Genomic DNA, 57,671 nt, shown 5'->3' with positions numbered 1-57,671 from the left:
TGGGGGGAATGTCGGCGAACCGGATCGGTGTGCGGCGCATTTCGCCAAATTCTGCGATCAGCTTGTTGTCGCTGCTGTAGACCCGCAAAGGAATCTGCAACTGGATGCTTCTCAGCGCCTCCACGGATGGCAAACCCGGACTAAGGTAGAGAAAGGCGCCGCTAAGACCGAGGAGCAGTCCGCAGAAAACGGCGACGATGGACCAACCGAAAAATTTCAGCAGACGAATCAAGGCTTTTGGACATCCAGGGCAAAGAATGAATTTGGCATCAGGGTTCAGATAAACAGGGAACGACCCGCGCTTGAAGTAAAAACCGGAAAAAAACGCTGGGCATTATAAGCATTTTTCCATCGGGGGCGTCATTTGCGCTGCTGTCAAGACGGGTGGTTTGAACGCAACGGATATTACAGAGTCCGTAAGACACGGATAGTCATAGGGAATTGGTAGTGCTAGGACTCTTTAATAAAAAGGCCAATACGCTTCTGGGGATCGACATCAGCTCCACGTCGGTCAAGCTTCTGGAGCTAAGCCGCCAAGGCGACCGCTATCGGGTCGAGGCCTATGCGGTGGAACCTTTGCCCACCAACGCGGTGGTCGAGAAAAATATTGCCGAGCTCGAAGGCGTAGGGCAGGCACTCGCGCGCGTGCTGCTCAAGGCCAGAACCAACCTCAAGAACGTCGCCGTGGCCGTAGCCGGTTCGGCGGTGATCACCAAGACCATCGAGATGGACGCCGGTCTTTCCGACGACGAAATGGAAAACCAGCTGAAGATCGAGGCCGATCAATACATCCCTTATCCATTGGACGAAGTGGCCATCGACTTTGAGGTCCAGGGCGTTTCTGCGCGCAACCCCGAACGAGTCAATGTGCTGCTGGCGGCCTGTCGCAAGGAAAATGTCGAGGTCCGGGAAGCGGCCCTGGCCCTGGCCGGCCTGACAGCCCGCGTGGTCGACGTCGAGGCTTATGCGCTGGAGCGTTCCTACGGATTGCTGGCGAGCCAACTGGCGGCTTCTCAGGAGCGTCTGACGGTAGCGGTGGTCGATATCGGCGCCACCATGACCACCCTGAGCGTGCTGCACCAGGGGCGGATCATCTACACCCGCGAGCAATTGTTCGGCGGTCGTCAACTGACGGAGGAAATCCAGCGACGTTATGGCCTGACCCTTGAGCAGGCGGGGCTGGCGAAGAAGCAGGGTGGTTTGCCGGACGATTACGTCAGTGAGGTGTTGCAGCCGTTTCGCGATGCGCTGGTGCAGCAGGTGTCGCGTTCGTTGCAGTTTTTCTTCGCCTCCGGTCAGTACAACTCGGTTGATCACATCCTGCTGGCCGGCGGTACCGCATCGGTCCCGGGGCTGGACCGGTTGATCGAGCAACGATTGGGTACGCCGACGCAAGTGGCCAACCCATTCTCCGACATGGCCCTGAGCAGCAAGGTCAACGCCGGTGCCCTGGCCAGCGATGCGCCGGCACTGATGATCGCCTGCGGGCTGGCCCTCAGGAGTTTCGACTGATGGCACGGATCAATCTTTTACCCTGGCGCGAAGAGCGACGTGAAGCGCGCCGCAAACGCTTTTTGCTGGCGCTGGTCGGTGTGATGGTGGGGGCTGTGGGCGCGGTGCTGATCGCGAACCAGGCCATCAGTGGCGCTATTGATCGGCAAGTGGCTCGTAACGATTACATCGGTAAACAGATTGCCGTGGTCGACGAGCGGATTAAACAGATCAGCGATTTGAAGGCCCGTCGCCAGCAACTGGTCGAGCGCATGCGCATCATCCAGGACCTGCAAGGCAACCGGCCGATCAGCGGGCGTATTTTCGATCAACTGGCGCGGACGCTGCCTGACGGCGTGTATTTCACTGAGGTGAAAATGGCCGGCAAGTCCTTGTCCATCACCGGAGCGGCGGAGTCCAACAATCGTGTGTCAGACCTGATGCGCAATCTGGATGCGTCCGATTGGTTTGATGCGCCCAGCCTCACGGAAGTCAAAGCGACGACCGCCGGTCAGCTGGATCAGGCCAACGTCTTTCAGCTGACCGTTCGTCAGACTCAGCCCGCTGCTGCGGAGGGCGGCAAATGAGGCTGTCTGACTGGTTCGAAGGCCTGCGCAAGATCGACATCAATGACCTGGACACCAATAACATGGGTTCCTGGCCCCCAGCCATCAAGGCACTGACGGGTATCCTGCTCATGATCCTGGTGCTCTCGCTGGGCTACAGTTTTTCCATCAGCGACCTTCAGAGCCATCTCGAACTCAAGCGCGAGGAAGAGTCGACCCTCAAGGAGCAATTCGCCAACAAAGCCCATATGGCGGCGAATCTGGAGCTGTATACGCAGCAGATGAAGGAAATGGAGAACTCCTTTGGCGTGCTGCTGCGGCAATTGCCCAGTGACACCGAAGTGCCCGGCCTGCTGGAGGACATCACTCGCACCGGCCTGGGCAGTGGCCTGGAGTTTGAAGAGATCAAACTGCTGCCGGAGAACACGCAGCAGTTCTACATCGAGCTGCCGATCCAGATCACTGTCACCGGCGCCTATCACGACCTTGCCACCTTCGTCAGCGGCGTCGCCGGGCTGCCACGGATTGTCACCCTGCATGACTTCGACCTTGCGCCGGCCAATCCGGAAGGTGGCCCGAAGTTGCGCATGAGCATCCTCGCCAAGACCTACCGCTACAACGACAAGGGGCTGCAAAAATGAGCCCGATTCGTTGCTTTTCGCTGGTGGTGTTGGTCTCCGGCCTGGTCGGTTGCGGCAGCGACAATGACTTCAGCGACCTGGATGCGTACATGAACGAAATGCGTTTACGTGCCCCCGGCAAGATTGAACCAACGCCGACATTTCGGTCTTACCCAACATTCACCTACAGCGCCGCCAACCTGCGAAGCCCGTTTTCCCGACAGATCAGAGTCGATCTGGCCGGTCAGAAACACGGCTCGCGCAACGTCAAACCTGACCCGACTCGGGTCAAGCAGTACCTCGAAGGTTTCAACATCGAGCAGTTTGAAATGGTCGGAACGATCGCCAATGCGACCGGCTCCTTTGCGCTGCTGCGCGGGGCGGGCGGGGTGCATCGGTTGAAAGTCGGCGATTACCTGGGGCGTAACGATGGGCGGATCGTCGCCATCAGCGGCTCGCAGGTCGATGTGGTCGAAATCGTTCCCGACGGCGAAGGCGCCTGGCTGGAGCGGCCGCGGACCATCCCTTTGAAAGAACACTCATAGTGGAACTCGAATAATGAACAGGATTTTCTCAACCTTCGGTATTTCGCTATGGATAGCGTTGCTGTCGCCGATGGTACTAGCGGCCAACCTCAAAGCGCTGGATGTCGCCGCGCTGCCGGGGGACCGCGTCGAGTTGAAGTTGTCGTTCGATGGGCCGCCACCGCCGCCCCACGGTTACACCACGGAATCGCCTGCACGAATTGCGCTGGATCTGCCTGGCGTCGTCAGTCAGCTTAAAAGCAAAAATCGTGACCTGGGGGGCGGAAATGCCCGCAGTGCCACGGTGGTGCAAGCCAAGGACCGTACGCGACTGATCATCAATCTGACCCAGTTGACGCCGTACAACGCGCGGGTCGAAGGCAACACGCTGTTCGTGGTGGTCGGGCAAGGGGCCAACAAGACGGCCTCCAGCCCGGCGCCCAAAACGCCGCGCGCCGCGACTGCAACGCCAGCCCTGGCGAAAGCCTATGCGCCGGTAGGCAAGGCCATTCGGGGTGTGGATTTCCAGCGCGGCACCCAGGGCGAAGGCAATGTGGTCATCGATCTGTCGGATCCCTCCATTGCCCCAGACATTCAGGAGCGCGACGGCAAGATCATCCTCGGTTTCGCCAAGACCCAGTTGCCTGAGCCGTTGCGTGTCCGTCTGGACGTCAAGGATTTCGCCACGCCGGTGCAGTTCGTCAACGCCAGCGCCACGGGTGATCGGGCCACGATCAGCATTGAACCCGGCGGCGCCTTCGATTATTCGACTTATCAGACCGACAACAAGCTGACCGTCAGCATCCGGCCGATGACCGTCGATGACTTGCAGAAACGCAACACCGAACGCTTTGCCTACACCGGTGAAAAGCTCTCGCTGAATTTCCAGGACATCGATGTGCGTTCGGTGCTGCAACTGATCGCCGATTTCACCAACCTCAATCTGGTGGCCAGCGACACAGTGCAAGGCGGCATCACGCTGCGTTTGCAGAACGTACCGTGGGATCAGGCGCTGGATCTGGTGTTGAAAACCAAGGGCCTGGATAAACGCAAGATCGGTAACGTTTTGCTGGTCGCTCCGGCCGATGAAATCTCCGCCCGCGAGCGTCAGGAACTGGAGTCGCAGAAGCAAATCGCCGACCTGGCTCCCCTGCGTCGCGAGCTGTTGCAGGTCAACTACGCCAAAGCTGCCGATATCGCCAAGCTGTTCCAGTCGGTGACCAGCGCCGAGTCAAAAGTTGACGAGCGGGGCTCGATCACGGTGGATGAGCGGACCAACAACATCATTGCCTACCAGACCCAGGATCGCCTCGACGAACTGCGCCGTATCGTCGCGCAACTGGATATCCCGGTGCGTCAGGTGATGATCGAGGCGCGCATCGTCGAAGCCAACGTCGACTATGACAAAAGTCTCGGCGTGCGCTGGGGCGGTTCGTTGCAGAACAAGGGCAACTGGAACACGTCCGGGGTCAGCAATAATGGGGCTGACGCTTCATCGACCATCGGTACGCCGGGCAGCACCAGCACCAACTCGCCGTTTGTCGACCTGGGCACCGTCGCCAACACCTCGGGGCTCGGCATCGCCTTCATCACCGACAATGTGCTGCTGGATCTCGAGCTGACGGCCATGGAGAAGACCGGTAACGGCGAAATCGTCTCGCAACCCAAGGTGGTCACCTCGGACAAGGAAACCGCGAAAATCCTCAAGGGCACGGAGATTCCCTATCAGGAAGCCAGCTCCAGCGGCGCTACCTCGGTGTCGTTCAAGGAGGCCTCGTTGTCGCTGGAGGTGACGCCGCAGATCACTCCGGACAACCGGATCATCATGGAGGTCAAGGTCACCAAGGACGAACCGGATTACCTGAACAAGGTGCAGGATGTACCGCCGATCAAGAAAAACGAGGTCAATGCCAAGGTCCTGGTCAACGACGGCGAGACCATCGTGATTGGCGGCGTTTTCTCAAATACTCAAAGCAAGGTTGTAGATAAGGTGCCATTTCTCGGTGATGTGCCGTATCTTGGCCGCCTTTTCCGGCGTGACGTGGTTTCGGAGAAAAAATCCGAGCTGCTGGTATTTCTCACTCCGCGTATCATGAATAACCAGGCGATTGCTGTGAGTCATTGATTCTGTGCGAAATTTGATTCTTGTTGGACCGATGGGGGCTGGAAAAAGCACCATCGGCCGGTTGCTGGCCAAAGAGCTGCGCCTGCCATTCAAAGATTCCGATAAGGAAATTGAATTGCGCACGGGCGCCAATATTCCGTGGATTTTCGATAAAGAAGGCGAACCGGGCTTTCGTGACCGCGAGCAGGCGATGATTGCCGAGCTGTGTGGCTGCGATGGCGTGGTGTTGGCGACCGGTGGCGGCGCGGTTATGCGCGAGGCCAATCGTCGGGCGCTGCACGCCGGGGGGCGGGTGGTCTATCTGCATGCGTCTGTCGAACAGCAGGTCGGCCGCACTTCCCGCGATCGCAATCGACCCCTGTTGCGTACTGCCGATCCGGCCAAGACCCTTCGGGATCTGCTGGCAATCCGCGATCCGCTTTATCGTGAAATCGCCGATCTGGTGGTGGAAACCGATGAGCGGCCGCCGCGAATGGTCGTGCTCGATATTCTCGAACGCTTGCAGCAGCTACCTCCCCGTTAAAGCGCAGCGCGAAATGCGCTATCCTCGGCGTCCTGTCATGGCCGCTCAAGGTTGTGGCGGATGGCTACCGAACGGCGTCACACCAGCAGACGCCGTGGACATTCGTTAACTCAAGGCAGGACGCCTGATTCCATCTTCACTGTGGGGACACATGCAGACACTCAAGGTCGATCTAGGCGAGCGCAGCTACCCGATTCATATTGGCGAAGGTTTGTTGGATCAGCCTGAGCTGCTGGCCCCGCATATCCGCGGACGGCAAGTGGCGATCATCTCCAACGAGACCGTTGCGCCGCTCTATCTCGAGCGTCTGACCCGCAGCCTTGCACAGTTCTCGGTGGTTTCCGTGGTGCTGCCGGACGGCGAAGCGTTCAAGACCTGGGAAACCCTGCAACTGATTTTCGACGGTCTGCTGACCGCGCGGCATGACCGCCGTACCACGGTCATCGCCCTCGGTGGCGGCGTGATTGGTGACATGGCCGGTTTTGCTGCCGCCTGCTACCAGCGTGGTGTCGATTTCATCCAGATCCCGACCACGCTGCTGTCGCAAGTCGACTCTTCGGTGGGCGGCAAGACCGGGATCAACCATCCGCTGGGCAAGAACATGGTCGGCGCTTTCTATCAGCCGAACGTGGTGCTGATTGATACCGCTACCCTCAATACCCTGCCGGCCCGCGAACTGTCCGCCGGGCTTGCTGAAGTCATCAAATACGGGCTGATCTGCGACGAGCCGTTCCTGACCTGGCTTGAAGACAACGTCGATCGCCTGCGCGCCCTGGATCAGGTCGCCCTGACCTACGCCATCGAGCGTTCTTGCGCGGCCAAGGCTGCGGTGGTCGGTGCCGACGAACGGGAGACCGGTGTTCGCGCCACACTCAACCTGGGTCACACCTTCGGCCACGCCATCGAAACCCACATGGGCTATGGTGTCTGGCTACATGGTGAAGCGGTCGCTGCTGGCACCGTAATGGCCTTGGAAATGTCCGCACGCCTGGGCTGGATCAGCGAGCAAGAGCGTGATCGCGGCATTCGTCTGTTCCAGCGTGCCGGCCTGCCGGTCATCCCGCCTGAAGAGATGACTGAAGCCGATTTTCTCGAACACATGGCAATTGACAAGAAAGTGATCGACGGTCGTTTGCGCCTGGTGCTGCTGCGCCACATGGGCGAAGCGGTGGTGACCGACGATTATCCGAAAGAGGTTTTACAGGCCACGCTGGGAGCGGATTACCGCGCTCTGGCTCAGCTTAAAGGTTAATAAGATCCCGATGACTAGTTTGCACGCCGACGAGGCTTTCCTCGGCCATTACCAGTTGAGTCATGACCCTTTTTCTCCACGGGTGCCTGGCTTCAAATTCTTCCCGGCCCAGCGCAAACCGGTGCTGGGGCAACTGCATCACCTGGCACGCTACAGTCAGTTGCTGCTGGTCGTCACCGGCCCGCAAGGCAGTGGCAAGACGCTGTTGCGTCAGGCCCTGGTGGCCAGCACCAACAAACAGTCGGTGCAGAGCGTGGTGGTTTCCGCCCGTGGCGCCGGTGATGCGGCCGGCGTGCTGCGCCAGGTGGCTCAGGCGCTGAACGTCGCCCAGGCCGAGATCGGCGCGATTCTGGCTCAAGTGGTGCAGCTTGCACTGACGGGGCAGGAAGTCTATTTGCTGGTGGATGACGCCGAGCAACTCGACGAGTCCGCGCTGGAGGCCTTGCTGGCCCTGGCTGCCGGTGCTCCGGAAGGTCGCCCGCATGTGTTCCTGTTCGGTGAGTCCTCGCTGATAGCTCAACTGGACGCGCTGAGCCTCGAGGAAGAGCGTTTCCACGTCATCGAGTTGCAGCCGTACACCGAAGAAGAAACCCGCGAATATCTGGACCAGCGGCTCGAAGGCGCCGGCCGGGGTATCGAACTTTTCACCGCAGATCAGATCTCTGATATTCACGAAAGCTCCGACGGTTGGCCTGGCACCATCAACCAGGTTGCCCGCGATGCAATGATCGAAGCCATGATTGCCAGCCGCTCAGCGGTGAAGCGTCCAAGTATGGGGTTCAACATGCCGAAGAAACACGTATTGGCGATTTCCGCCGTTGTCGTGGTCGCGGTAGCCGCCGCCTGGTTGATGCCGGGTCGCAGCAAAGCACCGACCACTGGCGCACCTGCCAATGAACAGGCGCAACTGCCGCTTGGCCAGGGCACGCCACAACCTAACAGCGGCGGCGCGCCTGCCGTCGAATTCGCCGGTAACTCGCAACCGATGCCATTGCCGCTGGTCGGTAACTCGCAACCGGTCATGCGCGGTCCGTTGGCCGAAGCCGCAGGCGGCATCACGGAGGGCGATGACGGCGTGCCGGTCGAAGGTTCGAGCGCTACGCCGCCGACCGTAACCACCATCGCGCCGCCTGCGGGCATCCAGCCTGGCCCGGCACCGACACCTGCCGCCAAGCCTGTGCCTGCTCCGACTCAGGTTGCGACTGCCAAGCCGGTTCCGGTAGCGCCTGCCGTGAAGCCGGCTCCAGTGCCAGCCAAACCAGCCGCCGCCACCGCTGCCGCCAAACCTGTCGAGAAACCAGCCACCGTGGCCAAGGCCGCCGGCGGCACCTGGTACGCAGGGCAAGCGCCGGGTAACTACGTGGTGCAGATCCTCGGCACCAGCTCCGAATCGGCCGCGCAATCCTTCGTCAAGGAGCAGGGCGGCGAGTACCGTTATTTCAAGAAAGTCCTCAACGGCAAGCCGCTTTACGTCATCACTTACGGTAACTTCGCCAACCGCGATGCAGCCGTTACCGCCATCAAGGCCTTGCCAGCGAAGGTTCAGGCTGGTAAACCTTGGCCTCGCACTGTCGCCAGCGTCCAACAGGAACTGGCAACAACTCGCTGAAGATTCGGCGGCCTTACCCAGGCCGCCTCTCCCGGCACCTCAAAATTTCTACAAGTGCATGCCGCCTCTACAGGCCGCGTGCCTTGTGGTGTCTGCGTCACAGTAGTCTTTGAGTCGTTGCGGTCAAAATTAAAAAAGTTTTGACTAGCACAGCATATCGCTTTAAACCTTTCACAAATGCGACATAGATTTGCGACATTTCGTCGTCAAATTTGTGAGCCTCTGTGTCGGTGTGTACAATGACCTCCCTTTTGCCCCCGCAAAGCTGGCGTACGTTCGGCGCGGATGGTAAGTGGTTGAATTGAAAAGAAATTTGCCTCGACAAGAGGCAGCCTGGTGAGAAAGTGTCTATGAAAGCAGGTCTGTACCAACCAGATGAATTCAAGGATAACTGCGGTTTCGGCCTGATAGCCCATATGCAGGGCGAGCCCAGTCATACCCTTTTGCAAACGGCCATCGAGGCCCTGACCTGCATGACCCACCGCGGTGGGATCAACGCCGACGGCAAGACCGGTGACGGTTGCGGTCTGCTGATTCAAAAGCCGGATGTATTCCTGCGAGCCATCGCCCAGGAAACCTTCGGCATCGAACTGCCCAAGCAATATGCGGTGGGCATGGTCTTCTTCAACCAGGACCCGGTCAAAGCCGAAGCCGCTCGCGAGAACATGAACCGCGAGATCCTCGCTGCTGGCCTGACCCTCGTCGGCTGGCGCAAAGTGCCGATCGACACCAGTGTCCTCGGCCGCCTGGCCCTTGAGCGCTTGCCGCAGATCGAGCAAGTGTTCATCGCCGGTGATGGCCTGAGCGATCAGGACATGGCCGTCAAGCTGTTCACCTCCCGTCGTCGCTCGTCCGTGGCCAACGCCGCCGACGCCGATCACTACGTCTGCAGCTTTTCGCACAAGACCATAATTTATAAAGGCCTGATGATGCCGGCGGATTTGACCGCCTTCTATCCAGACCTCAGCGACCAGCGCCTGCAAACCTCGATTTGCGTGTTCCACCAGCGCTTCTCCACCAACACCCTGCCGAAATGGCCGCTGGCTCAGCCATTCCGCTTCCTCGCCCACAACGGCGAGATCAACACCATCACCGGCAACCGCAACTGGGCCGTGGCCCGTCGCACCAAGTTCACCAATGATCTGATGGACCTGGAAGAACTCGGCCCGCTGGTCAACCGTGTCGGTTCCGACTCCTCCAGCATGGACAACATGCTCGAGTTGATGGTCACCGGTGGTATCGACCTGTTCCGTGGCGTGCGGATGATCATTCCGCCTGCGTGGCAGAACGTCGAAACCATGGACCCGGACCTGCGTGCGTTCTACGAATACAACTCGATGCACATGGAACCGTGGGACGGCCCGGCCGGCGTGGTAATGACCGACGGTCGCTACGCGGTGTGCCTGCTCGACCGTAACGGTCTGCGTCCGGCGCGTTGGGTTACCACCAAGAATGGTTTCATCACCCTGGCCTCGGAAATCGGTGTCTGGAACTACCAGCCTGAAGACGTGATCGCCAAGGGCCGCGTTGGGCCGGGCCAGATTTTTGCCGTGGACACCGAAACCGGTCAGATCCTCGACACCGACGCCATCGACAACCGCTTGAAGTCGCGTCATCCGTACAAGCAATGGCTGCGCAAGAATGCCCTGCGCATCCAGGCGACCATGGAAGACAACGACCACGGTTCGGCGTTCTACGACGTAGACCAACTTAAGCAATACATGAAGATGTATCAGGTCACGTTCGAAGAGCGTGATCAGGTGCTGCGTCCGCTCGGCGAGCAAGGCTACGAAGCCGTTGGCTCGATGGGCGACGATACGCCGATGGCCGTGCTGTCCCAGCGCGTGCGCACGCTGTACGACTATTTCCGCCAGCAGTTCGCGCAGGTTACCAACCCGCCGATCGACCCGCTGCGCGAAGCCATCGTCATGTCGCTGGAGATCTGCCTCGGTGCCGAGCGCAACATCTTCCAGGAGTCGCCGGAACACGCCTCGCGCGTGATCCTCAGCTCGCCGGTCATTTCCCCGGCCAAGTGGCGCTCGTTGATGAACCTCGACCGTCCGGGCTTCGAACGCGCGATCATCGACCTCAACTACGACGAAAGCGTCGGCCTCGAAGCGGCAATCCGTAACGTCGCCGATCAGGCTGAAGAAGCTGTGCGCTCCGGTCGTACCCAGGTCGTGCTGAGTGACCGTCACATTGCTCCGGGCAAATTGCCGATCCACGCTTCGCTCGCCACCGGCGCGGTGCACCACCGCCTGACCGAAAAAGGCCTGCGTTGCGACTCCAACATCCTCGTGGAAACCGCGACGGCTCGCGATCCGCATCACTTCGCCGTGTTGATCGGTTTCGGCGCTTCTGCCGTTTATCCGTTCCTGGCTTACGAAGTGCTGGGCGACCTGATCCGCACCGGCGAAGTACTGGGCGACCTCTATGAGGTGTTCAAGAACTACCGCAAAGGTATCACCAAAGGTCTGCTGAAGATCCTGTCGAAGATGGGCATCTCGACCATCACGTCGTACCGCGGTGCGCAGTTGTTCGAAGCCATCGGCCTGTCTGAAGAAGTTTGCGACCTGAGCTTCCGTGGCGTGCCAAGCCGCATCAAGGGCGCGCGTTTCGTCGACATCGAAGCCGAGCAGAAAGCCTTGGCCGCCGAAGCCTGGAGCCCGCGCAAGCCAATCCAGCAGGGCGGTTTGCTGAAGTTCGTCCATGGTGGCGAATATCACGCGTACAACCCGGACGTGGTCAACACCCTGCAAGCCGCTGTGCAGCAGGGCGACTACAGCAAGTTCAAGGAATACACGGCGCTGGTGGACAACCGTCCGGTGTCGATGATCCGTGACATGTTCAAGGTCAAAACCCGGGACACGCCGCTGGACATCAGCGAGATCGAACCGCTGGAATCGGTGCTCAAGCGCTTTGACTCTGCGGGCATCTCCCTCGGCGCCTTGTCGCCGGAAGCTCACGAAGCCCTGGCCGAAGCCATGAACCGCCTCGGTGCGCGTTCCAACTCCGGCGAAGGCGGCGAAGACCCGGCGCGTTACGGCACCATCAAGAGCTCGAAAATCAAGCAAGTGGCGACTGGCCGTTTCGGTGTGACCCCGGAATACCTGGTCAACGCTGAAGTGCTGCAGATCAAAGTCGCTCAGGGCGCCAAGCCCGGCGAAGGTGGTCAGCTGCCAGGCGGCAAGGTCAACGGTCTGATCGCCAAGCTGCGTTATGCAGTGCCGGGCGTGACCCTGATTTCGCCGCCGCCGCACCACGACATCTATTCGATCGAAGACTTGTCGCAGCTGATTTTCGACCTGAAACAAGTCAACCCGAAGGCGCTGGTCTCGGTGAAGCTGGTGGCAGAAGCGGGCGTCGGCACCATCGCCGCCGGTGTGGCCAAGGCCTACGCGGACTTGATCACCATCTCCGGCTATGACGGCGGCACCGGTGCATCGCCGCTGACCTCGATCAAATACGCGGGCGCTCCGTGGGAACTCGGCCTGGCCGAAACCCACCAGACCCTGCGCGGCAACGACCTGCGCGGCAAAGTGCGGGTACAAACCGACGGCGGCCTGAAAACCGGCCTCGACGTGATCAAGGCTGCCATCCTCGGCGCTGAAAGCTTCGGCTTCGGCACCGCGCCAATGATCGCGCTGGGCTGCAAGTACCTGCGTATCTGCCACCTGAACAACTGCGCCACCGGCGTCGCGACTCAGAACGAGAAGCTGCGCAAGGATCACTACATCGGTACCGTCGACATGGTGGTGAATTTCTTCACCTACGTCGCCGAAGAAACCCGTGAGTGGCTGGCCAAGCTGGGCGTGCGCTCCCTCGAAGAGCTGATCGGTCGTACCGATCTGCTGGACATCCTCGAAGGCCAGACCGCCAAGCAGCAACATCTGGACCTGACGCCGTTGCTGGGCAGCGATCACATCCCTGCGGACAAGCCTCAGTTCTGCCAGGTCGACCGCAACCCACCGTTCGACAAAGGCCTGCTGGCCGAGAAAATGGTCGACCTGGCCACTTCGGCCATCAACGACATGAGCGGCGCCGATTTCGCGCTGGATATCTGCAACTGCGACCGCTCGATCGGCGCGCGGATCTCCGGTGAAATCGCTCGCAAGCACGGCAACCAAGGCATGGCGAATGCGCCGATCACCTTCCGCTTCAAAGGGACGGCCGGTCAGAGCTTCGGTGTGTGGAACGCTGGCGGCCTGAACATGTACCTGGAAGGCGACGCCAACGACTACGTCGGCAAAGGCATGACCGGCGGCAAACTGGTCATCGTTCCGCCGAAGGGCAGCGTCTACAAGACTCAGGACAGTGCCATCATCGGCAACACCTGCCTGTACGGCGCCACTGGCGGCAAGCTGTTCGCCGCCGGTACCGCGGGCGAGCGTTTTGCGGTGCGTAACTCCGGTGCTCACACGGTTGTGGAAGGCACGGGCGATCACTGCTGCGAGTACATGACCGGTGGTTTCGTCTGCGTATTGGGCAAGACCGGTTACAACTTCGGCTCAGGCATGACCGGCGGTTTCGCCTACGTGCTCGACCAGGACAACACCTTCGTTGACCGGGTCAACCACGAACTGGTGGAAATCCAGCGGATCAGCGGTGAGGCGATGGAAGCCTATCGCAGCCACCTGCAACGCGTGCTGAACGAATACGTCGAGGAAACCGACAGCGAGTGGGGTCGTAACCTCGCTGAAAACCTCGATGACTATCTGCGTCGTTTCTGGCTGGTCAAGCCCAAGGCTGCCAACCTGAAATCGTTGCTTTCCAGCACCCGTGCCAACCCGCAGTGATATGCGCCTGAAGAGTTTGATGAGGTTTTAACAATGGCTGAACGTCTGAATAACGACTTCCAGTTCATCGATGTCGGGCGCAAAGATCCGAAGAAGAAACTGTTGCGTCAACGCAAGAAAGAGTTCGTGGAGATCTACGAACCCTTCAAACCCCAGCATTCGGCCGATCAGGCCCATCGCTGCCTGGGTTGCGGTAACCCGTATTGCGAATGGAAGTGCCCGGTGCACAACTTCATTCCGAACTGGCTGAAGCTGGTGGCCGAGGGCAACATCCTCCAGGCTGCCGAGCTGTCGCACCAGACCAATACCCTGCCGGAAGTGTGCGGCCGGGTGTGCCCGCAGGATCGTCTGTGCGAGGGTGCCTGCACCCTCAACGACGGCTTCGGCGCGGTGACCATCGGTTCGGTCGAGAAGTACATCACCGACACCGCGTTCGCCATGGGCTGGCGCCCGGACATGTCCAAGGTCATACCGACCGGCAAGCGTGTTGCGGTGATCGGCGCAGGCCCGGCGGGCCTGGGCTGTGCCGACGTACTGGTACGCGGCGGCGTGACCCCGGTGGTGTTCGACAAGAACCCGGAAATCGGCGGTCTGCTGACCTTCGGCATCCCCGAGTTCAAGCTGGAAAAGACCGTGCTGAGCAATCGTCGCGAAGTCTTCACCGGCATGGGCATCGAGTTCCGTCTGAACACCGAAGTGGGCAAGGACGTGACCGTCGAGCAACTGCTCGAAGAGTACGATGCCGTATTCATGGGCATGGGCACCTACACCTACATGAAGGGCGGCTTTGCCGGTGAGGATTTGCCGGGCGTGCATGACGCGCTGGATTTCCTGATCGCTAACGTCAACCGCAACCTGGGCTTTGAAAAGTCGCCGGAAGATTTCGTCGACATGAAAGGCAAGAAGGTGGTGGTACTGGGTGGCGGCGACACGGCGATGGACTGCAACCGTACGTCGATTCGCCAGGGCGCCAAGTCGGTGACCTGTGCGTATCGTCGTGACGAAGCGAACATGCCGGGTTCGCGCAAGGAGGTGAAGAACGCCAAGGAAGAAGGGGTGAAATTCCTCTACAACCGCCAGCCAATCGCAATCGTCGGTGAAGACCGCGTCGAAGGCGTGAAGGTGGTCGAGACCCGTCTCGGCGAACCGGACGCCCGCGGCCGTCGCAGCCCTGAGCCGATTCCGGGCTCCGAAGAGATCATCCCGGCCGACGCCGTGGTCATCGCGTTCGGTTTCCGTCCAAGCCCGGCGTCGTGGTTCGAACAGCACAGCATCCAGACCGACAGCCAGGGCCGCGTTGTGGCCCCGGAGCAAGGTCAGTACAAGCACCAGACCAGCAACCCGAAAATCTTCGCCGGTGGCGATATGGTTCGCGGTTCCGACCTGGTGGTAACGGCGATCTTCGAAGGCCGCAACGCCGCCGAAGGGATCCTGGATTACTTGGGCGTTTAACGTTCAGACCTGATCTGCGGTACGGTCAAAATGTGGCAGCGGGTTTGTTCTTTGCGAACAAACCCGCTGCTGCAATTGCCCATCAGCGCCGGCGGGTTTTCACCCCTTGCATCACCACCACAAAAAACACCGGTACAAACACCACCGCCAGCGTCGCGGTGATCATCCCGCCGATCACGCCTGTGCCGATCGCCTGTTGGCTCGCCGAACTGGCACCCGTAGCAATCGCCAGCGGCACCACTCCCAGAATGAATGCCAGCGATGTCATCACAATCGGCCGCAACCGCAAACGCGCGGCTTGCAGGGTGGCGTCGATCAAATCGTGGCCTTCGTCATAAAGGCTTTTGGCAAATTCGATGATCAGGATCGCGTTCTTCGCCGACAGGCCAATGATGGTGATCAATCCGACCTTGAAGAAGACGTCGTTGGGCATCTCGCGCAGCGTCACCGCCAGCACCGCACCGAGCACGCCGAGCGGCACCACCAGCAACACTGACGTCGGAATCGACCAACTCTCGTACAACGCCGCCAGACACAAAAACACCACCAGCAGCGACAAGCCGAGCAGGATCGGCGCCTGATTGCCGGACAAGCGTTCCTGCAACGACAGCCCAGTCCATTCCTGACCCAGCCCGGCCGGTCCTTGCGCCACCAGACGTTCGATTTCCGCCATGGCTTCACCGGTGCTGTAGCCGGGAGCCGGCTCACCGGAAATGCTGATCGACGGGTAACCGTTGTAGCGGTTCAATTGCGCCGGTCCTTGAATCCACTTGGCCTGGACGAAGGCTGACAGTGGCACCATTTTTCCCTCGTTGTTGCGCACGTGCATCTTCAGCAGATCATCGACCTGATTGCGCTGCTCGCCCTCAGCCTGGACCACCACCCGTTGCATCCGCCCCTGATTGGGGAAGTCATTGATGTAGGCCGAACCGATGCCCGTGGACACCACGTTGCCAATATCGGCAAAAGACACGCCCAGCGCATTGGCGTGCCGGCGGTCGATATCGAGTTTTACCTGCGGCGCCTCGGCCAGCGCGCTTTCGCGGACGTTGATCAGGATCGGGCTAGCTTGCGCGGCTTCCAGCAAATCGCTGCGCGCCTTCATCAGCGTGGCATAGCCAAGCCCTCCACGGTCCTGCAAGCGGAATTCGAAACCGCTGGACGTGCCGAGACCGTCTATCGGCGGCGGCAAAACAACGAACACTTCTGCCCCTTTGATCTGGCTCACTACCGCGTTCGCGCGATCGGCGATGGCCGCCGCCGTGTCATTGCTGCCCCGCTGCGACCAATCCCTGAGCACGGTGTAACCCAGCCCGGCGTTCTGTCCGCTACCGGAAAAACTGAAGCCGAGCACGAAGGTGCTGTTGTCCACACCCGGCTCGGTGGCGTTATGCGCTTCGATCTGCTTGATCACCTCGACCGTGCGATTCTGGCTCGCGCCGGGGGGCAATTGAATGTCGGTGATCGTGTAGCCCATGTCTTCGACCGGAAGAAACGAGGACGGCAGGCGACTGAACGTCACCACCAGCACAATCAGCAGCCCGCCATAGATGAACAGATAACGCCCGCTGCGTTTCAGTGCATACGCGACCCCATCCTGATAGCGGTCGGTCAGTTGTTCGAAGCGACGGTTGAACCAACCGAAGAACCCACGAGACGCGTGCTCGCCCTTTTCAACGGGCTTCAGCAGTGTGGCGCACAGCGCCGGGGTCAAGGTCAGGGCGAGGAATGCCGAGAACAGAATGGACGTGGCCATGGTCAGGGAGAACTGCTGATAAATTACCCCGACCGAGCCTTGCATGAACGCCATCGGGATAAACACGGCAACCAGCACCACGGTAATGCCGACGATGGCGCCGCTGATTTGCTTCATTGCCTTGCGCGTTGCTTCCTTGGGTGAGAGCCGCTCCTGAAGCATGATTCTTTCAACGTTCTCCACCACCACAATGGCGTCGTCCACCAGGATGCCGATCGACAGCACCATGCCGAACATGGTCAGCACATTGATGGAAAATCCCAGCACTTGCATGATCGCAAAAGTGCCCATCAACGCCACCGGCACTACCAGCGTCGGAATCAACGTATAGCGGATGTTTTGCAGGAACAGGTACATCACCGCAAACACCAGCACTATCGCTTCGAGCAATGTGTAAACCACTTTGGTGATCGAGACTTTGACGAAGGGCGAGGTGTCGTACGCGATCTGGTACTTCATGTCCGCCGGGAAATAACGGGTCAACTCATCCATCTTCGCGCGCACCAGCGTCGCCGTGCTCAAGGCGTTGCCACCGGGCGTCAGTTGCACGCCCAGTTCGCTGGAAGGCTGGCCATTCAGGCGCGTGCCGAACTGGTATTCCTGGCTGCCGATTTCGACCCGGGCGACATCGCCCAAACGTACGACGGCGCCATTGGTCTCGGCGCGCAGCACGATGTCGGCGAACGCTTCGGGGCTCGACAATTGGCCTTCAACGAGGACTGTCGCGGTGATTTCCTGACTGCCGCTGACCGGTAATTCGCCGAGGCTGCCGGCCGCTATCAGCGCGTTCTGAGCGAGTATCGCAGCGTTGACATCCGCCGGCGTCAGGTTGAAAGCGATCAGTTTTTGCGGGTCGACCCAAATGCGCATGGCCCGCTCGGAGCCGAACATCTGGACCTTGCCGACGCCGTCCAGGCGCTTGATTTCGTTGACCACATTGCGCGCCAGATAATCGCTGAGGGCAACGTTGTCGACATCCGCGCTGGTGCCGATCAGTGAGATGAACAACAGGAAACCTGTTGAGACTTTCTCCACGCGCAACCCTTGTTCTATCACCGCTTGGGGAAGGCGCGACTCGATGACTTTCAAGCGATTGAGTACGTCGACCTGCGCAAGCTCGGGATTGGTGCCGGGTTTGAAGGTCGAGGTGATCGTGGCGGAACCCTGGCTGCTGCGCGATTCAAAATACAGAAGATGATCAGCGCCGCTGAGCTCTTCCTCGATCAGGCTGACGACGCTTTGATCCATCGCCTGCGCCGAAGCCCCAGGATAGGTGGCGACAACTTCGATTTTCGGCGGGGCAATGTTGGGGTATTGCGCCACTGGCAACTGCGGTATCGCCAGTGCGCCGGCGAGCAGGATGAACAGCGCAATCACCCAGGCGAACACTGGGCGATCGATAAAGAACTGCGGCATAAAAAAGCGTCCTGCTTACTGACCAGTCGCCTGGGCAAGGGGAAGAGGGGAATTGTCGATCTCGACTTTTTCGCCGGGACGAGCATGTTGCAGACCTTCGACGACGATGCGATCACCCGATTTGAGGCCATCAGTGACCACCCATCGATGCTGATTCACCGCGCCCAGTTGCACCGTTTTCAGGCTCACGCGCAGTTCGTCATCGACCAGCAGTACTTGGGGCAATCCCGCGCTGTTGCGCACGATGGCGCGCTGCGGGACGCTGATACCGCGTTGATCGATGGCCTGCTCCAGCCGCACCCGCACGAAGCTGCCGGGCAGCAAGTCGAGATCCGGATTGGGAAACTCGCTGCGCAGGATGATCTGGCCAGTGCCGGGGTCGACGGTGATGTCGCTGAAAAGCAGCTTGCCGGGCAACGAATAGAGGCTGCCATCGTCCTGAATCAGCGTGGCTTTGGCCTGGTCCTGACCAAGCTGTTGCAACTGGCCGGAGCGCAAAGAGCGGCGTAGTTCGTTGAGCTCACGGGTCGATTGAGTCAGGTCGACGTGAATCGGGTCCAGTTGCTGAATTAGCGCCAGCGGTGTCGATTCGTTCTGCCCGACCAGAGCGCCTTCGGTCACCAATGCGCGACCGATGCGCCCGGAGATGGGCGCGGTAACAGTGGAATAACTCAAATTCAGACGCGCACGTTGCACCATCGCCTGGTTGGCCGCGACGTCAGCCTCGGCCTGCTGAGCCGCCGCGCGCGTATTGTCATATTCCTGGGCGCTGATCGCATTGCCCGAGATCAATCGGCGGTAGCGCTGTTCTTGCAGGCGCGCGCGCGTCGCATCGGCCTGCGCTCTTTTCAGTCCGGCCACGGCACTGTCCAGATCGGCTTGAAGGGGCGCAGGGTCGATGTAAAACAGAACGTCACCCTGTTTCACTTCACTGCCTTGCTCGAACACACTTTTGTGCACCACCCCAGCCACTCTGGCGCGTACCTGGGCAATGCGTGGTGCCGCAACCCGGCCACTCAATTCGCTGGTGACGGAAAGGGGCCTGGCTTCCAGGGTTTCGATGCTGACCTTTACAGGGGCGGATTCCGGCGTGTCGGATGCCTGTGTACAGCCGCTGACAATAATGGCCAGTACCAATGAACCTGACGCGAAATGCAGTTTTCTATACATCGACACCCCTCCATAAGAGGCGCGGATGCTAGGAAGGGACGGTTAATTCGCTGTTAAGCGGGTCTTGGAAGAGTGCGAGTAGATGTGACGAGCCCTCACGAACACGCCTGTTTGCGCCTCCGGCAAGTGTTCAGGGGGCGTGGCGCCCCGTTTGACTGGCGCGACAAATTGACCCGATAGACAAAAGGCTGACCTGCAACCGTGCCTTTTGCGTCGAGCTCTGAGAAAATGCCCGCACTTTTTTTCCGGATGCCGACATGACTGCCCTGAAGAACGACCGTTTCCTTCGCGCCCTGCTCAAGCAACCCGTAGACGTCACGCCTGTCTGGATGATGCGTCAGGCCGGTCGCTACCTGCCGGAATACCGCGCCAGCCGTGCCAAGGCCGGCGACTTCATGAGCCTGTGCATGAACCCGGAGTTCGCTTGCGAAGTCACGATGCAGCCGCTCGACCGCTACCCACAACTGGACGCGGCGATCCTGTTCTCCGACATTCTGACCATCCCCGATGCCATGGGCCAAGGCCTGTACTTCGAAACCGGTGAAGGTCCGCGCTTCAAGAAAGTCGTCAGCACCCTGGCTGACATCGAAGCGCTGCCGATTCCTGATCCGCACAAAGACCTCGGCTACGTCATGGACGCGGTCAGCACCATCCGCTGCGAACTGAACGGCCGCGTGCCGCTGATCGGCTTCGCCGGCAGCCCGTGGACACTGGCCACCTACATGGTCGAAGGCGGCTCGTCGAAAGACTACCGCAAGACCAAAACCATGCTCTACGACAACCCGCAAGCCTTGCACCTGCTGCTGGACAAGCTCGCGCAGACGGTCACCAGCTACCTCAACGGCCAGATCATGGCCGGGGCGCAAGCGGTGCAGATCTTCGATAGTTGGGGCGGCAGCCTTTCGGCGGCGGCGTACCAGGAGTTCTCCCTGGCTTACATGCGCAAAATCGTCAGCGGCCTGATCCGTGAACACGAAGGTCGCAAAGTGCCGGTCATCCTGTTCACCAAGAATGGCGGTCTGTGGCTCGAAAGCATTGCTGATGCGGGCGCTGACGCGTTGGGCCTGGACTGGACCTGCGACATTGGCGAAGCCCGCCAACGTGTCGGCAGCAAAGTCGCCCTGCAAGGCAACATGGACCCGACCGTGCTGTACGCAAAACCTGAAGCCATTCGCACCGAAGTCGGTCGCATTCTCGCCAGCTACGGCAAGGGCAGCGGCCACGTGTTCAACCTCGGCCACGGCATCACGCCTGAAGTCGACCCGGAACACGCTGGCGCCTTCCTGCGCGCGGTGCATGAACTGTCAGCGCAGTATCACGAGTGATCGTGACGGGTTAACAAACACCCTGCTTTTCTGTGGGAGCGAGCCTGCTCGCGATGAGGCCATAACATTCAACATCTAAGTTGGCTGTTATGCCGCCATCGCGAGCAGGCTCGCTCCCACAGTTGTTTATGGATGACTGGATATTTGTGTTTAAGCCTTTACACCGCCGAGCGGTGGCAACTTCGCCAGTTTCAACGCCACCAGCAGCGCAATCACCAGCAGCCCGCCAATGAACAACCCGATTCCGTTCCACCCGCCCAAGTGCCAGAAAATCCCGCCCGCCGTACCCGCAATGCTCGACCCGGCGTAATAGCTGAACAGATAAAGCGACGACGCTTGCCCCTTGGCCTTGATCGCACGACGCCCAATCCAGCTACTCGCCACCGAATGGGCGCCGAAGAAGCCGAAGGTAAAGATCAGCATCCCGATGATCACCACCGGCAGCGGCGTGAGCATGGTCAGGGCGAGGCCGGCGATCATCAGCACGATGGTCGCCCACAGCACTTTGCGACGGCCGAGCTGGTCGGCCAACGAACCGATCTTCGCCGAGCTGTAGATCCCCGACAGATACACCACCGAGAGCAGCCCGACGAAGGCCTGTTCCATGTGATAAGGCTCTGCCAGCAGGCGATAGCCGATGTAGTTGAAGAGGGTGACGAACGCACCCATCAGCACAAAGGCTTCAAGGAACAACAGCGGCAAACCGGCGTCGCGAAAGTGCATGGTGAAGCCGTCAATCAAGCTGCGCGGGTGCAAAGAGCGGGCGCGGAAGTTGCGCGACTCGGGAAGGATTTTCCAGAACACCGCCGCTGCGATCATGGCCAGGCCGCCGATCACCAACATCGCCGTGTGCCAGCTGACGAAATCGATCAACACACCAGTAATCAAGCGTCCGCACATCCCGCCAATCGCGTTGCCGCCGATGTACAAACCCATGGCCAGACCGATGTGCTGCGGGTGAATTTCTTCGCTCAGGTAAGTCATGGCGACTGCTGCCAGACCGCTTAATGACAACCCTATCAGCGCCCGCATCACCAGCACGCCGTGCCAGCTCGGCATCATTGAACTGGCGATTGTGCAGAGCGCGGCGGCGAACAGCGCGGCGACCATCACCGGTTTGCGCCCGATGCGATCAGAGATCGGGCCGGTGATCAGCAGGCCGATGGCGAGCATGCCGGTGGCGACCGACAGGATCAGGCTGCTCTGCGCCGCATTGATGGAGTACTCGTGGGACAGCAGCGGCATCATCGGCTGCACGCAATACAGCAAAGCGAAGGTCGCGAAGCCGCCGGAGAACAGCGCCAGCACCGTGCGCATAAACATAGGCGTGCCCTTTTCGATATAGATCTCTTTCAGTTCAGAGACAACATCGTCCAGTGCAGCGGGCGGAACTTCATGGGCAAGTGGAGCGACAGCAGTTTTCACTTCGGACCTCGGAGGACGCAGCCGGTCAGGCAATGAAAAAAGCATATAGCTGCCTAATGATTCAATCCAATATATTGTTCGACCTGTTTGATAGGTTTAACGACCTAATGGAGTTTTCATGGAATTGCGTCACCTGCGCTACTTCATTGCTGTTGCCGAAGAACTGCACTTCGGCCGTGCCGCCCAGGTGCTGGGCATCTCGCAACCGCCGCTGAGTCAGCAGATTCAGGCGCTGGAGCAGGAGGTGGGCGCGCGGTTGTTCGAGCGCACCAATCGTCGGGTCGAACTGAGTGAAGCCGGCCGGCTGTTTCTGGAAGAGGCGCGGTTGGTGCTGGCACAGGTCGACAAGGCGGCGGATGTTGCACGGCGGGCGCAGCTGGGTGAGTTGGGTGAACTGAAGATTGGCTTCACCTCGTCGGCACCGTTCAACTCGACCATTCCTCAGGCGATTTTTTCGTTTCGCCAGCGATTTCCGGCGGTGCACCTGAACCTGCGGGAGATGAGCAGCACCCAGGTCGCCGACGCGTTGGTGGATGAGTCGATTGAAGTCGGGATCATGCGGCCGCTTGGGTTGCCGGACTCGCTCAGCGTGGTGGAGTTGATGCGTGAGCCGCTGGTGGCGGTGCTCAGCTCCAAGCATCCTTTAGTGGCCGATAGTGAAGAAGGTTTGTTTCTGTCGGCTCTGGCCCTCGAGCCCTTCGTATTTTTCCCACGCAGCTATGGCAGTGGTCTGTACGCACAATTGCTCAGCCTGGCGCGGGATGCCGGTTTCAGTCCGCACTTTGCTCAGGAGGCGGGTGAGGCGATGACAATCATTGGTCTGGTGGCTGCGGGGTTGGGTGTTTCGGTGCTGCCAGCGTCTTATCAGCGGATGCGCATCGATGGCGTGGTCTATCGGCCTCTGCTCGATCCAGAGGCGGTGTCGGCGGTGTGGCTGGTGCAGCGCAAGGATCAGAAGTCGCCGATGGCCAAGGCGTTTGTTGAGTTGTTGACGCGTAAGGTTGAGCCGTTGAAGTCGTGACTGCTTCGCAGTCAATCGCGAGCAGGCTCGCTCCCACAGTGGATGGGAGGTGGAACAAAAATCGGTTCACGCCGCAAATCCTTGTGGGAGCGAGCCTGCTCGCGAAAGCGTCCGCGAGTTCACCAAAAAAGGTGCAGTTGCCTATGCCATAGCGGACGCTTCGCTGAAGGATGTAGGACATTTCCGAACTACCTTGAACAGGCCACAGCACCTTGCGGCATTGCCTACAACTACTCCAGAATCCGCCGGCTTGTGCGCTTTGGGGGCCATCGGTAACTTTATTCGCATCACTGATTTCCAGTGATCGGGTTTAGTAGCCCGTGTTTACACGATGCGCATTTGCATGCCGGACAGTCAGGTAATTTCATGCCTGCACTTTGATGGTCGCTGTGCGTAGGGCGCTCTCGGGCGCGCCGGTTCGTGTTTCCCGGTCTACTAACCTGCGTACGGCTGCCACCCTTTTGATTAGTAGCGACTCGGTGGCTCCACTTTGTAGGTAGCCGAAACATGACGAATACAACGACAAACCTACCGGACACTGATCCGGATGCTCCACGCCAACCAAGCAAAATCTTCCTCATCGCCCCCGATATCAACAACCAAACTTTGCTGGAATACGCCTGTGAATCCCTGGCATCAGCGAACGTCATGGCGAGCGATTTCGCGAGGTCTCTGCAAGGATCGCAAAGCAACACACTGCTGGGGATTCAACAGTCGATCATGCTGGGAGAATTGGCGGTGAACCGGGTGTTGGATAACCTCGATCCATCCTAGTGCGCCAGGGGGCTAACACTGCCTGCTTTCCCGAAAGGGGCTTGTGAGACTCTGTGGATCCTGGGCAACCAGCCATCGCAGAGCCAGACAGGGCCGGGGTTATGTCGAACCGACCTGTTTGAGACGGCGCTATTGTGGCGAGGGAGCTTGCTCCCGCTGGGTCGCGAAGCGGCCCCAAAAGAAAGGACTGCTACGCAGTCCAGCGGGAGCAAGCTCCCTCGCCACAGGTTACTCATTGCTCGCAGCGTTTCTTTATCTGCCGGGCATTGGCTCGTTACGACCAGCGCTTAAAAATCAGCGAAGTATTAACCCCACCAAAGGCAAAGTTGTTGTTCATCACGTACTGGTTGCTCATCTGTCGGAACTCGCCGCGCAGGTAATCGAGCTTGCCGCAGTTTGGGTCGACGTCGTCGAGGTTGAGGGTGTGGACGTACAGGTCGCGGTTCATCATTTCGATGCTGAACCAGGATTCCAGCGCGCCGCAGGCTCCAAGGGTGTGACCGAGGAAACTCTTTTGCGAGCTGATCGGCATGTGCTCGCCGAACAACGCGCTCGTTGCCAGCGTTTCGGCAATGTCGCCCTGTTCAGTCGCGGTGCCGTGACCATTCACGTAGCCGATGTCAGAAGGCTGTAACCCGGCGTCTTCCAGCGCCAGTTCCATGGCCCGGCGCATGGTGACCTGCTCTGGGCGGGTGGCGTGCTGGCCGTCGGCGTTGCTGCCGAAACCGACGAGTTCGGCGTGGATGTGCGCACCGCGAGCCAATGCGTGTTCGAGTTCTTCGAGCACCAGCATGCCACTGCCTTCACCGATCACCAGGCCATCGCGGCCGCTGTCATAAGGGCGTGGGGAAGTCTGCGGCGCATCGTTTTTCAGGCTGGTGGCGTAGAGCGCGTCGAAGACCATGGCTTCGGTCGGGCACAGCTCTTCAGCGCCGCCGGCGAGCATCAATGGCAGGCGACCAAACTTGACCGATTCGTAGGCATAACCGATGCCCTGACTGCCGCTGGTGCAAGCGCTGGAGGTCGGGATCAGCCGACCGGTCAGGCCGAAGAAGATGCTGATATTCGCCGCCGTGGTGTGCGGCATCATGCGTACATAGGAGTTGGCGTTCAGGCCCTCGGCCACCGAGTTGAGCAGCATGTTGCCGAACGCCTTGATCTCGTCGGTGCTGCCGGTGGATGAGCCGCAGGAAACGCCCATGCGCCCGTCCTTGATCGATTCGTCACCCAACAGCCCGGCATCGGCCAATGCCTGTTCTGCCGCGCCGACCGCCAGGCGCGAGACCCGGCCCATGCTGCGCAATTGCTTGCGGGTCCAGTGGCTCGGGACCTTGAAGTCGTCGATTGGCCCCGCGAGGCGCGTGCTGAGTTCGGTGAAGCGATCCCACTCGTCCATCCGGCGGATACCGCTGCGGTTGGCCGCGAAGTTAGCGGCGATGGTGTCCCAATCACTGCCCAGTGAGGTGATGCCGGCCATGCCGGTGACGACGACGCGCTTCATCAGCACAGGCCTCCGTTGACGGCCAGAACCTGCCGGGTGATGTACGACGCTTCCGCCGACATCAGGAAATTCACCGCGCTGGCCACCTCTTCCGGGGTGCCCATGCGTTGTGCGGGGATCATTTTCATCATTTCTTCCACCGGCACGTTTTCATCGAGCATCGCGGTGTCGATCAAGCCGGGTGCGACACAGTTAACGGTAATTTTGCGCTTGCCCAACTCGATCGCCAACGCCTTCGCCGCGCCGATCAAACCGGCCTTGGAGGCGCTGTAGTTGACCTGTCCACGGTTGCCGATCAACCCGGAAACCGAGGTGATGCAAACAATCCGTCCGGCCGCGCGACGACGAATCATCGGCATCATCACCGGGTGCAGCACGTTGTAGAAACCGTCGAGGTTGGTGCGCATCACCACGTCCCAATCATCCTCGCTCAGGGCCGGAAAAGCACCGTCGCGTGTCAGGCCGGCGTTCAGCACCACGCCGTAATAGGCGCCGTGGGTTTCCACGTCGGCTTCGAGAATGGCTTTGCAGCTGGCGCGATCGGAAATGTCGAATTGCAGGATGCGCACGTTGCGCCCCAAGGCTTCGATTTCGGCCTTCACGGCTTCAGCGTCCGCCAGGCCACTGCGGCAATGCAGCACGATGTCATGCCCGGCCTGAGCCAGACGCAAAGCGATAGCACGGCCGATGCCACGGCTGGAACCGGTGATCAGTACGGATTCAGTCATGGCTGGGTTCCTTGGGTTTCATGAAGGTATTGAGCGGCCTGAGGCGGACGGAACACGTTCAGACGAGCGGTGGCATGAATGCCGGGGGCGGTGATGTGGCATTCGAACACGCCCATGCCGTTGTCGTCTTCCAGGGAGCGGATGCCGTGGATGGTCAGCTCGGTGCCGGCGGGGAAGTGCTCGACGTTGCATTCGAATTTGCGAGTGCCAAGCAGAAACCCCAGCTCTACCGCATCGCCTCGCTGGCGCGCATGGCAACCGGCGTAGGCGGCGACGCTCTGGGCCATCAGTTCGATACCGACCCAGGCCGGCAGGCTGCCGTCCGGGCGGTTGAACAGGCCGTCGGGTCTGACCGTGAGACGGGTGTAAATCTGCTCGTCATCGAACGACAGGATCTGCTCGATGAAGATCATGTCGCCAGCGTGCGGCAGCAGTTCGGCGATCGGCCAGTCAATCATGGGGCGTCTCCGATAATCAGGCTGACGTTGTTACCACCGAAGGCAAAGGAATTGCTCATCAGATAGCGAGGTGCAATGGACGTCAGGCGATCGGCCGGGGTCACCCATTTCAGGGCTGGCAATTCGGGGTCCGGTTGACCGTCCCAGACGTGGGGCGGCAGGGCGTGGTCGTGGTTGCCTGCACTCAGGCTCAACCAGCAGAACGCCGCTTCCAGAGCGCCGGCCGCCCCGAGGGTGTGGCCGGTCATGGGTTTGGTCGACGAACACGGCACACCCGTCGGGAACAACGTCGCCACCGCCAGGCTTTCCATGGCGTCGTTGTGTTGGGTCGCGGTGCCGTGCAGGTTCAGGTAATCGATCTGCTGCGGCTGCAATTCTGCTCGGTTCAAGGCTTTGCGCATCGCTTGCAGGGCGCCACGGCCGCTGGGTTCCGGTGCGGAAATGTGATGTGCATCGGAGCTGGCGCCACTGCCGAGCAGGGCAAGCGGTTGGCTGTCGCCGACACGTTTGCTCATCAAAAACAGCGCCGCTGCTTCGCCAATGTTGATGCCGTTACGGTTCACCGAAAATGGGTTGCAGCGTTGTCCGGACACCGCTTCCAGCGCCGAGAACCCATTGAGGGTCAGCTTGCACAGGCTGTCGACACCGCCGCACAGCACCGCGTCGCACACGCCCAGGTCCAACAGTCGCTGAGCACTCATCAATGCCCGGGCGCTGGAGGTGCAGGCCGTGGAAATCACATAGGCCGGGCCGCTCAGTTGCAGCCAGTCGGCGAGGAAGTTCGCCGGCGCGCCGAGTTCCTGCTGTTGGTAGTCGTAATCGGCCGGGAACTGATGCTCGCGGATGTAATGGGCCAGGCCGCTGCTGGCTTCGTCGATGCCCGAGGTGCTGGTGCCCAGAACGATACCGATGCGGTCGCGGCCGTAGGTCTGGATTGCCTGGTCGATGTCTTCGCGAATTTGCAGCGCGGCTTCCAGCAGCAATTGATTATTACGGGTGTCTTGCGGCGCAAGCTCAGCCGGGATCGGCGCCAATTCGCCTTGAACCGCGGCCACGGGCAATGACCGTTCCGCCACCCAGCCGGCCTCATTGCGCATGCCCGAACAGTCTCCGGCAAACAGGTTGCGAGCGACTTCGGACTTGTCACGGCCCAGGGCGCAGATCACCCCGAGGGCATTCAGGTAGGTCGTCATGGCGCGTCTCCGCTGAGCGGCGTGACTTGATATTTCGGGCCTTTGGGCAGGTTCAATTCAAAGCTCATGGGTTGTGAGTAGCGGACTTCCCAGTGCGCTGGCAAGGACCGTTGCGAGCCATGCTGCCACGCGGCGGGATAGTTGCCCGACAGTTCATCTTTGGGGGTCAGCGCAAACAGCAGCGCGGCGAACAGCTCTCGCGCTTCCGGATTGGGCGGCAGCAGACCGTCAGCCTGCCACTCGCCATCGACCAGTTTCTGGCGTGCCTGTGGAATGCCCAGCAAGTCCATCATCGACCAGCGAATGCCAGGGCCTTCACGCTGGATCACCAGCACCCAGTCCTGACGTTGGTCGGCCACCAGGCGCTGGATGTGCAATTGCAGCGGCAACGACAGGTTCGGGGTTTGCTCGGGCAGCGGCGCCCGGCTGGCGCAGGCGCTCAGCAACAGGACGCAACCCAAAAGCAGAAAACGGATCATCAGGCACACCTATCAAGGGGTTTGCGCGCGACCACATTGACCAGGGTTTCTTCCCGTTGGCCAAAGGGCTTCGGCCGGCGCAGACCCAAGCGTTCAAACAGGCCGAAATCCTTGGCGCGGCTCCACCACAAGTATGGATAAGACACGTTTTGCGGGCCGAGTTCGAAACCCTGCTGGCGAATCATGTCCAGGTACCCGGCGGCGCTCTTTTGCACGTGCATCGGGTGGCGGAACAACCAGCGGATCACCCAGGTATCAATGTAAGCCTCGGTGGATTCGGCGAACAGCAAATAGCCACCGGGCTTGAGCACGCGGTAGAACTCGGCCAGTGCCTGTTCCTGCTGCACCAGATGATGGAAGGTCTGGTGACAGAACAGCAGATCGACGCTGGCGTCCGGGACGTTGATGCTTGCGCAGTCGCTGCCGATCAACTCCACCTCCATGCCCTGACGGATGGCTTCTTCGCCGGCCAGGTTCAGGCTGTGCGGGTCGGCGTCCAGACCGATCAGGCGCTGGGGGGCAAAGGTCTGGCGCAGGTACTGGAACGACTTGCCCTGGCCGCAACCGGCATCCAGCAGCACCGGGTTGCTCGGCAATGCTTCGCTGAACAGGCTACGCAAATCGGTGATTGCCACTCGCAGTACATGGTGCTGCCAGGTGTGGCTGCGCAGGAACCAGAAACCAAAGCGGGTTTCTTCGACGTAGGTGTCGCTCAAGTAGCTCATGTGACATCCCTTGCACAGAGCTCCGAGAGCATCCGCAGGCGGCGCTTGGGTTCGGCGACAAACGGATTACGCTCGTCCCAGGCATACCCGGCCAGAATCGAACTGATCATGCGGCGAATATCGGGCGAGCCGCCCTCATGATAAATCACATCCTGGAACGTCCCGGCGTACCAGCCTTCGACGTAGCAACGGAACGTGTCGACGCCGCGCTTGAGCGGGATGGCGAACTCAGTCTGCCAATCGACATTTTCGCCTTGCAGTTGGCGATGCAGAACTGCGGCGGCCATGCTCGCCGAGCGCATGGCGATGGTCACGCCTGAGGAGAACACCGGGTCGAGAAATTCCGCTGCGTTGCCGAGCAAGGCAAAGCCTGGCCCGTGGAGGGTTTTGACGTTGGCCGAGTAGCCGCCGATGGTTCGAGCAGGCGTATCCCACACGGCGTTGTTCAGCACACCGGCCAGGCTTGGGGTTTCAGCGATAAACCCACGCAGGCACTCGTCCAGATTCTCCATGCGGCCTTCGAAGTGTTCGGCTGCCGCGACCACGCCCACCGAGCAACGGCCGTTGCTGAACGGGATGGTCCAGAACCAGATGTCGCGGTGGATCGGATGGGTGGTGATGAGGATTTTTTCCCGCTCGAAGGTCGGGCTGTCGATGTGGTCTTCGACGTGAGTGAACACGGCCTGGCGCACCGGGAAATCCGACGGCGCTTCAAGGTCGAGCAAGCGCGGCAACACACGGCCGTAGCCGCTGGCATCCAGCACGAAATCGGCTTCGACACGGTACTGACTGCCGTCTTCGCGAAGCACGTCGAGTTGCGGTTTCGGCAGGCTGAAATCGACGCTGACGATGGCTTCGCCGTAACGAACGTCGACGCCTTGCAACGCGGCCTGATCGGCCAGCAGCTTGTCGAAATCGGCACGCAGCACCTGGAAGGTAGTCGGCTTGCCGTTGCTGAACGTCTCGCCGAAATCAAAGGCGCTGTATTGCTCGCCCCAAGCGAATGCTGCACCGTTTTTCAACTGGAACCCGGCGGCGTTCACCGCCTCGAGCATGCCGGCTTCTTCGACGAAATCCAGGCAGTGGGACAGCAGGCTTTCACCGATGGAAAACCTTGGGAAATGCTGACGTTCGATCATCAATACATCATGACCTTTGCGTTTGAGCAACGCGGCGGCGATGGCGCCCGATGGACCTGCACCGATAACCACGACCTGGCGATGTTCCATTTCAACTGTTGGCACGGGGGCTCCTTGCCGGGACGGCGATGTTCAGAGGGGTTCGGTGCATACCGGCGAGTGCCGGCAGCAGTGTCGCGATCAGGCCCATCACCATCAGCGCGAAGTACAGCGCCGGGCTGATGAGTTGTTGTTGCAGCAGCAGGTTGAGAAAGACGATCTCGCTCAACCCACGAATATTCAGCAAGACACTTTCCCGCCAGCGACTGGCGCCTTCAAACGAGGCGCCGGCCCAACCGAGGCCCAGCCAGTTGCCCAGCAGTTTACTGGCAATCGGGAACAGCAGCAGTGCCGCCAGTTGCACCCACCCAAGGCTGGCCATGGCCGCGTGGACGTTGATTTGCACGATGCCGAACGTGAGGATCAGCGGGATCGCGATATACGTCTGCAAGTGACTCATCCAGATCACCGGCAACGGCAGCACCAGCGGCACTTTGAGCGCTGCCATCCACAGCAGGTAACCGATGCCGAAAATCAGCGCATTGAGCTTGAAGTGTTCCGCCACGACCAGCAGTGCGAAGAAGCAACCGCTGTGCAGCAACGGTTGGCGCAGTCGGAGCAGACGCAGCAGCAACGGCAGGCAGGCGCCAGCCAGCGGCAGCAAGAGGCTGCTCAGGTGCAGGCTGCCCTGGGCGATGGCGAACAGGGTCCAGCAGGTGAGGTCGATGAGGATCGCGGTCTGCACCAGTCGCCGGGTGGCGGCAGGCGGGTATTTGATGTGCCGCAGGTACAGATACAACACTGGAATCGCAGTGATGGCGAACAGCAGGCCGACCGCCAGGGAACTGATCCAGGGTTGCGGCGGTAACAGCCAGACTGCAGTCGCGAGGCCGCAGGCAAACGGAATGCAGAAACTCGGCAGGGCGATTTTCAGGCTTTGACGGTCGAGTCGCAGGTCGATCACATCACTGAGAATGTGCCCCAACAACAACGCAAAACTCAGGCTGTAGACGTTTTTCAGCCAGGCCGGCGCGACCAGCGCGGCTCCGCTCAATTGCCACTGGGGTTCGATCCAGAAGTACATCAGCAGCGGCAGGCCGAAGGTGGCCAGCAGCAACTGGCTGACAATCGGGATTACACCGAAGTGACGACCAACACGGGTGGCCACGGCGAATAGCGCCAGGGCCATGACCCAGAACACAGCGATCATCATGTGGCTGACTCCGTGACCGGGGCGGCGTGAACCTGACGTCCGGCCCACGGCGCAAGGATGAAGCTGAACGCCAGGCCGAGGCTCACCGACAGACCGAAGTTGCTCACCGCCGGCGTGCTGGACACCGCCAGCAAACCGAACGACAGCCAGGTGGTCAGCGCCGCCAGCAAGGTGCCCAGCAGGCTCACGGCAGCGCCGCCGACCTGTTCACGCATGAGGATCGCGTAATCGACGCTGATGGCCGTCACCAGCAGCAGGCCGAACAGGCTGAACAGTGTCAGCGGTTGCCCCAGCCAGCCGAGACTGGCCAGGCTGCACAGCGCGGCCAGCAGCGGCAGGGCGACGATCCGCAGCGCGCCGCCGAAACCGAACGGCAGGATCAGCACCAGCACGATCAGCACACAGGAAGCGAGTTTCAACTCTGCGGCACTGATCTGGGTATCGGCGAACACCTTGTTCAACTCACCGAGGCGATCCACCAGTTCCACGCCCGGCAAATCCAGCGCCTGGACGCGCAGCAGAGCAGGGTTGTTCAGGCCTTGCAGACTGACCATCGCCGCTACGCCGTCATCGGTCGGTCCCAGCCACAGCGCGCGATAGGGTTCCGCCAACGGACCGAGCAGCGCCGCGTCGATGTCTTCGGTGGGCAGTGCCTGCAACTTCGTTAGCTCTGCTTGCAGCGCCTCGGCCGGTACGCCGACATCGAGCAGCGGCTGCCAGAACTGCGGCAACTTGTTCAGCGCTTCACGCACTTTCCGCTGTTCGGATGGTTGGCTGACCAATTGATTGAGCGACAGATAACCCTGGAGTTTTTCCAGGTTGACCAACTGATCCAGCCGCTCGCTCAGCGCAGTTTGGCGTTCCAGCAATTGCTGCTGATTGGCCGCGCGCACCAGGAAGAACTGGCTGGTGGGTTGATAGCCGGTGATGCGTGCAATGGTTTGTGCTTCGTCAGTCAGTTGCTGCGGTGCACCGACCCACTGGCGAATGTCGTTTTTGGTGTCGAGCTGCAGCAGACCGCCCACACAAAAGGCAATCAGCAGCGCCAGTAGCACCGGCGTACTCGCGAGTTTGAGCAACGCTTCACGGCGCCCTAGCAAAAACTCGGACACCCGCAGCGGCCACTGCGCTGGACGCAGTTCTGTACCCTTGAGCAGTGCCGGCAGCAGGCACACCGCGGACAAATAGGCGCCGAGCAGACCGGCGGCAGAGAACACGGCAATCTGGGTCAACGCCGGGAACGGTGTCCAGGCCAGGGCCAGGTAACCGATGCAACTGGTGATCAGGCTCAGCGTCAGGCCCGGCAACGTCAGGCGCAGCGCCGGCCAACTGTGCCAGGGTTTCAGGCTCCAGCTCTTGGACAGGTAATGCAGCGGGTAATCGACCGCCACGCCGATCAGGCTCGAACCGAGCACCAGCGTCATCACATGCATATGGCCGAACAGCGCCACGCAGGCCACCGCGCCGAAGAGCATGCCCACCAGCACCGGGACGAAGGCCAGCAACACCCGCCAGCGCCGAAAGGCCAGCAGCAACAGCAATAGAATGCCCGCCGTGGCGCCGCCACCGACCCAGGTCATTTCCCGGGTGGCTTGTTTTTGCCCACTGGCCGCATAGAGCAAGCCGCTGGCGGCAAGCAATTGAACGTTTGCCTGGGCGGCTTGTTCACGGCTGTGCTGGAGCAGGTCGGCCACTTGCAGCGGCAGGTTCATGTCAAAGGCGTTGCCCGTGGTGCGCGAGCGCAGCAGCACCCAACTCTTGCCGTCGGCATCGGCGACCAGCGCACCGCTGCCGATGTCCAGTTGCACCGAACCGTGCTGCGGCTGGCTGTTCTGGATGCGCCCGGTCAGGCCCAGCCAGTCATCCTGGCTCGACACCAGACTGAAACCGGTGAAGGGATCGAACAGCGCTTGCACTCGCTGCTGGATAAAGGCGTCGGGATGCTCGATCAGTTGCTGCCGGTCAGCCGCTGAGAGCATCGCCAGTCGGCCATTGAGCAATTGCGTGCGTAGCGCCGGCAAGTCGGCTTGCAGGTTCCACTGGACCTTTTCGAACAAGCCGCTGGCCTGCCATTGCTCACCCAGTTTCTGCGCCATCGCGACGGCTTGCTGGCGATCGGTGTGGCCGACCAGTACCAGCATTTCGCGGTTCAGCGGTTCTTGCATGCGTTGTTCGGCGCGCAGTTCCAGCGCGTCCGGCGCCGTGCCCGGCACCAGTTCCATCAGGTTGGCCGACAGCGGGGCGCCGTCACGCCATTGCCAACCGGCGAGCGCGAGCACCGCCAGCAGCAGGATCAGAAATAGCCGCGGAAGACTCCGTTCACTCGGCAAAGTCATGTTGCTCCGCATCGCTCAACGGTTGGGCGCTGGTGCTGTCCTGCATGCGCAAAAGCGTGCTGTCGCCCTGGGTTTCGAGCAGCTCGATGCTGTGCACCAGTTCGCCGCCGGCAATGTTGATCTGAGTGAACACCTGCTTGAGCAGCATGGAGCGCGGGGTCAGCGTCAGTTTCCAGTTCTGCGCATCGCCGTTCAGTGAAAGCTCGAAATCCCGTTGCAGCCCGCTGCTGTCGCCTTGCAGTACGGCGAGGAACAAACGGTTCTGCTCAGCGCCGGCACTCTTGCTCGGCAGCATTTGCCAACCGTTGGCGTCTCGCCGGGCAATGCCTTTGTCGCTGATGCGGTAATCCTGTTGCAGCGGGGTTTTCAGCAGCCAGAGCAAACCGTGGTTTTTAGCGAGGACGAAAGTGCCCTTGCTGGTCAGCGGCTGGGGCAGGGCGCGCAGATGTTTTTCCTGGATGAAGTTGCCGTGGATCACGTCAGGTTTTGCCAGTTGATCACTCAACTGCTGCAAATCAAAAGCCTGCGCCAATGAAGTAAATCCCAGCGCTAACACCAGCGCCACCACGAACCTGTAGCAGCTGGCGAAGCCTGCGTTCGGGTGCGCAGCCGCCGCCCTGGGTTTCTTCTGATGTACCACATGTGCAGGTTTTGCGACGGCTTCGCCGCCGAACGCAGCCTCGCCAGCTCGGCAGCTGCTACAGAGGGTTTTCAGCAGGTTCATGCGAGCATCCTTTCAACAGCGTCGGTGAAGACCTTGGGTGAGGCCAACTGCATTTCGCGGCTGCTCATGTCGACGGCGACCTGTACGGAACTGGCGCGGGTCAAGCGTTCGCCGGTTTCCAGATCGCTGATCAGGTAGCTGATCTTCAGACGGTTCTCCCACTCCACCAGATTGGCGCGCACGTTGAGCTTTTGGCCGAACACGGCGCCGCGCACATAACGCAATTGCAGATCGATCACCGGCCACGCGTAGCCCGACTCGACCATGGCCGTGTAGTTGTGGCCGATCTTGTCCAGCAGCGCGCAGCGGGCGACTTCCAGGTATTTGATGTAATGGCCGTGCCAGACGACGTTCATGGTGTCGACATCAAAGAACGGCACGAGGATTTCCGTATCGGTGTGAAGCACTCCCTTGCTACGCATGCAGCCTCCAGTGTTGCTCGGCAATTCGCTTCAGGCACAGGCGCAACTCGCCTTCCAGCGCGCGGTCTTCGATGACCGGCGGGAAGTCTTTCGCCAGTTCTTCGTGCATGGCCGCGAGGGCCGGCGGCAACGGGCGCGCATCCTCGGCCTTGCTGCGCAGCCAGACGCCTTGGTTGGCGGCCAGCAGGGTGGCAGCGGCAACCTGTTCGGTCAGTTCCAGCACGCGGATCGCATCGCGGGCGGCGATGGTGCCCATGCTCACTTTGTCCTGGTTGTGGCACTCGGTGGAGCGCGAGAAGACGCTGGCCGGCATGGTGTTTTTCAGCGCTTCGGCGGTCCAGGCACTGGTGCCGATCTGCACGGCTTTGAAGCCATGGTTGAGCATCGCGCGGTCAGCGCTGGCGCCGGACAGGTTGCTCGGCAAGCCGTGGTTGTAACGCTCGTCCACCAGCAAGGCGAGTTGACGATCAAGCAGGTCGGCGACGTTGGCCACCAGGTTTTTCAGGCTGTCCATGGCGAACGCAATATGGCCACCATAGAAGTGCCCGCCGTGCAGCACGCGTTCGGCTTCGGCGTCGATAATCGGGTTGTCGTTGGCGCTGTTGAGCTCGATCTCGATGAACGAGCGCAGCCAGTTCAGGCTGTCGGCCAGCACGCCGAGGACATGGGGTGCGCAACGCAGGGAATAGCGGTCTTGCAGGCGATGCAGCGGCGCGGTCGGCGCGTCGATCGCCAGATCCTTGCGCAGCCACGCGGCGACTTGCATCTGCCCCGGATGCGGTTTGGCGGCGAACAGGCGCTCGTCGAAGTGCTCGGGGTTGCCTTGCAGGGCGACCACGTTCAACGCGGTGATGCGCGTCGCCAGTTGCAGCAGGTAATCGGCGCGGGCGTAGGCCAGGCACGCGAGACCGGTCATGACGGCGGTGCCGTTCATCAGCGCCAGCGCTTCTTTTGGACGCAGTACCAGCGGCTCCCAACCCAGTTCGCGATGTACATCGGCCGCTTGCCAGCGCTCACCCCGGAACATTACTTCACGCTCGCCGGACAGGGTCGCGGCGACATAGGACAACGGCGTCAAATCACCGCTGGCGCCCACCGAGCCTTCTTCCGGGATCAGCGGCAGAATGTCGTGTTCGAGGAAGGCTTGAAGGCGTTCCAGCAGTTCCACACGCACCCCGGACACGCCGTGGCACAGCGACTGCAAACGCGCCGCCAGCACCGCGCGAGTGGCTTGTGCGTCGAGCAGTTTGCCCAGGCCGCAGCCGTGGAACGTGTACAGATGACGGGGCAACGCCTCGACGTGATGCAGCGGCACCGCGACCACGCAAGAATCGCCGTAACCGGTGGTCACGCCGTAGATCACGCCTTCCTTGTCCAGCAGGGAGTCCAGGAATCGCGCACCCTTGGCGATACGCTCACGGTACGCAGGGTCGCTTTGCAACTGCGTCGGCACCTGACGGTTGGCCAGGGCCAGCACGTCTTCGATGCGCAAAGGGAGTTCGCCGAAGGTTACCGGCTCAAGCGTTGGCGTCGTCATCGGTCTTCCAGAAAGGGTAAAAGTTGAACCATTGTTGGGGCGCTTCAAGGCAATAGTGACCCAAGCGTTCGGCATAGCGGGAGGCCCACTGATGAATGACCTGCTCGCGGTCGCTGCGCTTCCACACCACGGCCTCGGCGAACGGTTCGAGGGTCAGTCGATAGTCGCCCGTCGGTTTCTTCAGGCACAGCATCAGGTTGATCGGGCATTTCAGCAGACCGGCCAGCAACCATGGGCCCTGAGGGAACGCGGCTTGATGGCCGAGGAAATCCACGCTCACGCTGCGCCCGCCGTGCAGCGGTACGCGATCGCCGGCAATCGCCAGCCACTCACCGCGCTCCAGGCGTTCATGGAGTTGCAGCATGATCAGCGGGTCCAGCTCGCTGACCTGAATCAGTCGCAAATTGGTCGCGCCGGCTTCACCCAGCAAGCGGTTGAATTGCTCGGCGTGCTTGGTGTGCACCAGCACGTTCATCGTGACTTTTTCACCGATCTCCGCCAGCGCGCGGCACACCTCGAGATTGCCCAGGTGCGCGCCCACCAGCATCTGCCCGCGGGTGCCGCGCAGTTGATTGCGCAGCAATGCCGGGTCGATGATTTCGATCTGCTCGATGCTCAGCTTGCCGTTCCATACGTCGAGCTTGTCGAGCATGGAGTCGGCGAAGGCCATGAACTGGCCGAACACTCGCCAATGGGTCGGGCGCAATTCATTGCGACCACTCCAGTCAGCGAGCCGTTGCTGGTATTGCCAGGCGCTGTGACGGGCGCTGCGACCGAACAGGAAAAAGTACAGAACGATGCCGTACAGCAGCGGGCTCAACACCCTGCGCCCGAGTACTTTGGCGCAGAACGCGGTGAACTTCATCAGCCAGAAACTACCGCGCTCCTGGCGGTCAGCCCAGTGTTCCTTGTCTGCGCTCATGCTCGCCACCGTCGCCAGAGGATCACTGGCGCCCGCAGCAACATGCCGAAGAACAACCGGGTGTGCATGCTCGTAATCAGCACGTTGTCGTGGAACAGGCGGAAATGCGAGACGCCATCCAGCGGGTAACGGACATTGGTTTGCAGCCATTGCATGGGCAGATTGCGCCAGGCCAGCCGGACGAGAATGTCCGAGTCGAAGTCCATGCGCTTGCCGATCTTCGCCGAATCGATCAGCGCCAGGGTCGGTGGCAGTGGATAGACGCGGAAGCCGCACATGGAATCGCGAATCTGCAACGACAGGGTGTTGATCCAGACCATGACGTGAGTCAGGTAGCGGGCATACAAACGACCTTTCGGCACGCTGGCGTCGTATCGCGGATAGCCGCAGATCACCGCCTCGGGATGGGCGCGCGACAGTTCGATGAAAGTCCGGACGTCTTGCAGGTCATGCTGACCGTCGGCGTCCACCTGCAAGGCATGGCTGAAGCCCAGCCGCGAGGCTTCGCGAAAACCGGTCATGACCGCGCCACCCTTGCCCTGGTTGGCGCCGAGCCGGATCAGGAACACCTTGTCGCGCAGGGCCAGTTGATCGAGGACCTTTGCGCAGGCCGGGCTGCTGGCATCGTCCACCAGAATGCACGGCAGACCGCTGGCGAGTACTGCATCGACCACCGTGGTGATGGCGGTTTCGTGGTTGTAGACCGGGACGATTGCGCAGGGGTTATGCACGATCTAAAACCTCCACTGAACCCTTGTGGCGAGGGAGCTTGCTCCCGCTCGAGCGCGAAGCGTTCGCAACGAAATCTACGCCGGATGGCTTTGGGGCCGCTTCGCAACCCAGCGGGAGCAAGCTCCCTCGCCACAGATTATTCATCGCTTGAGGCCTCCAGCAAGATCCGCCCACTGGAGCAGGTTGCGGTCTCGTTGCGATAGGTGAAATACAACTTGCTGCGCGTCGGATCGAAGCGCAGGTGCAGCTGGACTTCATCGCCAGGGCGTACCAGTTGCTGGAATTTCAGCACTTCCATGCCGGCGAATTTTGCCGGCAGGTCCATCAATTGTTGTCCTAGCATCAACGCCCACTCCACTTGCACCACGCCGGGCAATACCGGCGCCTGGGGGAAGTGACCGCTGAAGTAAGCGAGGTCGGGTGGTACCGCCAGTTGCAGGCTCCATTCGCCATCGACTTCGACTTGATCCAGCACTTCCGGCGCCTTTGGACGCGGCGCCAGCAGCAGGGCTTCAACGGTGGCCTGGGGCAGTTTGCCCTGAGCGTTCAGCGGCAGTTGCCGCAGCAGACGCCAGCGACGTGGCAACGCCAGCGCTTCGCAATGCTGGTTCAAATGCTGACGCAGTTCTTGCGTGAGCGTGCGTCGACCCTGATTGCGCAAGGCATGCAGGCCTGACTCGGTCAGCACCAGCAGCGCGCCCAACGAAGCGCGGTTTTCCTGAACCACGCCAAGACGCGCTTCGGCGATCCAGTCGTGGGCCATTAGGGCTTGTTCCAGCATGGGTAGAGAGATACGTTTTTCTTCCAGTTTGACGATCCGGTCCAGCCGGCCGAGCAGTTCGAATCGGCCGTCGGCAGCGATTCGCGCGGCATCCGCGGTGTGTTCGATATGCCCGGGAGGCAAGTACGGCGAAGCAATGAGCAGTGCACCGTCGCTGTCCTGGCTCAACTCGATATCAGCAAAGGGCTGCCAGAGCGCGTGGCCCTGACGCCAGGCGATGCCGCCGGTTTCCGAGCTGCCGAGGATCTCCGTCGGCCATTGCTGCAGGCGTTGCTGAAGGCTTTGCGCGGCCTCGGCCGGCAAAGCACCACCGGAAGAAAATACTCGGCGGACCGCACTTAATGCGGGCCAGTCGAGGTTGTCGCCCATGCGCTTGAGCAGCGCCGGGCTGGTGACCCAGGCGAACACCGGGTGTTCGCGGCTGGCGCGCTGCAGGTCTTCAGGGAATGCCAGCTGCTTGCGCACAAACGAGCGCCCGGCGCACATCGGCCACAGCACTCGAAACAACAATCCGTAAATATGTTGAGTGGCGACGCTGCCGATGATGCACGCCGCGCCAAGATCGGCGCCCCAGAGCTGCTCCAGCGCTTCGACTTCATTGGCCAGTTGGCGCAGGGTTTTGCCGATGCGCTTGGGCTCGCCACTGGAGCCGGATGTGCACAGGCTCAGCGAACAGTGATCCAGATCCAGTGCGGCCGCCATCAACGGCGGATGCCGGTAATCGCTCAGGTGTGCGTCATCGGCCTGATCGGTCAGCCACAAATCGACTTCGGTCGACCAGCGCAGGCGAGTCTGGGCTTGCAGGTCTGCGGGCAGCAGCACGCTGACCCCGGCGCGCCAGGCGCCCAGCAGGGCAATCGCCAGGTCAGCGGCGTCCTCAAGGTGCACGGCAATACGCCGCGCCCCCTGGGCTTGCAGGCCCGCGGCGAGGCTCAAAGCCTGTTCGCAAAGCTGTGCGTGATTCAGTGCCGGTTCGGCCGTCACGGCACGTTCCGGTTGCGCCTTGAGCAGCAGGTGCTCAAGTTTTATCCAATTCATGGGTGGCCTCGTACCCGTTGTCGTATCAGCCATTCAATGGCAAACAGCAAGCCCATCAATCCGTAGGAAATCAGGCCGGTGTACAACATCCACCAACTCAGCGGCGCCCAGAGGGTCAGGGCGGCGGCGAGCAAACCGTTAAAGAAGAAAAACACGCACCAGACGATCGTCACCTGGCGGGTATAAACAATCGCCTTGGCCGGCAGTTGCGGTTCACGCAATCGCGCCAGGCGTTCGATGATCGGCGGGCCAATGACCAAGCTCAGGCCAAACAGCCCGAGCATGAACGCACTGATCAGCACCGGGTACCAGCGCAGCAACAGCGGGCTGTCGAACAGCGCCAGCAACAGGCAAAAAGTGATCGCAGTGATTGCCATCCACAAACTGCCGGGCTTGCGCGTACCGAACAGTGCCCGGGCCAGCCACAGGCTGCCCAGCAGCAGACCGAACTGCCACGGCGCGAAATGTTCCATGCCGAAATACACCGCGAAGGGGTACAGCAGGCCCGCCAGCAGCAGGCCGAGGCCGATCAGTCGGCTCATGCGGCCGGCTGAACCAGACGGTAGACCGCCTCGACCACGTCGCTGACGGTACGCACCGATTTGAACTCTTCGGCAGCGATTTTCTTGCCGGTCTGGCGTTTGATGTGATCGATCAGGTCGACCGCGTCAATGCTGTCGATTTCCAGGTCCTGATACAGGTTGGATTCGAGGCTTACGCGCTCGGGGTCCAGCTCGAAGAGTTCGACCAGAGCATCGCGCAGGGTGTTGAAGATGTCGTCACGAGTTTGCATGGTCCGGTCTCAAGCTGCCTGTTTTGCAGTGACGAACGCCGCAAGGCTCGCCACGTTGCTGAAGTGATTGCGGGTGTCTTTGGCGTCGGCGTCGATTTTGATGCCGTATTTTTTCTGGATGGCCAGGCCGAGTTCCAGAGCGTCTACCGAATCCAGGCCCAAGCCTTCGCCGAACAGCGTCTGGTCGTCGCCGATGTCTTGTGCGCTGATGTCTTCAAGGCCCAGGGCGTCGATGATCAGTTCTTTGATTTCACGGTGTAGATCGCTCATCTTCGGCGAGCTCCTTAATATAGTAATGATGCAAATAGTCATTGAGCTTGCGCGAGGCCTGAGGAGCAGGGCCCAGCGCGGCGAAGGCTTGTGGGTCTATATCGGCCCCGACACGGAAACTGAAGTGCACACGGCGTTTGGGGATCCGATACCAGGGCTCGGCCTTGGTCAACGTGGTCGGGCTGACCTTGATGATCACCGGGGTGAGGATTTTCGCACCCCGCAGAGCGATTGCCGCAGCACCCCGATGGAAGGCTGGCGCCTGACCGGGCTGAGTGCGGGTGCCTTCAGGAAAGATGATCAGGGTCTGGCCGCTTTTCAGCGCGTCGGCAGCGGCATCGAGCATTTCCATGCTGCCGTCATTGCTGATGTATTCGATGCAACGTAGCGGGCCGCGGGTAAAAGGGTTCTCCCAGAGGCTTTTCTTGACCACGCAGTTGGCGTGGCGCACCAGGCCGATCAGGAACACCACATCAATCAGTGACGGGTGATTGGCAATGATCATTTGCCCCGGTCGACCGAGTTTTTCGGCGCCCTGGATGTCGTAAGTCAGCACGCCGGTGCGGGCCATGAACCGCACAAAAAACCAGAACAGGCGAGCGACGGTGTGCCGCGCTCGCCGCCGGTGTGTCCGGGCATCACCGGGCAGGCAGTTCAGTAGCGGGAAAACCACAAGCCGCAGGCACAGCCCGCCCAACCCGAACAGGGTGAAGCTTGCGGCGGTAGCCAGCAGGCGCCAGTAATAGGCGTCGCGGTTTTTTTCGGTTACAGGTTGCGTTGCCAGGTCCATACACGATTTTTCCAGGCATGTTGGCAGGTGGTCTGCTGGCCGAGCAGGGTACTCAATAGGTTCAGGGCATGGGGCCAGTGGGTTTTGGACAACTCATCCGAGCCGCTGTTCAGGGACAGCTGCCAGTCATTTCCGGGGGTGATCAACAAGCCGACCGCGTAAGGGAACGGCACGTCGTCGATCCAGGTCGAGTAGGCTTCGGGCGGTTGCTCTTCGGTGACGATCAGCAGTACCGCGGGAGCACCTTCGGAAAGCAAAGCCGCGGCCTCTAGCATGCCGTGTTCAAGGCCGTCGCCGGCTGCAGCGAGGGCCGTCATTTCGCTGGTTTCGCCGCGCATGATCGACCATAGGCCAATGATCGCGTTGTGCACGGACAGGCTAAATTGAGTCGGCGACAGCGGCTGATCGGTAGCCAGATCGCTGAGAATATCGAAAGTGCGCGGGGTTTCGCCGTGGCGAGAAATAAAGACCAACGGTAGGTCCTGGCGGCCATCGGCCAAGGGCCAGCCGACACTGAACGCCATCCGCGCCAGACGACTGAGTCGCCGGCGCTGCATGGCCGGCAGAAACGAGACGTCGGGTGCGGCATCGCTGCTCGCAAGCACGACCGGTTGTCGGCTCCAGGCCTGCCAGTCGTCCACGCTTTCGAGCCCAGGGGCCCACGCGCGCCATTGGGCGATGTTGAAATTGATCACAGACATTCATCCCGCCCTTGACGCGGTGAGTCGCAAAAAAACGCGAACTACCTTACGTAGCGCTTAGCGCCGAGTGACGCGCATTATCCCGTTGCGGCGGGCGTGTAGCAAATGATGGTTACATTTTGCTCAATGAAATGTACCGGTTGGTTCGTGCATGGCTGTCACTTGGCCATTATCCACGTCGTGGTGGACATGTCTGTCGGTACTGGTTGTTTTTTTATTGAGAGATTGCCGCTGACTGTGTAGTCCCGCTGCCGGCGAGGTAGCTAAGCAACGCCGTGGACTACTACACTCGGTCATTCTTTGATACACGGAGGTTTTGACATGCGGCGCGTGGTGTTCAATCAGAAAGGTGGCGTAGGCAAATCCAGCATTGCCTGCAATCTGGCGGCGGTCAGCGCCAGCGAGGGTTATCGCACGCTGTTGGTGGATCTCGATGCCCAGGCCAACTCCACTCAGTACCTGACGGGGCTCACCGGTAATGACATTCCTATGGGCATTGCCGACTTTTTCAAACAGACCCTGTCTTCCGGACCGTTCTCCAAGAAAAACCAGGTCGATATCTACGAAACCCCGTTCGACAACCTCCATGTCATCACTGCCACTGCCGAGCTGGCTGACTTGCAGCCCAAGCTTGAGGCTAAACACAAGATCAACAAGCTGCGCAAATTGCTCGAGGAACTGGACGGCGATTACGACCGGATCTACCTCGATACCCCGCCAGCGCTGAATTTCTACGCGGTATCTGCGTTGATTGCCGCTGATCGTGTGCTGATTCCCTTCGATTGCGACAGCTTCTCGCGTCAGGCTCTTTACGGGTTGTTGGCGGAAATCGAAGAATTGAAGGATGACCATAACGAGGGGCTGGAAGTTGAAGGGATTGTCGTCAACCAGTTCCAGGCCCGCGCCAGTCTGCCCCAGCAAATTCTCGACGAACTGATCGCCGAAGGCCTGCCGGTGTTACCGGTGTACTTGGGCAGTTCGGTACGCATGCGTGAATCCCACCAGGCCAACACGCCGCTGATCCACCTCGATCCGCGTCATAAGCTGACGCAGCAATTCGTCGATCTGCACAACCTGCTGGAAAATGCCTGACTGCTCTTCAGATTCCTTGGCTACGCAACCAGCTCATCAACTGCGGTAACGGGAAGGCGCCGCTCTGACGCGCCACTTCCCGGCCGTTTTTGAACAGAATCAGACTCGGGATCGAACGGATCCCCAACTGCGCCGACAGCTGCTGGTTTGCCTCGCTGTCCAGCTTGGCCAGTCGACACTTGCCCGCCAATTGCACCGCCGCCTGCTCGAACACCGGCGCAAACGACTTGCACGGCCCACACCAATCCGCCCAAACGTCCACCAGCAGCGGCAGATCGCCTTTGATCTGGCTGGCGTAATCGCTTTGCTTCAGTTCGAAGGGTTTATTCAGCAGGACTTCGGCTTTGCAACGGCCGCATTTTGGATGGTCGTTGAGGCGTTCGGCGGGGATGCGGTTGAGGCCGTTGCAGTGGGGGCAGGGGATGAGGAGTGGGTCGGTCATGGTTGGCTCTTCAAAAGTTGGCAGTCGATGCGATGGATCTGGAGGCAAAGCCCCCGTTTATCAAGGCAGAGATATGTAGGCAGGAGCCTTCTGCAATTGGAGAGGTGACCTACAGGTTGTCGATCATAGGCGACCATATCGAAGCCTATGACCGCGCGCACCGATTAATGCCAATTGGAAATATTCAGTGTTCTACCTCAAGACGAACAACTGATCTCCAGATGCTTGCCCCACTCCGGCGGCCGCTCGGCGTAACTCTCCATCCCCGGCTGCTCCTCGAACGGATTACTCAGCACCGCGTGCAACCGACGAACCTCTGAATAGTCGCCACTCTCTGCCGCATCAATGGCTTTCTGCGCCAGGTAGTTACGCAGGATGTACAACGGATTGACGGCGTGCATGCGTTTGCGGCGCTGTTCCTGATCAACCTCGCCTTCACGCGTCACCCGGGCGATGTAGAGCTCGCCCCAGGCATCGAAGCCTTTGATGTCGACGAAGTCATCGCGCAAACGGGCGACGGCCAGTTCAGGTGATTCGTCTCCCAAACGGCGGAAGAACAGGCTGTAGTCGACGCCACTGTTCTGCATCAGTTGCAGCAGGTGCTCCAGCAGTTTCTGGTCATCGTCTTCGGCCTTGGTGAAACCGAGGCGGCGGCGCATCAGGTCCAGGTAATGGGCCTGGTACAGCGGGAAGTACAGGCCGAGGGTTTCACGCAGGGCTTCGACGCTGATGAACGGCGTCAGGGCCTGGGCGAGGGCGCTGAGGTTCCACTGGCCGATCGGCACCTGGTTGCTGTAGGAATAACGGCCCTGGTCATCGGAGTGGTTGCAGATGAAGTGGGCGTCGAAGTCGTCGAGGAAGGCGAAGGGGCCGTAGTCGAAGGTAATGCCGAGGATCGACATGTTGTCGGTGTTCATCACGCCGTGGCAGAAGCCATAGGCCTGCCATTTGGCGATCAGTTCGGCATTGCGCTCGACGATTTCGCGAAACATCGCCAGGTACGGTTCCGGCTGTTCCAGGCATTCCGGGAAATGCATGGCCAGTACGTGGTCGCCGAGTTCTTTCTGCTTCTCGGGGCGTTTGGTGTAGTAGAAATATTCGAAATGCCCGAAACGCACATGGCTCGGCGCCATGCGCAGGACCATGGCCGCGCGTTCCTGCTTCTCGCGCCACACCGGCGTGTCGGAGCCGATTACGCATAGGGCGCGGGTGGTCGGGATGTTCAGGGCATACAGCGCTTCGGAGGCAAGAAATTCGCGGATCGAGGACCGCAGCACCGCCCGCCCATCACCCATACGCGAAAAGGGCGTCTGGCCGGCACCCTTGAGGTGCAGGTCCCAGTGCTCGCCGGCCTCGTTGTAGACCTCGCCCAGCAACAGACCGCGACCATCGCCCAACTGTGGGTTGTAGGAACCGAACTGATGACCGGAATAGACCATTGCCCTCGGGATCGCGTCGGCCCAGAGTTTGTGGCCGCTGAACAGCTCGGCGAACTCAGGGGTTTCGGCCTCGGTAGGGTCGAGATCGAGCAGCGCCATGGCGGCGGGGCTGGCCACCACCAGACGCGGGTTGTCGATCGGCTCGGGCAGCACGTGGGCGGAAAACGTATCGCCCAGGCGGGCGAAACGATTATCGAAGGTCAGTTCGTCGAGGGCTTTCAAGGGCCATCTCCAGCAGAATGTCCGAGCATTCTGCTAGGGATAGGACTGTTAGTCGAGTTTGGCGGCTGGCGGCTCTTGAGGCGCTTGACCATCCACCTTAGACGCAATGGTTTTAACTTCCGGATCGACCGGCACCATTCTGTATTCCTGGCCCTGGATGTTCTTGAGGTAAACCTCCATCTGCCGGAACGAGATGTTGATGTGTTGTTTCTTGAACTCGCGATTGATGAAGCGGTTGACCTCATCGAGCACCGGGTTACGGTCACCGAGGTCGCGCACATGCATGCGCAACTCGTGGTCGAGGGTGCTTTCGCCGAAGTTAAGGAAGTACACGTGGGGTTCCGGGTCTTTCAACACTCGCGGGTTATCGCGCGCGGCCTTGAGCAGCAATTCCTTGACCAGGTCCAGGTCCGAACCGTAATCGACACCGAGCTTGAGGGTCACTCGGGTGATGGTGTCTGTCAGGGACCAGTTGATCAGTTGCCCGGTGATGAACGTCTTGTTCGGGACAATGATGTCCTTGCGGTCGAAGTCGGTGATGGTCGTGGCGCGGATACGGATCTTGCTCACCGTACCGGACAGGTTACCAATGGTGATGGTGTCGCCGATCCGCACCGGACGTTCGAACAGGATCATGATCCCTGAGATGAAGTTGGCGAAGATTTCCTGCATCCCGAAACCGAGGCCCACCGACAGCGCTGCCACCAGCCATTGCAACTTGTCCCAACTCACGCCGAGCGTCGACAGGGTCGAGACGAAACCGATGCCAGCGATCACGTAAGACAGCAAGGTGGTGGTGGCATAGGCACTGCCCTGAGCCAGGTTCAGCTTCGACAGCACCAACACTTCCAGCAACCCCGGCAAGTTGCGCGCGAGGGCGAAGGTGATGCCGATGATGATCAGTGCGCCGAGCATGTCGCCAATGCTGATCGGCACCATGCTCATGTTGGCGCCGGTGCCGCTGGTGTATTCGTAGAGGGTGACGTTATCCAGGTACGAGAACACAGAGATCAGGTCCGACCAGACCCAGTACAACGCCGCGATGAAACCGCCAAGCAGTGCCAGGCGGATCAGGCGCAGGGACTGTTCGTTGACTTTCTCGATGTCCAGGGTTGGCTCTTCGATGACCGCTTCGCCGTCGCCGGCCTCTTTCGCAGCCTGGCGTTTGGCCAAGGCGCGCTGGTAGGCCAGACGGCGTGCCGCAACGCTGAGGCCGCGCACGAAGGTGGCCTCGATCACCAGCCAGAACATCAGCAGGTAAAGGGTGTTGATCAACCGGTCACTGAGCTTCAGTGCGGTGTAGTAGTAGCCAAAACACACCGCCACGAACAGCGCCACAGGCAGGACGGTGAACATTATTCCCACGGCCTTGCGGAACAGCGAAGCGTTCTGGTGAGTCGGGCTGCTGATCAGCAGGCGGCTGAGCAGCCAGGCCATCAACGCGTAGCAGGTCAGCACCACCGGCATGCCGAGTACGTCATCGGCCAGGGTTGCGGGTTGCAGCTCGGCGACTGCCACCACCGCGACCAACGCCATGACCACCAGCCCGAGTCGACGGACCCAGCCCTGGAGGAATTCGACCTGAGGTTTTTCCCAGCGGAAATGCAGTTCGGCCACGCCGCCCGGCGCGAGGATCCGGTAAGCGGTGTAGAACACTAGCCAGGCCTGGGCCATTTGCAGCAGCGCTGCGCCCATGTTCGCGTTCTGTCCGCGGGCGTCGATTTGCAAGGCCAGGCCACACAAGGCCAGGCCCAGGGAGACCGGCATCGCCAGCAGAATGTTGATCAGGATTGCCTGCGGCGTGTGCCACTGGCTGTCACGTTTGAAGTGGCCGATGTCCTGGTGAACCTTGCTCAGTCGGGCGTACAGGCTTTTGCGCCGCCACAGCAGGGCACCGATCAACAGTGCCAGGGGCAGGAACAGCAGCGGCCGTTGGGTCAGGCCGTCACTTAATTCGCTCAGGCTGGACGCCCACGGCAGCGTGGTGACCTGACGTTCAAGACGCTCTGGCACGGCGCGCATCCACTCCGGGTCCAGCGGTTTGTTGCTGGGAATCCAGAACATCTGCTCATCGAGGGTCGCCCGCAGGCTTTGCGCGGTGCTGAGCAGTTGCTTCTGATTGAGTTGCAACGTGATGGATTCGTTGAGCACCGCGCTGAGTTCACGGTTCAGCCGCTCCAGCAGGTCGGCGCGGGTCGTGGCCAGTTCCAGCAGGCTCTTGCGCAGTTGCGGGGTCACCTGCTCGGGAGGCTGAGTCGACAGCAGGTTGTCGACGTAGGTCGCCGGGTTGCTGAGCAGTTCCCGTTGCTGGCTGACTTCGAATTGATACAGGCGAATGTCGGCGATCTGGTCGGCCAGGTCACGGTCGAGCCTGAGGCGTGGCAGGGCCTGTTTCTGTTTGTAGAGAATCTTGGAGAGCAGCAGGCTGCCCTTGAGCACGTTGATTTGCTCGTCCAGCGCCGAATCGCTCTGGGTCACGTTGTCCAGTTGCTGCTTGGTCTGCAGGTTCTGCTGGGTGACTTCGTTGAGTCGGTCAGTACTTTTGAGCAGGTAGTCCGAAAGCTTCAGGTTGGCCGCGCTTTCGGTAGCCAGCAGGCTGCTGCCGCCGGACTTCTGCGCTTCGATGGATTGCTGCGTCACCGTCTCCTGGGACTGGGCCAGGCGCTTCTGGTTGATCAGGTTTTGCAGCTCCTGGATTTCCTGATCCAGACGATCGGATTTTTCCGAGAGCAAGTCATGTTGGCTTTTGCCCAAGTCCTGCAACTGGCTGTTACCGGCCAGTTCCTGGCGACGCAACGGGATCAGAGCGTTCAGTGCCGCGAGTTCGGCGTTGAGCAGGTCGCGTTGCTCAGGGGTCAAGGTCTTGCCGGCGTCCTTGCCGGCCTTGAGGATGTTGTTGATCTGCTGGATGCGTGTCTGGCTGGTGGAAATTTCGGCCTGTGCGCGCTCGGGGCGGGTCTGGGCAGTAATCACCAGACTATTGGCATCAGCCAGGGATTTCTGCAGATCGCTTTGCTGGGTGGAGCGCTCGGTGAGCATTTGCTCCAGTTGCTGAATAGGCTCTTTGGCATAGCGCTGCGGTACTGGCAGCACTTTGCTGGCTTTGAGCTTGGTCAGTTCTCGCAGGTTCTCGATGTTCTGCTTTGGAGCGTTGGCCAGTTGCTGTTTGAGATCGGCCAGTTTCTGCTCGTAATCACGCTGGTTGTTGAGCTGTGTCAGCGTGCTTTGCAGGATGCTCTGCAGGGCTTTCTGATCGGCTTCCGGCAGTTTGCGGTCGGCGATCTTGTCCAGGTTCGCCTGCACGGCTTCGCTGGACGGCGGTTCGGCCGCTTGCAATGTACCGACAGAAAGACTCAAGCCCAGCAGGGCCATGATGAAAAAGGTGCGCAGGGTTGACATAGAGACCGATCGAAAACGAGACGAAGTGTGGAGTTTAGAGGAAGAGTCCCGGACCGGGGCGACTTCCTTCGGGGAATCTGACGCCTACTTTGCCGATCTTGTTCCCCTCCATGACCGCGACGGTCCAAATGGTGTTGTTCCACTCCACCTGGTCACCGACTACTGGGGCACCACCCACTTTCTGGGCAATGAAGTGGCCGAGCGACATGTCCGGATCGATGCCTTCCACTTTCAACCCGTACAGCGCCGCAACCGCAGCCAGCTGGGCGTCTCCTTCGAGTACGAAGTCGCCGAAGAAGCGCAGATCGAGGCCCCGTTGCGGTGCCTGACTGAATAGTTTTCCGAGGGCCGGAAGGTTGTGTTCATGGCCGATTACGCACAGCAAATCGTCGACTTCGAGCACCGTACTACCCGACGGATGGAGCAGTTGCTGGCGACGAAACAGGGCTGCAATGCGAGTGCCTTCGGGCATTTTCAGCTCGCGAAGGGGCGAGCCGATGCACCATTTCTCGGCACCGAGGCGATAAACGAACAGCTCCCACTCACTGGTGACGTGCACTTCCAGAGCTGCGCGGGAGATCGGCGCCGGCTCCGGCGGAACGGTCACTTTCAAAAGCTTCGCCACCCACGGCAGGCTCGTACCCTGCACCAGCAGCGATACCAACACGATAAAGAAGGCGAGGTTGAAATAGAGTTGAGCGTTGGGCAGGCCGGCCATCAGCGGGAACACCGCCAGAATGATCGGGACCGCGCCGCGTAACCCGACCCAGGAAATGAACGCCTTCTCGCGCCCATGGAACGCCTTGAACGGCAGCAGACCGACCATTACCGACAGCGGCCGGGCAAACAGAATCATCCACAGCGCCAGACCCAGAGCGGGCAGGGCAATCGGCAACAAGTCGTGGGGCGTCACCAGCAACCCCAGCACCAGGAACATGCCGATTTGCGCCAGCCAGGCCATGCCGTCGAGCATGTGCAAAATGCCGTGGCGGCTGCGCACCGGGCGGTTGCCGATGATCAGGCCGCACAGATAAACCGCCAAAAAGCCGCTGCCATGCAAGGCGTTGGTCAGGGCAAACACGACCAGTCCGCCAGCAATGACCAGAATCGGATACAGGCCGGTGGCCAAGTGGATGCGGTTGACCAGTTGCAGCATGACCCAGCCGCCGCCCAGGCCGACGACAGCACCGATACCGAACTCACGCATCAAGTGCCCGAGCAGGCTCCAATGCAGACCGGTCTGGCCGCTGGCGAGCATGTCGATCAGGGTCACGGTGAGGAACACCGCCATCGGGTCGTTGCTGCCGGATTCGATCTCGAGGCTGGCGGTCACCCGTTCGTTCAGGCCTTTGCCACCGAGCAGCGAGAACACTGCCGCGGCGTCCGTAGATCCGACAATCGCGCCAATCAGCAAGCCTTGAATGAGGTTCAGATTGAACAGCCACGCGGCGGCCATGCCGGTCAGCCCGGTGGTGATCAACACCCCGACCGTCGCCAGCGACAGCGCCGGCCATAACGCCACGCGGAAGCTGGAAACCCGGGTGCGCAAGCCGCCGTCGAGCAGGATGACTGCCAGCGCGAGGTTGCCGACCAGATAAGCCGTTGGGTAGTTATCGAAAATAATGCCGGCGCCATCGACGCCGGCCGACATGCCCACCGCGAGGATGATCACCAGAATCGGGATACCGAGACGCGATGAAAGTGAGCTCACCAGAATGCTTGCACCTACCAGCAACGCGCCGATCAAGAACAGGCTGTTGATGGTCGTCGCATTCAAAGGTAGTACTCCAGAAAGCTGAAAGGCGGGCGCAAACTGACCATGCAGTCTGCGTGCCAGCGATTCTAACCTGTTGAAATGTGATGCTGTCAAAAAGCTTTTTTGACGGTGGGTAGTCTAGATTTTTGTTCGACTTGAAACCGACCCCTCACCCTAACCCTCTCCCCAAAGGGGCGAGGGGACTGACTGAGTTGTTCTCTCGAGCTACATCGACCTGAAATTCCGCGTCGAACTCAGGCTTTGGAAAGCATGAAGATCTGCTCCCTTTCCCCCTCTCCCCCGTGGGGAGAGGGCTGGGGTGAGGGGTGGCTCTTGAAAGCACCCCCAAATCCCGATCAGAGGCTAAACCGCCCAACCATATTGTTCAGGTCCAGCGCCAACCGCGACAGCTCATTGCTCGCGGCACTGGTCTGGTTAGCCCCGGTCGCCGACTGCACCGACAGATCACGGATGTTCACCAGGTTGCGATCCACTTCACGGGCGACTTGCGCCTGCTCTTCGGCAGCGCTGGCGATCACCAGGTTGCGTTCGTTGATTTCGACGATCGCACTATTAATAGTGTCGAGCGACATGCCAGCACCACGAGCGATGTTCAACGTCGACTCGGCGCGCTCGGTGCTGTTGCGCATCGAATCCACCGCGTGCTCGGTACCGCTCTGGATGCTGCCGATCATGCGTTCGATTTCGCTGGTCGACTGCTGGGTGCGATGCGCGAGGGCACGGACCTCATCCGCTACTACGGCAAAACCACGACCGGCCTCACCGGCACGGGCAGCTTCGATCGCCGCGTTCAATGCCAGCAAATTGGTCTGGTCAGCCAGACCGCGAATCACGTCCAACACTTTGCCAATGTCACGGGACTCATTAGCCAGATCGCCGATCAGGGTCGCGGTGCTCTGCACATCGGCGCTCATGCGTTCGATGGCGCTGACGGTTTCCTGCACAAGGTCGCGGCCATCACCGGCGGAGGTGGTGGCATTTTTCGAGGCTTCGGACGTGCTGACGGCATTGCGCGCGACTTCTTCCACGGCGCTGGTCATTTCGTTGACCGCGGTGGCGGCCTGTTCGATTTCGTTGTTCTGCTGGGTCAGGCCACGGGCGCTTTCGTCGGTGACACTGTTGAGTTCTTCAGCAGCGGACGCCAGTTGCGTGGCGGAGCCGGAAATCCGTTGCAGGGTGTCGCGCAGCTTGTCCTGCATCTTCGACATGGCCAGCAGCAAGCGGCCGGCTTCATCCTTACCATCGACTGTGATCGGGCGAGTCAGGTTGCCTTCAGCAATTTCTTCGGCGGCGCTCAGGGCATTGGCGATCGGCTTGGTGATGCTGTTGGTCAGCAACCAGGCGAAAAGCAGGGTCAGGCCGGTCGCGATCACCAGCAGGGTGACCACCAGGTTGAAGGCCGAAGAGTACTGGTCGGCGGCTTGCTGATTGGTGTCGAGGGTCTGCTGAGTGTTGATCTCCAGAAGGCGGTTCAACACGGCATTGACCGCTTCGGAGTTGGTCAGCAAATCGGTGTTGAGCAGGGTGCGCAGTTCATCCACCTGATTGTTGCGCGACAGGGTCTTCATGCGGTCTTCGATCTGACGGTACTGGCTGAGCAACTGCACGTATTGGTCGTAGGCCGAACGTTCCTGCGGGCTGCTGATCAGTTTTTCGTAAGGCGCCTGAGCGGCACGAATCTGCTGATTGCGGGTTTCCAGCAGTTCCATGGTCTTTTGCTGGACGTCCGGCTCGCGGTTCACCAGCAAACGGTAGGACAACACCCGCAGGCGCAGGGTGAGTTGCGTGAACTCGTCGAGGCTTTTGATGCTCGGCACGCTGCTTGAGGTGATGTCCTCGGCGGCGCCGCGAATCTTGCTCATCTGGTTCAAAGAAAACACACCCAGAATCAGCATCAGGCCGCCAATCAGGGCAAAACCGAGGAACGCCCGTGGAGCGATATTCATATTACGAAGGGACATGGTGTTTACCGAAATGAGCGCATCCGTGCGGCGCTGAGACTGACGTATGGGTGACTTATCGGTCATACGACTAAAGTCTTGAGGCCCTGCGCGTTTTTTCGCACAACTGCTCCGGCGACGAAGTGCAGGAACCAGATCCGCCAAACACAGTCTTTAAAGCTCGCGAGGAAGGTCGCCCGCCAGCAAAATCAAGGCCTTGCGCCCGAATAACCCTGGCGTCAGTGGTGACTTTTCTTTATCGTACGCGCCCTTTGAAAATGCCCGGAAAATCAAAATGTTGGAAGCATCCCTAAGCCAATTGGAACAGCTGGTCAGCGACCTGGTGCAACAGAACCAGACCCTGCTCGGCACCAACCAAACCCTGAGCGCAGAACTGGCCCAGGCCAAGGATGAAAACGAAAGCCTGCAGCTGAGCCTGATGGAACAGGAAGAGAAACAAGGTGCTACCGCTGCACGTATCCAGGCCCTGGTTGAGCGCGTCAGCGCCGGCCCGGTCAGCGCATGAATCACGGCGCCGCAGGGGTAAAAGTCGTCTCGATCCTGGGGGAGGACTATTCGATCAAGGCGCCGGCCGGGGAAGAGCAAACCCTGCTGGACGCCGCGTTAATGCTGAAGGCTGCCCTGGCCGACACCAAACGGAAGTACCCGACGCTGATCGGTGACCGCTTGCTGGTGCTGGCTGCGATGAATCTGTGCTCCCAGCAGATCGAAATGCAGAAACAGCACAAGCAGGAACTCGACCGTTACCAAGAGCAAGTCAGCGCCACGGTTGAAGTGATCTCCAAGACGATCAATCAGGCCTGATCGGCTTTGCGCACAACCAAAGAATAAATTGTCGTTTGCGTTGTATACAATCGGCACGGCTGTTGCAGCGTTTCAGCCTCTTATTCTTTGGGGGTGCTCCATGCAGTTCTGGCGACGCAGTATTCAATGGCAGTTGATCCTGAGCATGGGCACCGCCCTGCTGGTCAGTATTCTGATCGTGGTTGGCATTTATACCCTCGTGGTCAACCGTCTCGCCGAGCGCTATCTGGTCGAGCAAGCGCTGCCGTCGAGCATCGAAGCGATGCGCAACGACATTGAGCGAATCCTCGTTCAACCCCTCACCGCCGCCAAGGACATCGCCAGCAATAGCATGGTGCGCGACTGGTTGGCCGGGGGCGAAAACAGCGCCCAGACCAACACCTTCGTCACCTATCTGGAAGGCATCCGCGCCGAGCACAAAGCCTTTACCGCGATTATTGTCGGCACCGCGTCCAACCATTACTTCACTGAAAAAGGCCTGGACCGGACCCTCAGTCGCTCCAATCCAAAGGACGCCTGGTTCTATGCTTTCCTCGACAGCAACCAGCCGCGCACCCTCAATATCGACAATGACACCGCCACCGGCGAATTGGCGCTGTTCATTGACTTCAAGGTCGAGCAGGCCGGCAACGTCGTGGGCGTCGCCGGGCTTGGCTTGAGCATGAAAGAGCTGTCGGAGCTGATCCACAACTTCAACTTCGGTGAGCGCGGCAAGGTCTATCTCGTGCGTTCCGACGGTTTGATCCAGGTTCACCCCGAGGCGCAATTTAGCGGCAAACGCACGTTGGCCGAACAGATTGGCACCCCGGCAGCACAAGCGGTCATGGAGCAAAAAGGCGCCACCAGTAATTTTGTCCGCGATGGCGAAGATTTTTTGGCGTTGAGCCTGCCGTTGCGGGATTTGGGCTGGACCTTGGTGGCCGAAGTGCCACAGTCGCAGATCTATGCTGAAGCCCGCCGCGCGATGTGGATGAGCAGCGGCATCGGCCTGGCGGTGGCGCTGGTTTGCCTGATGCTGGTGGTGTGGTTGGCCCGTGGATTGGTGCGGCCGATCCGTCAGGTAACAGCAGCACTGGTAGCCATCGGTAGCGGTGGTGGAGATTTGACCCACAGGTTAGATTCCAGTCGCGCTGATGAACTGGGTGACCTGGCTCGTGGCTTCAATCGATTCCTGGAAAGTCAGCGAGACATGATCGGCGAAGTGCTGACCACCAGCGAGCGTTTACGCACGGCAGTCGGCCAGGTGGCACGGGTGGTGGACAACACCGCCGAACGCTCCGGCCGTCAGCAGGAAATGACCGACATGGTCGCCACCGCCGTTCACGAAATGGGCCTGACCGTGCAGGAAATCGCCCAGAACGCCGGCAACGCAGCGGTGGCTTCGCAAACTGCCCGGGATGAGGCGATGCAGGCGCGGGAAGTGGTGGGCGGATCGATCCGGCATATTGAAAGCATGTCCGATGAGATTGGCATCGCCGCTGGTGCGGTGGGTGAGTTGGCCCATCAAGTGGCCTCCATCGATCAGGTATTGGCAGTGATTCGCGGGATTTCCGAGCAGACCAATTTGCTCGCGCTCAACGCGGCCATCGAAGCGGCGCGGGCAGGGGACATGGGGCGTGGGTTTGCGGTCGTGGCGGATGAAGTGCGGACATTGGCGCGGCGGACACAGTCGTCGACTGATGAGATTCAGCAGATGATTGGCAGCCTCAAGCAAGGCGCGGAGAACGCGGTGTCGTCGATGCATTCCGGGCAAGCGGCGACCGGCACGGGCGTCGAGTCGAGCCAGCGTACCGGGGCGTCATTGACGGCGATTACCGGGCAGGTGGAGCGCATCAGCGACATGAACCATCAGGTGGCGGCGGCGACGGAAGAGCAGTCGGCGGTGACGGAAGAGATTAACCGGAACGTGCAGGGGATTTCTGATCTGGCGCGGGCGACGGCAGGGGAAGTCAGGGCGTGCCGCGAGGATTGTCAGACGTTGCAGCGATTGGCCGATGATCTGGCGCGGCAGATGGGTAGCTTCAAGTTGAGTTGATGAGTTGTCTTTGCGGGCGCCTTCGCGAGCAAGCCCGCTCCCACATTTGATCGCGTTGTTTGGTTCAACGCGAACTTCTGTGGGAGCGGGCTTGCTCGCGAATGGATGTCAGCAGCACCACAAGGCTCTAGTTAGAACCACTCATCTTGCATCCCAAGGCAAACATCATCCCGCGCCTCAAGAATCGCCAATTCATGGTGGCAACCCGGCACTTCCCAAGTCAGAAAATACCGCGCCGCCTGCAGCTTGCCTCTATAGAAGCTCACATCCGCCACATTCCCTTTGGCCAGCCCTTCCTCCGCGCGAATCGCCTGTTCCAGCCAGCGCCAGCCAATCACCGTGTGTCCGAACACTTTCAGGTACAGCGCCGAATTCGCCAGGCTGCTATTAACCTTGCCTTGGCCCAAATCCGTCAGCAAACCAATGGTCACCACTTGCAGGCGCGCCACCAATTTCTCCAGCGGCTCACGCAGCGCGGTCAACGATTCATACGCTTGAGCGCGCTCGGCGGTATCGGCAATCAGACGGATCAATTGCTTGAGCCCCGCACCACCGTTCTGTGCCAGTTTGCGGCCCAGCAAGTCCAGCGATTGAATGCCGTGAGTCCCTTCGTGAATCGGATTCAGACGGTTGTCGCGGTAATACTGCTCCACCGGGTATTCGCGGGTGTAGCCATGGCCGCCGAGAATCTGGATCGCCAGTTCGTTAGCCTTCAGGCAAAACTCCGACGGCCAGGATTTGACGATCGGCGTGAGCAAATCCAGCAGTTCGTGGGCCTGTTTGCGCTCGGCTTCAGTCTCAAGGGTCGTGGTGTCATCGAACAGCCGTGCCGCGTACAACCCTAAGTCGAACGAGCCTTCGACGTAGGCTTTCTGGGTCAGCAACATGCGTTTGACATCGGCGTGCTGAATGATCGCCACCGGCGCAGTGTTCGGATCCTTGCTGTCCGGCACGCGACCTTGCGGACGCTCGCGGGCGTACTCAAGAGAGTACAAATACCCGGCGTAACCGAGCATCACCGCGCCCATGCCGACGCCGATCCGCGCCTCGTTCATCATCTGGAACATGTAGCTCAAGCCATGATGCGGCTTGCCTACGAGGTAGCCGACACACTCGCCGTTGTCGCCGAAGTTCAGCGCGGTGGAGGTGGTGCCGCGCCAGCCCATCTTGTGGAACAAGCCAGCCAGCAACACGTCGTTACGCTTGCCGAGACTGCCGTCATCGTTGACCAGAAACTTGGGCACGATGAACAGCGAAATACCCTTCACCCCGGCCGGTGCATCCGGCAATTTCGCCAGCACCATGTGCACGATGTTTTCCGACAGCGGGTGATCACCGCCGGAGATGAAGATCTTGTTGCCCTTCAGGCGATACGTGCCGTCAGACCCAGGCTCTGCGCGGGTACGAATATCCGACAGCGACGAGCCGGCATGCGGTTCGGTCAGCGCCATGGTGCCGAAAAAGCGTCCGTCGATCATCGGTTGCAGGAAGCGCTGTTTCTGCTCCTCGGTGCCGAAGCTTTCGATCAGGTTCGCCGCGCCCATGGTCAGGAACGGATAAGAAGTCGACGCCGCGTTGGCAGACTGAAAATGCGCAAAGCAGGCCTGGGACAACAGCGTAGGGAGTTGCATCCCGCCCGCGTCGAAACTGCGCGCGGCGTTGAGGAAACCGGCTTCGAGGAAGGCGTCCACCGCTGGTTTCACTTCCGGAATCAGAATCGCCTGACCGTCCTCATAGCGCGGTTCGTTCTCGTCGCCCTTGCGGTTATGCGGAGCGAAGAACTTCTCGGCGATGTTGCGAGCGGTGCCGATGGCCGCGTCGAAGGTCTCGCGGTTGTGCTCGGCGAAACGCTCACGCTGGGTCAGGCCTTCGGCATCGAGGACTTCATACAGCTCGAAAGCCAGATTGCGGGAACTGAGCAACGTCTCGGACATGGCGGCCTACCTTTTTTTGGAATGGACCGAGTCTAGGCGTGGGAAGGGCGGGGTGAACAGGATGATTGATGAGCGTGATGGTGGAGCAGCGCAGCGACTTAGCAGGCGCCACAAAACAAATGTGGGAGCGGGCTTGCTCGCGAAGGCGGAGTGTCAGTCGACATGACCAATGACGGTACCACCCACTTCCCGAGCAAGCC

Annotated in this window: 47 protein-coding genes and 2 pseudogenes (1 of these 49 running past the window's edge); 18 read left to right on the top strand and 31 right to left on the bottom strand. The window is 60.3% G+C overall.

The annotated features are described in order from the left end of the window. Positions 1 to 229, bottom strand: partial view of a penicillin-binding protein 1A gene (locus tag KGB23_RS11015; protein ID WP_411741496.1) — the beginning only. Its footprint begins 2,213 nt before the window's first position; only the first 229 of its 2,442 coding nucleotides appear in the window; the start codon lies at positions 227 to 229; its stop codon lies off the left edge, out of view. Positions 230 to 447: 218 nt separating this feature from the next. Here KGB23_RS11015 and KGB23_RS11010 point away from each other — a divergent pair, with 218 nt between their 5' ends. From KGB23_RS11010 to KGB23_RS10965, 10 genes are all read left to right on the top strand, one after another. Then, a complete protein-coding gene (locus tag KGB23_RS11010) occupies positions 448 to 1,512 on the top strand; it encodes a pilus assembly protein PilM (RefSeq protein ID WP_046045616.1) in 1,065 nt (354 codons plus the stop codon). Further along, on the top strand, positions 1,512 to 2,078 hold the full coding sequence (locus KGB23_RS11005; RefSeq protein ID WP_223431113.1) for a PilN domain-containing protein: 567 nt from the start codon (positions 1,512 to 1,514) through the stop codon (positions 2,076 to 2,078). The genes KGB23_RS11010 and KGB23_RS11005 overlap by 1 nt, the downstream gene beginning before the upstream one ends. Then, a complete protein-coding gene (gene pilO / locus KGB23_RS11000; protein ID WP_223431112.1) occupies positions 2,075 to 2,698 on the top strand; it encodes a type 4a pilus biogenesis protein PilO in 624 nt (207 codons plus the stop codon). The genes KGB23_RS11005 and pilO overlap by 4 nt, the downstream gene beginning before the upstream one ends. Then, positions 2,695 to 3,222: a pilus assembly protein PilP gene (locus KGB23_RS10995; protein ID WP_223431111.1), complete on the top strand. Its 528-nt coding sequence runs from the start codon at positions 2,695 to 2,697 to the stop codon at positions 3,220 to 3,222. Before pilO ends, KGB23_RS10995 begins: the two co-directional genes overlap by 4 nt. A 13-nt stretch (positions 3,223 to 3,235) precedes the next feature. After that, complete coding sequence (pilQ, locus tag KGB23_RS10990; protein WP_223431110.1) at positions 3,236 to 5,326, top strand: type IV pilus secretin PilQ; 2,091 nt, start codon at positions 3,236 to 3,238, stop codon at positions 5,324 to 5,326. A gap of 4 nt (positions 5,327 to 5,330) precedes the next feature. Then, positions 5,331 to 5,849 (top strand): shikimate kinase AroK, encoded by a 519-nt coding sequence (aroK, locus tag KGB23_RS10985; RefSeq protein WP_010464421.1) that lies wholly within the window; start codon positions 5,331 to 5,333, stop codon positions 5,847 to 5,849. 151 nt (positions 5,850 to 6,000) lie between these two features. Next, positions 6,001 to 7,101, top strand: coding sequence for a 3-dehydroquinate synthase (gene aroB, locus KGB23_RS10980; protein ID WP_123366938.1), 1,101 nt, complete (start codon positions 6,001 to 6,003; stop codon positions 7,099 to 7,101). A gap of 10 nt (positions 7,102 to 7,111) precedes the next feature. Further along, positions 7,112 to 8,710 (top strand): SPOR domain-containing protein, encoded by a 1,599-nt coding sequence (locus KGB23_RS10975; RefSeq protein ID WP_223431109.1) that lies wholly within the window; start codon positions 7,112 to 7,114, stop codon positions 8,708 to 8,710. Between the two features lie 350 nt (positions 8,711 to 9,060). After that, on the top strand, positions 9,061 to 13,506 hold the full coding sequence (gltB, locus tag KGB23_RS10970) for a glutamate synthase large subunit (protein ID WP_223431108.1): 4,446 nt from the start codon (positions 9,061 to 9,063) through the stop codon (positions 13,504 to 13,506). Positions 13,507 to 13,539: 33 nt separating this feature from the next. Continuing rightward, positions 13,540 to 14,958 (top strand): FAD-dependent oxidoreductase, encoded by a 1,419-nt coding sequence (locus KGB23_RS10965; protein WP_008149580.1) that lies wholly within the window; start codon positions 13,540 to 13,542, stop codon positions 14,956 to 14,958. A gap of 82 nt (positions 14,959 to 15,040) precedes the next feature. Here KGB23_RS10965 and KGB23_RS10960 read toward each other — a convergent pair whose 3' ends face one another. Together KGB23_RS10960 and KGB23_RS10955 are read right to left on the bottom strand one after the other, a co-directional pair. Further along, on the bottom strand, positions 15,041 to 18,130 hold the full coding sequence (locus KGB23_RS10960) for an efflux RND transporter permease subunit (protein WP_223431107.1): 3,090 nt from the start codon (positions 18,128 to 18,130) through the stop codon (positions 15,041 to 15,043). Positions 18,131 to 18,145: 15 nt separating this feature from the next. After that, the gene (locus KGB23_RS10955) at positions 18,146 to 19,300 is read right to left on the bottom strand and encodes an efflux RND transporter periplasmic adaptor subunit (RefSeq protein WP_223431106.1); all 1,155 of its coding nucleotides are present in this window, start codon (positions 19,298 to 19,300) and stop codon (positions 18,146 to 18,148) included. Positions 19,301 to 19,557: 257 nt separating this feature from the next. On the opposite strand from KGB23_RS10955, the gene hemE reads away from it, so the two are divergent. Then, a complete protein-coding gene (gene hemE / locus KGB23_RS10950) occupies positions 19,558 to 20,625 on the top strand; it encodes a uroporphyrinogen decarboxylase (RefSeq protein ID WP_223431105.1) in 1,068 nt (355 codons plus the stop codon). Between the two features lie 150 nt (positions 20,626 to 20,775). Here the strand turns inward: hemE and KGB23_RS10945 are convergent, their stop codons facing one another. Next, the gene (locus KGB23_RS10945) at positions 20,776 to 22,050 is read right to left on the bottom strand and encodes an MFS transporter (RefSeq protein WP_223431104.1); all 1,275 of its coding nucleotides are present in this window, start codon (positions 22,048 to 22,050) and stop codon (positions 20,776 to 20,778) included. Positions 22,051 to 22,168: 118 nt separating this feature from the next. Between KGB23_RS10945 and KGB23_RS10940 the strand changes: the two genes are divergently transcribed. Next, positions 22,169 to 23,071, top strand: a complete 903-nt coding sequence (locus KGB23_RS10940; protein ID WP_223431103.1) for a LysR family transcriptional regulator — start codon at positions 22,169 to 22,171, stop codon at positions 23,069 to 23,071. A gap of 507 nt (positions 23,072 to 23,578) precedes the next feature. After that, positions 23,579 to 23,845 (top strand): DUF6124 family protein, encoded by a 267-nt coding sequence (locus KGB23_RS10935; RefSeq protein WP_223431102.1) that lies wholly within the window; start codon positions 23,579 to 23,581, stop codon positions 23,843 to 23,845. Between the two features lie 274 nt (positions 23,846 to 24,119). On the opposite strand, the gene KGB23_RS10930 is transcribed toward KGB23_RS10935, so the two are convergent. From KGB23_RS10930 to KGB23_RS10835, 20 genes are all read right to left on the bottom strand, one after another. After that, on the bottom strand, positions 24,120 to 25,346 hold the full coding sequence (locus tag KGB23_RS10930) for a beta-ketoacyl-ACP synthase (RefSeq protein ID WP_223431101.1): 1,227 nt from the start codon (positions 25,344 to 25,346) through the stop codon (positions 24,120 to 24,122). After that, entirely contained in the window at positions 25,346 to 26,074 is a 729-nt protein-coding gene (gene fabG / locus KGB23_RS10925; RefSeq protein ID WP_095127486.1) for a 3-oxoacyl-ACP reductase FabG, read from the bottom strand. Before fabG ends, KGB23_RS10930 begins: the two co-directional genes overlap by 1 nt. Next, the gene (locus tag KGB23_RS10920) at positions 26,071 to 26,532 is read right to left on the bottom strand and encodes a hotdog family protein (RefSeq protein ID WP_095127485.1); all 462 of its coding nucleotides are present in this window, start codon (positions 26,530 to 26,532) and stop codon (positions 26,071 to 26,073) included. The genes fabG and KGB23_RS10920 overlap by 4 nt, the downstream gene beginning before the upstream one ends. Further along, positions 26,529 to 27,725 (bottom strand): beta-ketoacyl-[acyl-carrier-protein] synthase family protein, encoded by a 1,197-nt coding sequence (locus KGB23_RS10915; protein ID WP_223431100.1) that lies wholly within the window; start codon positions 27,723 to 27,725, stop codon positions 26,529 to 26,531. Before KGB23_RS10915 ends, KGB23_RS10920 begins: the two co-directional genes overlap by 4 nt. Next, positions 27,722 to 28,204, bottom strand: coding sequence for a hypothetical protein (locus KGB23_RS10910; RefSeq protein WP_223431099.1), 483 nt, complete (start codon positions 28,202 to 28,204; stop codon positions 27,722 to 27,724). The genes KGB23_RS10915 and KGB23_RS10910 overlap by 4 nt, the downstream gene beginning before the upstream one ends. Then, the gene (locus KGB23_RS10905) at positions 28,204 to 28,929 is read right to left on the bottom strand and encodes a class I SAM-dependent methyltransferase (protein ID WP_223431098.1); all 726 of its coding nucleotides are present in this window, start codon (positions 28,927 to 28,929) and stop codon (positions 28,204 to 28,206) included. Before KGB23_RS10905 ends, KGB23_RS10910 begins: the two co-directional genes overlap by 1 nt. Continuing rightward, positions 28,926 to 30,173: an NAD(P)/FAD-dependent oxidoreductase gene (locus tag KGB23_RS10900; RefSeq protein ID WP_223431097.1), complete on the bottom strand. Its 1,248-nt coding sequence runs from the start codon at positions 30,171 to 30,173 to the stop codon at positions 28,926 to 28,928. Before KGB23_RS10900 ends, KGB23_RS10905 begins: the two co-directional genes overlap by 4 nt. Continuing rightward, positions 30,160 to 31,320, bottom strand: coding sequence for a sodium:proton antiporter (locus KGB23_RS10895; protein ID WP_150656711.1), 1,161 nt, complete (start codon positions 31,318 to 31,320; stop codon positions 30,160 to 30,162). Before KGB23_RS10895 ends, KGB23_RS10900 begins: the two co-directional genes overlap by 14 nt. Continuing rightward, on the bottom strand, positions 31,317 to 33,656 hold the full coding sequence (locus KGB23_RS10890; protein WP_223431096.1) for an MMPL family transporter: 2,340 nt from the start codon (positions 33,654 to 33,656) through the stop codon (positions 31,317 to 31,319). The genes KGB23_RS10895 and KGB23_RS10890 overlap by 4 nt, the downstream gene beginning before the upstream one ends. Continuing rightward, complete coding sequence (locus tag KGB23_RS10885) at positions 33,640 to 34,380, bottom strand: outer membrane lipoprotein carrier protein LolA (RefSeq protein ID WP_223431095.1); 741 nt, start codon at positions 34,378 to 34,380, stop codon at positions 33,640 to 33,642. The genes KGB23_RS10890 and KGB23_RS10885 overlap by 17 nt, the downstream gene beginning before the upstream one ends. Then, on the bottom strand, positions 34,377 to 34,802 hold the full coding sequence (locus tag KGB23_RS10880) for an acyl-CoA thioesterase (protein ID WP_033055401.1): 426 nt from the start codon (positions 34,800 to 34,802) through the stop codon (positions 34,377 to 34,379). The genes KGB23_RS10885 and KGB23_RS10880 overlap by 4 nt, the downstream gene beginning before the upstream one ends. Beyond that, entirely contained in the window at positions 34,795 to 36,339 is a 1,545-nt protein-coding gene (hutH, locus tag KGB23_RS10875; protein ID WP_223431094.1) for a histidine ammonia-lyase, read from the bottom strand. Before hutH ends, KGB23_RS10880 begins: the two co-directional genes overlap by 8 nt. Further along, positions 36,320 to 37,261, bottom strand: a complete 942-nt coding sequence (locus KGB23_RS10870) for a glycosyl transferase (RefSeq protein WP_223431093.1) — start codon at positions 37,259 to 37,261, stop codon at positions 36,320 to 36,322. The genes hutH and KGB23_RS10870 overlap by 20 nt, the downstream gene beginning before the upstream one ends. Beyond that, entirely contained in the window at positions 37,258 to 37,992 is a 735-nt protein-coding gene (locus tag KGB23_RS10865; protein WP_223431092.1) for a glycosyltransferase family 2 protein, read from the bottom strand. Before KGB23_RS10865 ends, KGB23_RS10870 begins: the two co-directional genes overlap by 4 nt. A gap of 137 nt (positions 37,993 to 38,129) precedes the next feature. Beyond that, the gene (locus KGB23_RS10860; RefSeq protein ID WP_223431091.1) at positions 38,130 to 39,812 is read right to left on the bottom strand and encodes an acyl-CoA synthetase family protein; all 1,683 of its coding nucleotides are present in this window, start codon (positions 39,810 to 39,812) and stop codon (positions 38,130 to 38,132) included. Beyond that, on the bottom strand, positions 39,809 to 40,354 hold the full coding sequence (locus KGB23_RS10855; protein ID WP_223431090.1) for a hypothetical protein: 546 nt from the start codon (positions 40,352 to 40,354) through the stop codon (positions 39,809 to 39,811). The genes KGB23_RS10860 and KGB23_RS10855 overlap by 4 nt, the downstream gene beginning before the upstream one ends. After that, positions 40,351 to 40,605, bottom strand: a complete 255-nt coding sequence (locus tag KGB23_RS10850) for an acyl carrier protein (RefSeq protein WP_007992314.1) — start codon at positions 40,603 to 40,605, stop codon at positions 40,351 to 40,353. Before KGB23_RS10850 ends, KGB23_RS10855 begins: the two co-directional genes overlap by 4 nt. A 9-nt stretch (positions 40,606 to 40,614) precedes the next feature. Next, positions 40,615 to 40,875, bottom strand: coding sequence for a phosphopantetheine-binding protein (locus KGB23_RS10845; protein ID WP_008149626.1), 261 nt, complete (start codon positions 40,873 to 40,875; stop codon positions 40,615 to 40,617). After that, complete coding sequence (locus KGB23_RS10840; protein WP_223431089.1) at positions 40,856 to 41,665, bottom strand: lysophospholipid acyltransferase family protein; 810 nt, start codon at positions 41,663 to 41,665, stop codon at positions 40,856 to 40,858. Before KGB23_RS10840 ends, KGB23_RS10845 begins: the two co-directional genes overlap by 20 nt. Then, positions 41,641 to 42,366: a beta-ketoacyl synthase chain length factor gene (locus KGB23_RS10835; RefSeq protein WP_223431088.1), complete on the bottom strand. Its 726-nt coding sequence runs from the start codon at positions 42,364 to 42,366 to the stop codon at positions 41,641 to 41,643. The genes KGB23_RS10840 and KGB23_RS10835 overlap by 25 nt, the downstream gene beginning before the upstream one ends. Before the next feature lie 321 nt (positions 42,367 to 42,687). Between KGB23_RS10835 and KGB23_RS10830 the strand changes: the two genes are divergently transcribed. After that, complete coding sequence (locus tag KGB23_RS10830; RefSeq protein WP_223431087.1) at positions 42,688 to 43,458, top strand: ParA family protein; 771 nt, start codon at positions 42,688 to 42,690, stop codon at positions 43,456 to 43,458. Positions 43,459 to 43,465: 7 nt separating this feature from the next. On the opposite strand, the gene trxC is transcribed toward KGB23_RS10830, so the two are convergent. From trxC to KGB23_RS30405, 6 genes and pseudogenes are all read right to left on the bottom strand, one after another. Further along, positions 43,466 to 43,900 carry a thioredoxin TrxC gene (gene trxC, locus KGB23_RS10825; RefSeq protein WP_046045645.1) on the bottom strand — a complete coding sequence of 145 codons (435 nt, stop codon included), beginning with the start codon at positions 43,898 to 43,900 and terminating at the stop codon, positions 43,466 to 43,468. A gap of 197 nt (positions 43,901 to 44,097) precedes the next feature. Next, positions 44,098 to 45,561: a protein adenylyltransferase SelO gene (selO, locus tag KGB23_RS10820; RefSeq protein WP_223431086.1), complete on the bottom strand. Its 1,464-nt coding sequence runs from the start codon at positions 45,559 to 45,561 to the stop codon at positions 44,098 to 44,100. 48 nt (positions 45,562 to 45,609) lie between these two features. Then, positions 45,610 to 48,960 (bottom strand): mechanosensitive channel MscK, encoded by a 3,351-nt coding sequence (mscK, locus tag KGB23_RS10815; protein WP_223431085.1) that lies wholly within the window; start codon positions 48,958 to 48,960, stop codon positions 45,610 to 45,612. 34 nt (positions 48,961 to 48,994) lie between these two features. Then, positions 48,995 to 50,737 carry a potassium/proton antiporter gene (locus tag KGB23_RS10810; protein WP_223431084.1) on the bottom strand — a complete coding sequence of 581 codons (1,743 nt, stop codon included), beginning with the start codon at positions 50,735 to 50,737 and terminating at the stop codon, positions 48,995 to 48,997. A gap of 335 nt (positions 50,738 to 51,072) precedes the next feature. Next, positions 51,073 to 51,936 carry a methyl-accepting chemotaxis protein gene (locus KGB23_RS30410; RefSeq protein ID WP_371922129.1) on the bottom strand — a complete coding sequence of 288 codons (864 nt, stop codon included), beginning with the start codon at positions 51,934 to 51,936 and terminating at the stop codon, positions 51,073 to 51,075. After that, positions 51,928 to 52,683, bottom strand: a pseudogene (locus KGB23_RS30405) (MCP four helix bundle domain-containing protein); the annotation flags it as partial. The pseudogene KGB23_RS30405 and the gene KGB23_RS30410, both read right to left, overlap by 9 nt. A 289-nt stretch (positions 52,684 to 52,972) precedes the next feature. Between KGB23_RS30405 and KGB23_RS10800 the strand changes: the two are divergent. The 4 genes and pseudogenes from KGB23_RS10800 (at position 52,973) to KGB23_RS30395 (ending at position 55,537) form a co-directional block, all read left to right on the top strand. Beyond that, entirely contained in the window at positions 52,973 to 53,203 is a 231-nt protein-coding gene (locus tag KGB23_RS10800) for a hypothetical protein (protein WP_008149645.1), read from the top strand. After that, the gene (locus KGB23_RS10795; protein WP_008149648.1) at positions 53,200 to 53,502 is read left to right on the top strand and encodes a cell division protein ZapA; all 303 of its coding nucleotides are present in this window, start codon (positions 53,200 to 53,202) and stop codon (positions 53,500 to 53,502) included. Before KGB23_RS10800 ends, KGB23_RS10795 begins: the two co-directional genes overlap by 4 nt. A 100-nt stretch (positions 53,503 to 53,602) precedes the next feature. Continuing rightward, positions 53,603 to 54,670 (top strand): annotated as a pseudogene (locus KGB23_RS30400) (cache domain-containing protein); the annotation flags it as partial. A gap of 21 nt (positions 54,671 to 54,691) precedes the next feature. Further along, a complete protein-coding gene (locus tag KGB23_RS30395; protein ID WP_411741495.1) occupies positions 54,692 to 55,537 on the top strand; it encodes a methyl-accepting chemotaxis protein in 846 nt (281 codons plus the stop codon). Positions 55,538 to 55,668: 131 nt separating this feature from the next. On the opposite strand, the gene KGB23_RS10785 is transcribed toward KGB23_RS30395, so the two are convergent. Then, the gene (locus KGB23_RS10785; protein WP_223431081.1) at positions 55,669 to 57,471 is read right to left on the bottom strand and encodes an acyl-CoA dehydrogenase; all 1,803 of its coding nucleotides are present in this window, start codon (positions 57,469 to 57,471) and stop codon (positions 55,669 to 55,671) included. Between the last annotated feature and the right edge of the window lie 200 nt (positions 57,472 to 57,671).

Origin of the sequence: Pseudomonas sp. GL-B-26 (assembly GCF_019947405.1) — a bacterium.
In the GTDB taxonomy this organism is placed as follows: Bacteria; Pseudomonadota; Gammaproteobacteria; order Pseudomonadales; family Pseudomonadaceae; genus Aquipseudomonas.
Note: the sequence above shows the minus strand (reverse complement) of the source record. Positions and strands in the feature narration are given on the sequence as shown.

Bases quoted from the DNA above. Each gene is read 5' to 3' on its own strand.
- gltB (WP_223431108.1), top strand. From the start codon at position 9,061: ATGAAAGCAGGTCTGTACCAACCAGATGAATTCAAGGATAACTGCGGT.
- KGB23_RS10955 (WP_223431106.1), bottom strand. From the start codon at position 19,300: ATGTATAGAAAACTGCATTTCGCGTCAGGTTCATTGGTACTGGCCATT.
- KGB23_RS10845 (WP_008149626.1), bottom strand. From the start codon at position 40,875: ATGAGCGATCTACACCGTGAAATCAAAGAACTGATCATCGACGCCCTG.
- fabG (WP_095127486.1), bottom strand. From the start codon at position 26,074: ATGACTGAATCCGTACTGATCACCGGTTCCAGCCGTGGCATCGGCCGT.
- KGB23_RS10910 (WP_223431099.1), bottom strand. From the start codon at position 28,204: ATGATCCGTTTTCTGCTTTTGGGTTGCGTCCTGTTGCTGAGCGCCTGC.
- KGB23_RS10855 (WP_223431090.1), bottom strand. From the start codon at position 40,354: ATGAGCCGACTGATCGGCCTCGGCCTGCTGCTGGCGGGCCTGCTGTAC.
- hutH (WP_223431094.1), bottom strand. From the start codon at position 36,339: ATGACGACGCCAACGCTTGAGCCGGTAACCTTCGGCGAACTCCCTTTG.
- KGB23_RS10905 (WP_223431098.1), bottom strand. From the start codon at position 28,929: ATGAGCTACTTGAGCGACACCTACGTCGAAGAAACCCGCTTTGGTTTC.
- KGB23_RS10830 (WP_223431087.1), top strand. From the start codon at position 42,688: ATGCGGCGCGTGGTGTTCAATCAGAAAGGTGGCGTAGGCAAATCCAGC.
- KGB23_RS10895 (WP_150656711.1), bottom strand. From the start codon at position 31,320: ATGATGATCGCTGTGTTCTGGGTCATGGCCCTGGCGCTATTCGCCGTG.
- KGB23_RS30410 (WP_371922129.1), bottom strand. From the start codon at position 51,936: ATGCAGGACAAGCTGCGCGACACCCTGCAACGGATTTCCGGCTCCGCC.
- KGB23_RS10860 (WP_223431091.1), bottom strand. From the start codon at position 39,812: ATGAATTGGATAAAACTTGAGCACCTGCTGCTCAAGGCGCAACCGGAA.
- pilQ (WP_223431110.1), top strand. From the start codon at position 3,236: ATGAACAGGATTTTCTCAACCTTCGGTATTTCGCTATGGATAGCGTTG.
- KGB23_RS10890 (WP_223431096.1), bottom strand. From the start codon at position 33,656: ATGACTTTGCCGAGTGAACGGAGTCTTCCGCGGCTATTTCTGATCCTG.
- trxC (WP_046045645.1), bottom strand. From the start codon at position 43,900: ATGACCGACCCACTCCTCATCCCCTGCCCCCACTGCAACGGCCTCAAC.
- pilO (WP_223431112.1), top strand. From the start codon at position 2,075: ATGAGGCTGTCTGACTGGTTCGAAGGCCTGCGCAAGATCGACATCAAT.
- mscK (WP_223431085.1), bottom strand. From the start codon at position 48,960: ATGTCAACCCTGCGCACCTTTTTCATCATGGCCCTGCTGGGCTTGAGT.
- KGB23_RS10940 (WP_223431103.1), top strand. From the start codon at position 22,169: ATGGAATTGCGTCACCTGCGCTACTTCATTGCTGTTGCCGAAGAACTG.
- KGB23_RS10800 (WP_008149645.1), top strand. From the start codon at position 52,973: ATGTTGGAAGCATCCCTAAGCCAATTGGAACAGCTGGTCAGCGACCTG.
- KGB23_RS10920 (WP_095127485.1), bottom strand. From the start codon at position 26,532: ATGATTGACTGGCCGATCGCCGAACTGCTGCCGCACGCTGGCGACATG.
- KGB23_RS10840 (WP_223431089.1), bottom strand. From the start codon at position 41,665: ATGGACCTGGCAACGCAACCTGTAACCGAAAAAAACCGCGACGCCTAT.
- KGB23_RS30395 (WP_411741495.1), top strand. From the start codon at position 54,692: ATGATCGGCGAAGTGCTGACCACCAGCGAGCGTTTACGCACGGCAGTC.
- KGB23_RS10935 (WP_223431102.1), top strand. From the start codon at position 23,579: ATGACGAATACAACGACAAACCTACCGGACACTGATCCGGATGCTCCA.
- hemE (WP_223431105.1), top strand. From the start codon at position 19,558: ATGACTGCCCTGAAGAACGACCGTTTCCTTCGCGCCCTGCTCAAGCAA.
- KGB23_RS11005 (WP_223431113.1), top strand. From the start codon at position 1,512: ATGGCACGGATCAATCTTTTACCCTGGCGCGAAGAGCGACGTGAAGCG.
- KGB23_RS10795 (WP_008149648.1), top strand. From the start codon at position 53,200: ATGAATCACGGCGCCGCAGGGGTAAAAGTCGTCTCGATCCTGGGGGAG.
- KGB23_RS10850 (WP_007992314.1), bottom strand. From the start codon at position 40,605: ATGCAAACTCGTGACGACATCTTCAACACCCTGCGCGATGCTCTGGTC.
- KGB23_RS10885 (WP_223431095.1), bottom strand. From the start codon at position 34,380: ATGAACCTGCTGAAAACCCTCTGTAGCAGCTGCCGAGCTGGCGAGGCT.
- KGB23_RS10785 (WP_223431081.1), bottom strand. From the start codon at position 57,471: ATGTCCGAGACGTTGCTCAGTTCCCGCAATCTGGCTTTCGAGCTGTAT.
- KGB23_RS10880 (WP_033055401.1), bottom strand. From the start codon at position 34,802: ATGCGTAGCAAGGGAGTGCTTCACACCGATACGGAAATCCTCGTGCCG.
- KGB23_RS10975 (WP_223431109.1), top strand. From the start codon at position 7,112: ATGACTAGTTTGCACGCCGACGAGGCTTTCCTCGGCCATTACCAGTTG.
- KGB23_RS10915 (WP_223431100.1), bottom strand. From the start codon at position 27,725: ATGACGACCTACCTGAATGCCCTCGGGGTGATCTGCGCCCTGGGCCGT.
- KGB23_RS10930 (WP_223431101.1), bottom strand. From the start codon at position 25,346: ATGAAGCGCGTCGTCGTCACCGGCATGGCCGGCATCACCTCACTGGGC.
- KGB23_RS10835 (WP_223431088.1), bottom strand. From the start codon at position 42,366: ATGTCTGTGATCAATTTCAACATCGCCCAATGGCGCGCGTGGGCCCCT.
- KGB23_RS10960 (WP_223431107.1), bottom strand. From the start codon at position 18,130: ATGCCGCAGTTCTTTATCGATCGCCCAGTGTTCGCCTGGGTGATTGCG.
- KGB23_RS10995 (WP_223431111.1), top strand. From the start codon at position 2,695: ATGAGCCCGATTCGTTGCTTTTCGCTGGTGGTGTTGGTCTCCGGCCTG.
- KGB23_RS10965 (WP_008149580.1), top strand. From the start codon at position 13,540: ATGGCTGAACGTCTGAATAACGACTTCCAGTTCATCGATGTCGGGCGC.
- KGB23_RS10870 (WP_223431093.1), bottom strand. From the start codon at position 37,261: ATGAGCGCAGACAAGGAACACTGGGCTGACCGCCAGGAGCGCGGTAGT.
- aroB (WP_123366938.1), top strand. From the start codon at position 6,001: ATGCAGACACTCAAGGTCGATCTAGGCGAGCGCAGCTACCCGATTCAT.